Source organism: Buttiauxella sp. 3AFRM03, from assembly GCF_003675305.1.
Classification (GTDB): domain Bacteria; phylum Pseudomonadota; class Gammaproteobacteria; order Enterobacterales; family Enterobacteriaceae; genus Buttiauxella; species Buttiauxella ferragutiae.
The window spans coordinates 2,992,250-3,049,920 of the sequence record NZ_CP033076.1; the positions used below are offsets into that span (position 1 = coordinate 2,992,250).

A 57,671-nucleotide genomic window follows, 5' to 3' on the forward strand; every position below is an offset into this window, starting at 1 on the left:
GCAGTGCGCGCAATGCGCCCAACGCCATTTCGTCATTCTGAGCAAATACTGCCTGCACGTCTGGATGCGCAGTCAGCAAGTTCTGCATCACGTTCAGGCCTTTAGTTCGGTCGAAGTCAGCAGGCTGGCTCGCCAGAACAGTGAATTTGTGGGCAGCTGTCGCTTGTTTGAAGCCTTCGCCACGTTCACGCGCAGCAGATGCACCCGCGATACCTTGCAGTTCGATAACTTTCGCACCTTCACCCAGTTTCTTAGCAATGAAGTCACCGGCCATTTTGCCACCAGCCACGTTATCAGAAGCAATGTGGCTGACCACGGTGCCCTGGTTTGCCATACGGTCGAGGGTAATCACAGGGATTTTAGCCTGGTTGGCCATTTTCACCGCGTTGCCTACCGCATCGGAATCGGTTGGGTTGATAAGCATCAGTTTGGTACCGCGAACCGTCAGATCCTGCACGTTTGCCAGCTCTTTCGCCGGGTTGTTTTGCGAATCCAGCACGATCAGGTTGTAGCCCAGTTTGTCGGCTTCTTTTTGTGCGCCGTCCTTCAGTGAAACGAAGAACGGGTTATTCAGCGTGGAGACCACCAGCGCGATGGTGTCTTTGGCCATTGCGTTGGCGCTAACGGTGGCACTCAGTGCAACAGCAGAAACCAGGGTAGCCAGCTTTTTCATATTCATATTCAGATGTCCTGTAGGGTTATGATTGTTACTGCTTTTTGTTGTCCACCAGCACCGCCAGTAAAATAACCACTGCTTTGACGATCATCTGGTAATAAGAAGAAACACCTAATAAATTCAGCCCGTTGTTCAGGAAGCCTAAGATCAGCGCACCAATCAGCGTCCCAACAATACGCCCTTTCCCGCCAGCAAGGCTTGTGCCGCCCAGAACCACCGCCGCGATAGCATCCAGCTCATAGCCGGTACCCGCCGTGGGTTGTGCGGAAGAAAGACGCGCCACTTCGATGATCCCAGCCAAAGACGCCAGCAGACCGCAAAGTGAGTAAACGATAATTTTGACTTTGTTAACGCTGATACCGGACAAACGCGTCGCCGCTTCGTTGCCGCCCAGGGCATAGATATAACGGCCCAAACGCGTGTGGTGCAGCATGTACCACGCCGCGAGGAACACAACGCCCATAATCCACACCGGCGTAGGAATCCCCAGCGGACGGCCAATACCAAACCAGCCAAACACATCAGCGTTGTCAGAGAATCCGGTATTTACTGGGCTACCGTTGGTGTAAACCATGGTGACGCCGCGCAGTAAAAGCATCATCACCAGCGTGGCGATAAACGCCTGAACGCGCCCTTTGGCGACAATCACACCGGTTACTGCACCAATTGCGGCACCGAGTGCCAGCGCACCTGCAACCGCCACCAGTGCATTCACTTCTAAACCGACAATCGAGGCGGCGACCGCACCAGTCAGCGCCAGTAAGGAACCGACGGACAGGTCAATCCCGGAAGTCAGAATAACCAGCGTCATCCCCACCGCCATAATGGCGTTCACTGAGGTTTGTTGCAGGATATTGAACAGGTTATTAACCGTGAAAAAGTTCGGGCTCAGGCTCGAAACAATCGCAATCAGCACCAGCAGAGCGATAAGGGATTTTTGTTCTAACAGCCACGCTTTAGTGAACCAGCGACGGCCAGGAATAGCTTGGGTACTCATTTTACAGACTCCTGATTCACGCGATTTAGCTTGCCGACGGCTGCCGCCATTAAGATTTCCTGAGTCGCCTCTTCACGGGTAAATTCCCCGCCGAGATGCCCCTCGTGCATCACCATGATTCGGTCACTCATGCCGAGCACTTCCGGCATTTCGGACGAAACAAGAATGATGCTCAACCCATCGGCTTTGAACTGATTGATTAACTGATAAATTTCTTTTTTCGCCCCAACGTCTACGCCACGCGTCGGCTCATCAAGAATTAATACTTTCGGGCGTGTCATCAGGCCACGGGCTATGGCGACCTTTTGTTGGTTGCCGCCAGAAAGCAGGCCAATCGGCTGTTCCATTGATGGCGTTTTGACGTTGAACAAACGGATAAAGTCCTGCACCGCTTGCTGTTCATCTTTATGTTTCAGGCTGCCGCCGTTATGGCTGAAATAACGCAATGCGGTGAGTGACATGTTCTCTTTAACCGACATGCCGAGCACCAGCCCGTCACGCTTACGGTCTTCAGAGATATACACAATGCCATTTGCCAGCCCATCCTGCGGCGAACGCGTCACCACTTCGCGGCCTTCAAGTGCCACATAACCGCCAGTACGCGGCAATGCGCCATACAACACTTTCATGAGTTCGGTGCGACCCGCGCCCATCAAACCGGCAACACCGAGAATCTCACCTTTGCGCAAAGTAAAACTGACGTCATGTACGCCAGGTCCGGAAAGGTTATCGACCCGCAAAAGGATTTCGCCAGGTTGTTTATCCAGACGAGGATATTGCTCTTCCAGTTTGCGCCCGACCATCATTTCGATAAGCGAATCTTCGGTCAGCGTTACCACTTCACGCTCGGCAATGAACTGTCCATCGCGGAAGACGGTCACGTCATCGCAAATATCGAAGATCTCTTTCATGCGGTGGGAAATATAGACAATGCCGCGCCCCTGAGCTTTCAGCTCGCGGATCACGCGGAATAAAGAGTCAGTTTCGGTATCGGTTAGCGCATCGGTCGGTTCATCCATCACGATGACTTTTGACTCGAAGCTCAGCACCTTGGCGATTTCGACCATTTGCTGATCGCCAATCGACAAATCACCCACCAGCTTCTGGCTGTTAAAGCGCAGGTTGAGCTTAGCGAGTAATTTATCGGCCTCGGCATACATCGTTTTCCAGTCGATTTTGCCGAAGCGGTTAACAAATTCGCGGCCCAGGAAGATGTTTTCCGCAATGCTGAGCTGCGGGATCAGGTTGAGTTCCTGGTGAATAATACCGATGCCCGCTTCCTGTGAGGATTTAGGGCCATTAAAAGTGGTTTCTTTGCCCAGCCATAACAGCGAACCCGCATCACGCTGATAGATGCCAGTCAGCACTTTCATCATGGTGGATTTGCCTGCGCCGTTTTCACCCACCAGCGCCATCACGCGCCCTGTGTACACATTCAGCGCTGCACCAGAAAGGGCTTTTACGCCAGGGAACGATTTATCGATCCCTTTTAATTGCAGTAACGGTTCCATGCCGGCCTCAGAAAGTTACGCCAGCACAGAGAATGATATTCGCATACGGGGAACACTCCCCGCTGCGAATAACCGCATGACTATCAGCGGTGTGCTGCTTGAACTGCTCATGACTGATGTAACGAATAGAAATGGTGTTTCCCTGGTGTTGTTGCAGTTGCTCGATGTGCTTGAGCAACGTTTCATGGAGTTGGGGATTATGTTGTTTAATTTCCGAAGCTAAGATCGCAGCTTCAACCTGCATCTCTTGCGTTACGACTTCAACGACCTGCATAAAACCCGGTACGCCGTGAGTCAGTGCCAAATCAATACGCGGTGTATTGCGTGGAATGGGCAACCCGGCATCGGCAATCACCAGCGTGTCGGTGTGGCCAAGACGGGAAATAACGGACGAGATGTCAGCGTTGAGAACAGTACCTTTCTTCATTTTCTTACTCCACTAGCGAAACGTTTCGCTGAGATGAAGTGTAGGAAAAGGTGTGTGGATAAAACAACCATGAAGTTATGAAAATGTGATCGCTATCGAAACGTTTCGCTGACTTGTTTCACGACGAGGCAAATGAGAGCGCGCACAATCAAACAGGTAAAAAAAACGCCCCTTCAATTGAAGAGGCGTTAGCTTTATATCTCGACCTGAGTACCCAATTCAATGACCCTGTTTGGCGGGATTTCGAATTGGTCCGGCGCGCGCAAGGCGTTGCGTTGCAGCGCGAGGAACAGTTTGCCACGCAGGCGCAGATACCATGGGCGTTTACCGATGATCAGTGACTCATGCGACATAAAGAACGATGTCTCCATCATTCGGCAACTTAGCCCTTCCAGGCCACAGCGGTGGAATACCTCTTCCACGTTTGGCGTTTCACGCCAGCCGTAGCTTGCCACCACTCGCCAGAAGGTTGGCGAAAGCTGTTCAATCGAAACACGCTTCACGTTATGAACGTATGGCGCATCTTCGGTTCGCAATGTCAGCAACACTACGCGCTCATGCAACACTTTGTTGTGCTTGAGGTTATGCAGCATCGCAAATGGAATCACGTTCAATGCACGGGACATATAAACCGCAGTCCCAGGCACACGTACCGGCGGTGATTTCTCCAGAGAAGCAATCATCGCTTCCAGTGAATTTCCGTGCTCATGCATACGACGCAACAGGCGGAAACGCTCGCTTTTCCAGGTCGTCATAATGATAAACATCACCAACGCCAGACATAGTGGCAACCAACCACCAGAGAAAATCTTAACGGCATTGGCAGAGAACAGCGGAATGTCGATAAACAGGAACCCAGCGCCCATCAGCAATACCCCAATCTTATTCCAGTGCCAGTTTTTGCGTGCCACGGTACAAGAAAGGATTGAGGTCAACACCATGGTGCCGGTGACCGCAATACCATATGCCGCCGCCAGGTTGCTCGAATGCTCGAAGCTAACAATCACAATCACCACAGAGATATAGAGGAGCCAGTTAATCGCTGGCACATAAATCTGCCCGGATTCCATTTCCGAGGTGTGGATGATGCGCATTGGCGACAAGTAACCGAGACGCACAGCCTGGCGAGTCAACGAGAACACCCCCGAGATCACCGCCTGAGAGGCAATAACCGTCGCCAATGTTGCCAGAATCATCAGCGGGATCAGCGCCCAGTCTGGTGCTAATAAGAAGAACGGGTTTTTTATCGCTTCAGGCGTTTTCAGCAGCAATGCACCCTGACCGAAGTAGTTCAGAACCAGTGACGGCAGAACCACGGAGAACCACGCAATACGAATCGGGAACTTACCGAAGTGGCCCATATCCGCGTACAGCGCTTCAACGCCAGTAATAGAAAGAACCACTGCGCCAAGAGCAAAGAACGAAACGGTTTTGTATTCGAGGAAGAAATGCACCGCCCATGCCGGATTCAGTGCCTGAAGCACTTCCGGGTTAGCGATAATGCTGCGCGCACCTAATACCGCCAGCACCAGGAACCACAGCAACATCACGGGAGCAAACAATTTGCCCACCATGCCGGTACCGTGTTTCTGAATCATAAACAGCAGTGTCAGGACAATTATCGACAGCGGAACGATATAGGCGTCAAGCTGCGGCGCGGCTATCTCAAGCCCTTCAATGGCCGACATCACCGATATTGCCGGAGTGATAACCACCTCACCATAGAAGAAGCTGCCACCGATCAATCCCATGATCACCAGCACCGACGTCATTCTTGCCGATGTATTACGGCCAGCCAAAGACATTAGCGTCAAAATACCGCCTTCACCGGCGTTATCTGCACGCATCACAAAGGTCAGGTATTTAACCGAAACGACTAAAATCAGCAGCCAGAAAATCAGAGATAAAAAGCCAAATACGGCGTCACGTTCAACACCAAATCCAAATTGACCAGACAGACATTCTCGAAGGGTATAAAGCGGGCTAGTACCGATATCGCCGTACACTACCCCAATTGCAGCCAGCGTTATCGCAGGCAATGATTGTTTATTATCAGCGCTCATAGACTAATCTTTTGTTGGAATCCCGAAAGCGTGTGCTTAGTCCCTTGGCCCACAAAAAGGCGCACAGTATGCACGATAATCAAGTAAATCGTACCCCTAAATACAACTGGCTTAATTTATGTCAGGGAAAAAAGAGCCGATCATCAATCCATTAACGATAATATATACTCGCTTTCCCAATCAGTGGTCACCGCGTAAGGATGCAATGCTAATTATGGCTCAATCACATTTATTGGCTGAAAGAATTTCACGACTCAGCCAGGCTCTGGAAAAAGGATTGTTTGAACGCCAACACGCGGTGCGCCTTTGCTTACTGGCAGCACTTAGCGGTGAAAGCGTGTTCTTGCTTGGCCCTCCGGGGATTGCCAAAAGTTTAATTGCCCGCCGTTTGAAGTTTGCGTTTCAGCACGCGCGCGCCTTTGAATACCTGATGACTCGCTTTTCCACCCCTGAAGAAGTATTTGGGCCATTATCGATTCAGGCTTTAAAAGATGAAGGCCGCTATGAGCGTTTGACTGCCGGTTATCTGCCAGAAGCGGAAATCGTGTTTCTCGATGAAATCTGGAAAGCCGGCCCCGCCATTCTCAATACCCTGCTAACTGCCATAAACGAACGTCGTTTCCGCAATGGCGCGAGCGAAGACAAAATCCCCATGCGTTTGCTGGTAGCGGCATCCAATGAACTGCCCGAAGCAGACAGCAGCCTGGAAGCATTGTATGACCGTATGCTGATCCGTCTGTGGCTCGACAAAGTGCAGGACAAAGGCAATTTCCGTTCCATGCTCACCAGTCAGCATGATGAGAACCACAACCCGGTTCCGGAAAACCTGCAAATCACCGACGACGAGTATTTCCAGTGGCAGCAAGAAATTGGCACCGTGGCGTTGCCAGATAATGTATTTGAGCTGATATTCACCTTGCGCCAGCAACTCGAGAACGCTGCAGGCGCACCTTATGTTTCTGATCGACGCTGGAAAAAAGCCATTCGCCTGCTGCAAGCCAGCGCCTTCTTTAGTGGCCGCAATGCCGTCGCACCGATTGATTTGATCCTGCTTAAAGATTGCCTGTGGCATGACTCTGCTGCGATGAATTTGATGCAGCAACAGCTTGAAATATTGATGACCGGACACGCATGGCAGCAGAATTCAATGCTGGCTAAATTGGCAGCCATCGTACAGCGCCGCATTCAGTTGCAACAACAGCATAGCGACCGCGAAGCCATCACTGTGACCAAACAAGGTGGGATGTTCACTCGCCGCCCGCAGTACCAGCTACCAGAAAACCTTACCGGCGAAACGCTGACGTTGCTGCTTCAGCAACCGCTAAAACTGCACGACATCGAAGTTGTCCACGTGTCTATTTCCCGTGAAGCCTGTGCGCAATGGCTAATAAAAGGTGGAGAACTGCGTGGCAAACTCAATGGCATCGGTTTTGCCCAGGTACTGAATATGGAAGTCGACTCCAGCCAGCATCTGGTTCTGCGCGACATTAGCCTGCAAGGCACACGGCTGGTGATGCCGGGTAAACAGCAACAAGCGATGCCAGAGGAGATCAAACAACAATTCGAAGCCCTGGAAGCTACCCTCCACCAACAACATGAACGTTTTAACGATCAACAAAAATGCCTGTTTATCAATAATGAATGGCTAGGAAAAATAGAAGCCAGCCTACAAGAAGTTGCAAAACAAATTAAGCAGGCGCGGCATTAATGCTCAGTGTTGAGACACTGGATCTCATCCTCGCGATTAGCGAGGGAGAATTAATAGAAGAGATCATTATTACGCTGCTGGCTGGACCGCAGTTAGCCATGTTCTTTGAGAAATTCCCACGCCTGAAAAACGCCGTAACCAAAGATATCCCACGCTGGCGCGAGTTACTAAAAGCGCGCTTGCAGGACACTTTAGTGCCGCAAGAACTGGCTCGCGAAGTCATCTGCTATCAGGAAAGCCAGTTACTTTCTACCAGCCAGTTATCCGCAAAACTTCCCGAAATTTTACTTCTGCTGAAAAGTGTCGATTCACCATTTTACGGACAGGCACAAACGCTGGTGGAGGAAATGCCGCACCTGACAGCCGCGCAACATACGCTGTTTCTGCAACGCTGGCGCTTGAGTCTGGTGGTTCAGACCACATCGTTTAACCAACAGTTGCTGGAAGACGAGCGTGAACAACTGCTCGCGGAAGTGCAACAGCGCCTGGCACTCAGCGGTCAGCTTGAACCTGTTCTGGTCGACAGCGATAACGCTGCGGGCAGGCTTTGGGATATGAGTGCCGGAGCGCTGAAACGCGGGGATTATCAGCTCATCGTCCAGTACGGTGATTTTCTTGCCAGCCAGCCGGAATTACTGAAACTGGCTGAGCAACTTGGGCGCTCTAAAGAAGCGAAAGCGGTGCCGAGAAAAGATGCGCCGACTGAGACCTGGCGCATGCTGGTGCGTGAGCCCGCCACCGTTCCTGAACAGGTTGATGGCCTACAGCGTAGCGATGACATTTTGCGTTTGCTGCCACCGGAGTTAGCCACGCTGGGCATCAGTGAACTGGAATTCGAGTTCTACCGTCGGCTGGTGGAAAAACAATTGCTGACTTACCGATTGCATGGCGACTCATGGCGCGAGAAAGTCGTTGAACGCCCTGTTGTTCACCAGAAATTTGATGAACAGCCGCGCGGACCGTTTATTGTTTGCGTTGATACGTCCGGTTCAATGGGTGGTTTTAACGAACAATGCGCCAAAGCTTTTTGCCTGGCACTGATGCGCGTGGCGCTGGCAGATAACCGCCGCTGTTTCATCATGCTGTTTTCCAGCGAAGTGGTGCGTTATGAAGTGTGTGGCGCAGATGGCATAGAACAGGCGATCCGTTTTCTGAGCCAGCGTTTCCGTGGCGGCACGGATCTCGCCAGCTGTTTCCGGGCGATCGCAGAAAAAATGCAGGGCAGTGAATGGCATGATGCCGATGCGGTGGTCATTTCTGACTTTATCGCGCAGCGCCTGCCTGACGAGGTGGTGGCGCAGGTAAAGGATCTCCAGCGTATTCATCAACATCGTTTCCATGCAGTGGCGATGTCGACACACGGCAAACCCGGCATCATGCGCATTTTCGATCATATCTGGCGCTTTGATACCGGGATGCGTAGCCGCCTGCTGCGTCGCTGGCGGCGTTAATCTTTACAGCAGTGACGCAACCTTCGCGTGGATTTCAGAAGGCCATACACCGCACTGAACCTGGCCGATGTGCGGCTGTTGCAGCATCAGCATGACTAAACGAGATTGACCAATACCACCGCCAATAGTTTGCGGCATTTTGCCTTTCAGCAGCGACTGATGCCACTCGAGTTGCAAACGATCGTCATTACCGGTGACTGCCAGCTGGCGTTTTAGCGTTTCAGCATCCACGCGGATCCCCATAGAAGACAGCTCAAATGCGTCTTCCAGAAGCGGGTTCCACACCATAATGTCGCCGTTCAAGCCTTTGAAATCGCCCAGGCTTGCCGTTGACCAGTCATCATAATCTGGCGCACGAACATCATGACGTTTGCCATCCGCCAGCTTACCGCCAATACCAATCAGGAAAACTGCGCCCAGCTCTTTGGCAATCGCACGTTCGCGGCCTTTGGCATCAAGGCTCGGGAAACGCTGCTGTAATTCTTCGCTATGAACAAAATGGATTTGTTCAGGCAGGAAAGGGGTCAAACCGTACTGTTCGCTCACTGCGGCTTCCGTAGCTTTCATTGCCTCCCAGATGCTTTCTACAGTTTGCTTTAGTGTTCCGAGATGACGCTCTCCTTCGCCCATAACGCGCTCCCAATCCCACTGATCGACATACACAGAGTGGATCGGGGTCAAACGGTCTTCATCGGGACGAAGGGCTTTCATGTGCGTGTAAAGCCCTTCGCCCGCGCTGAAGTCATGCTGGCCGAGTGTTTTTCTTTTCCATTTAGCCAGCGAATGCACCACTTCAAACTGCGCTTCAGGCAAAGTTTTCACCTTAACCTGTACCGCTTTTTCGCAACCAGACAGATTGTCCTGAGTCCCGTCACCCACGCGGCTAAGAATCGGAGCCTGGACTTCCATAAGACCAAGCTTTTCTTCCAGTTGACGGGAGAAGTGGGACTTAACAAAACTAATCTGGCGTTGTTTAGCGATGTAGGCAGTTTTCATGGCTTTCTCTTTATTGTGTTGTTTTACTGACGATGATTAAGCAACAAACACGGCATAACATTCAATAATCAACAATAAAAAAGCCTTACTGGTTTTCAATCGACTAATTTAAGGCTATAAAATCTGAACTATCGTTACTAATCATAGGAAAAAGTGATGGATAATTATCAGATCGACAATCTCGATCGCGGCATTCTTGACGCATTAATGGCAAATGCCCGTACCGCGTATGCAGAACTGGCTAAGCAATTCGGTGTTAGCCCAGGCACAATCCATGTGCGTGTCGAGAAAATGAAACAGGCTGGGATTATTACTGGCGCACGCATTGATATCAGCCCAAAACAGCTGGGTTACGACGTTTGCTGCTTTATCGGCATCATTTTAAAGAGTGCAAAAGATTATCCTTCTGCGCTGGCAAAACTGGAAAGCCTGGAAGAAGTCACTGAGGCGTACTACACAACGGGGCACTACAGCATCTTTATTAAGGTGATGTGTCGATCTATAGATGCCCTTCAACAGGTACTTATCAACAAGATCCAAACAATTGATGAAATTCAGTCCACTGAAACGCTGATCTCCCTCCAGAACCCGATCATGCGTACCATCAAGCCCTAAGCGTTATTTTTAATACCCATATTATCCACAGGTAGATCGCAGGCGTTACACAGCGTACAATGCCCATCGTTTCGAAAAGGTGGACAGCAATGACAGAAGTTACTCTGATTAGCGGCAGTACCCTGGGCAGTGCCGAATATGTGGCTGAACATCTGGCTGAAAAGCTCGATGAAGCGGGTTTTAGTACTCAAACGCTGCATGGGCCATTGTTAGAAGATCTGCAAACCAGTGGAATTTGGCTGATTGTCTCTTCTACTCATGGAGCAGGAGATCTTCCTGATAATCTGCAACCTCTGTTTGACGCTATAAATGAAGAACGCCCGGATCTGAGTGCCCTTCATTATGGTGCAGTCGGGATTGGTAGTCGTGAATACGACACTTTTTGCGGCGCGATCGAGAAACTCGACACCCTTTTGACCGAGTGCGGAGCTAAAAGAATTGGCTCTTTACTGAAAGTGAACATCCTTGATCACGATATTCCTGAAGATCCAGCCGAGATTTGGGTCGGATCATGGAAGAATTTACTCCAGGATTTGTAAAGATCTCACTTTTATCTGTGTATAAGTATGCTTAAAACCTTGGGTTAAGCAGTAGTTATCCCAATAACAACTCCTGTTCACTTTTTGAGTTGTGCATAAGTACCCGTTTTGATCCCAGCTTATACTGCGTAGGATCACCGATCATTCACAGCTAACGATCCTTCTTAATCGCTTGATCTCTTTACCATAAAAGCGCTTATCCACAGAACATGCCGATCCTAATAAGAGATCATAATAAAGAGATCTTTAAATAAAAAAGATCTTCTTTTAATTACCGGGTATCCCAAGGCTTTCTCGAAAGGCTAAAGTTAAGTAGAATCGCCAACCCCGGGAATCAGTCATCCCCCATTTGCAAAACCGTGAGGCAGTACCATGTTTTATCCAGATCCTTTTGACGTCATCATCATTGGCGGGGGTCATGCAGGCACCGAGGCTGCAATGGCCGCTGCACGGATGGGCCAACAAACCCTTCTTTTGACTCACAATATCGACACGTTAGGGCAAATGTCTTGCAACCCAGCGATCGGTGGTATTGGCAAGGGACATCTGGTTAAAGAAGTGGACGCTTTAGGCGGTTTGATGGCAAAAGCTATCGACCATGCAGGCATCCAGTTTAGGATACTAAACGCGAGCAAAGGCCCCGCAGTTCGGGCTACTCGTGCTCAGGCTGACCGTGTGCTGTACCGTCAGGCGGTACGCACTGCGCTGGAAAACCAGCCCAATCTGATGATCTTCCAGCAAGCTGTTGAGGATCTGATTGTCGAGAACGATCGTGTCGTTGGTGCTGTGACGCAAATGGGCCTGAAGTTCCGCGCTAAATCCGTGGTACTGACCGTAGGTACTTTCCTGGATGGCAAAATTCATATCGGGTTGGATAACTACAGCGGTGGCCGTGCTGGTGATCCACCGTCCATTTCGCTTTCACGCCGTCTGCGTGAATTACCACTGCGTGTCAGCCGCCTGAAAACAGGCACTCCTCCACGCATCGATGCACGCACCATAGATTTCAGCGTACTTGCGAAACAGCATGGCGATAACCCGATGCCGGTGTTCTCGTTCATGGGGAATGTGAACCAGCATCCTGCGCAAGTACCGTGTTACATCACGCATACCAACGAAAAAACACACGATGTTATTCGTAATAACCTCGATCGCAGCCCGATGTACGCAGGCGTTATCGAAGGGATCGGGCCACGTTACTGCCCATCAATCGAAGACAAAGTGATGCGTTTTGCTGACCGTAACCAGCATCAAATCTTCCTTGAGCCTGAAGGGCTAACCAGCAACGAAATTTACCCGAACGGTATCTCCACCAGCCTGCCGTTTGATGTCCAGATGCAGATCGTCCGTTCGATGGAAGGTATGGAAAACGCGAAGATCGTGCGTCCTGGCTATGCTATCGAATATGACTTCTTCGATCCTCGCGATCTGAAACCGACACTGGAAAGCAAATATATTCAGGGTCTGTTCTTTGCTGGCCAAATCAACGGTACTACCGGCTACGAAGAAGCCGCAGCACAAGGTTTGCTGGCGGGTCTTAACGCCGCACGCTTCTCGGCTGAGAAAGAGGGTTGGGCACCTGCACGCTCCCAAGCTTACCTTGGCGTACTGGTTGACGATCTTTGCACCCTCGGAACCAAAGAACCGTACCGCATGTTTACCTCACGTGCCGAATATCGTTTGATGCTGCGTGAAGACAACGCCGATCTGCGTTTAACCGCTGTTGGCCGTGAAATGGGCCTGGTGGACGATGCTCGTTGGGCACGCTTCAACGAAAAGCTGGAGAGCATCGAGCTCGAACGCCAACGTCTGAAAGACATCTGGCTGCACCCGCATTCTGAAAGTGTCGAAGAAGTGAACGCCAAGCTGAGCGCACCATTGTCGCGTGAAGCAAATGGCGAAGATCTGCTGCGTCGCCCAGAAATGACCTATGCTGAGATGATGCAATTGTCCGTCTTTGCACCTGGCCTTGAAGATCCACAATCCGCAGAGCAGGTAGAAATTCAGGTCAAATACGAAGGCTACATCGCTCGTCAGCAAGAAGAGATTGAAAAACAACAACGTAACGAAAACACGTTGTTGCCTGCAACGCTTGATTATCGGCAGGTAAGTGGTCTTTCTAACGAAGTGATCGCCAAGCTTAATGATCATAAGCCTGTATCAATTGGACAGGCATCGCGTATTTCAGGGGTCACCCCGGCTGCGATTTCGATCTTGCTTGTCTGGCTAAAGAAACAAGGCTTGCTACGCCGTAGCGCCTGAGAACATATTTCAGGGCCGGGATATCCTGGCCTTTTTTTTGACAGATTTTGATGGATACAGACTGCCGTGCTTAACAAACTGAATCGCCTGCTGAAAAGCGCGGGTATCACGTTACCAGAAAACCAGAAAGTACAGCTGGTAGGGTATGTTGAATTGCTCCACAAGTGGAACAAAGCATATAACCTGACTTCAGTACGTAACCCAGATGACATGTTGGTGCGCCATATTCTCGACAGCATTGTTGTCGAACCGTATTTGCAGGGATCGCGTTTTATCGACGTCGGTACTGGGCCGGGTTTACCGGGTATTCCACTGGCGATTGTACGTCCTGATGCGCATTTTACGCTGCTTGATAGCCTGGGTAAGCGTGTACGCTTCTTACGCCAGGTTCAGCATGAGCTGCATCTTGAAAACATCACGCCGGTGCAAAGTCGTGTGGAAGAGTTCCCTGCACAACCGCCATTTGATGGCGTCATCAGCCGTGCTTTTGCTTCTATGACGGACATGGTGACCTGGTGTAAGCATCTGCCAGCGGAGAATGGTTGCTTCTACGCTCTAAAGGGTTTACGCCCTGATGATGAGATTGCAACCTTGCCTGAGAACTTTAGCGTTGAAGAAGTTATTCGTTTGCAGGTTCCGGAGCTTGATGGTGAACGACATTTGGTGATGATTAAGGCAAACAAAACTTAATATTTATCAAAAAAAGGTGAGAAAGGATTGTTTCGTGAACGTTAAAAATACAAGGGAAAATGGCTGACACCCCTGGTTACATTTAACGATATTTTAACTTTATCGCCCCTGTTTTTTAACTAGCTATCTATTATCGAGCTTAAAAATAGTTAACATTGAAAATATAACCGTGCTAATTGTTTTGTGAATTTTTTACTTAGCCTAATGTTAAAAGCTTAATAAAAATGTCAATGAAATGTTTTTGCAGTGTTTCAGGTTGTTTTAAATAGACTAGACTGTAATCAGCTTATTTATCAGACATCTGTGTTTCGCACTTTAAGAGACAGACAAATGTCCAGAGCATATGACATGTTCGATTTGTGATCTGGTGCACGCTTTATTCTATGGGTATTTCGGTTATTTGCAGTTTTCAGGAAAATAACCGCTATTCAGCAAAAGTTGAAAAATAACGGTACAGGAAAATATTTAAACATTTGTTCACCTTTTTGCTACTTATTGTTTGAAATCACGGGGCCGCACCGTATAATTTGCTCGCTTTTTGAGGCTTGACTCGGAGTCGTAAAGGAAGTTTTATACGACACGCGACATACCCCGAAGGGAGCAGGAGTTAGGATACGCCATGTCTGTGTCGCTATTGAGTAGAAACGTTGCTCGTAAGCTTCTGTTCCTTCAGCTACTAGCAGTGATAGCAATTGGATTGCTGTTTTGCCTCAAAGACCCCGCGTGGGGTGCTTCTGCTTTCGGCGGAGGCCTGGCAGCCTGGTTGCCAAATGCAGTGTTTATGAATTTCGCCTGGCGTCACCAGGTGCATACACCGTCTAAAGGCCGTTTGGCCTGGACCTTCGCTATCGGCGAAGTGTTAAAGGTGATTGCGAGCTTTACCATACTGGTGGTGGCGTTAGCTGGTTTTAAGGCGGTATTGTTGCCGCTTATTGTGACGTGGGTTTCGGTGCTGGTTGTGCAGATACTCGCACCAGCTGTAATTAACAACAAAGGGTAAGAGGCATCATGTCTGCAGGAGAAATCTCTACACCGCAGGAGTATATAGGCCACCATCTGAATAACCTTCAGTTGGACCTGCGTACTTTCTCGCTGGTGGATCCGCATAACCCCCCGGCCACCTTCTGGACGCTCAATATTGACTCCATGTTCTTCTCCGTGGTTCTGGGTTTCTTGTTCCTGGTGTTATTCCGCAAAGTAGCTAAAAATGCTACCAGTGGTGTCCCAGGGAAATTCCAGACAGCAGTTGAGTTGATCATCGGTTTTGTTAATAGCAGTGTCAAAGACATGTACCATGGCAAAAGCAAGGTCATCGCACCGCTAGCCTTGACTGTCTTTGTCTGGGTATTCCTGATGAACTTGATGGACCTGCTGCCAATCGATTTCTTGCCGTATATCGGCGAGCACATCTTTGGCCTGCCAGCCCTGCGTGTGGTGCCGTCTGCGGACGTGAATATCACCCTGTCTATGGCGCTGGGCGTGTTTATCCTGATTCTTTTCTACAGCATCAAAATGAAAGGCATTGGCGGCTTCACGAAAGAGCTGACGCTGCAGCCGTTCAATCACTGGGCATTTATTCCTTTCAACTTAATCCTTGAAGGTGTAAGCCTGCTGTCCAAGCCTATCTCACTTGGTCTGCGACTGTTCGGCAACATGTATGCCGGTGAATTGATTTTCATTCTGATTGCTGGTCTGTTGCCGTGGTGGTCACAGTGGATTCTGAGTGTGCCTTGGGCCATTTTCCACATCCTGATCATTACGCTGCAAGCCTTCATTTTCATGGTTCTGACGATTGTCTATCTGTCGATGGCATCTGAAGAGCATTGATTTTACTTACCACTACTGCGTTTTAACTGAAACAAACTGGAGACTGTCATGGAAAACCTGAATATGGATCTGCTGTACATGGCTGCCGCTGTGATGATGGGTCTGGCGGCAATCGGTGCTGCGATCGGTATCGGCATCCTCGGGGGAAAATTCCTGGAAGGCGCAGCGCGTCAACCTGATCTGATTCCTTTGCTGCGTACTCAGTTCTTTATCGTTATGGGTCTGGTGGATGCTATCCCGATGATCGCTGTTGGTCTGGGTCTGTACGTGATGTTCGCCGTCGCGTAGTAAGCATTGCTTAACATATCAAGCAATATCAGAACGTTAACTAACAAAGAGGCATTGTGCTGTGAATCTTAACGCAACAATCCTCGGCCAGGCCATCGCGTTTGTCCTGTTTGTTCTGTTCTGCATGAAGTACGTATGGCCGCCAATCATGGCTGCCATCGAGAAGCGTCAACAAGAAATTGCTGACGGTCTCTCTTCTGCAGAACGTGCCAAAAAGGACCTTGACCTTGCACAGGCCAACGCGACCGACCAGCTGAAAAAAGCCAAAGCGGAAGCTCAGGTGATTATTGAGCAAGCGAACAAACGCCGCTCACAGATCCTTGAAGAAGCTAAAACCGAGGCAGAGCAGGAACGTGACAAAATCGTTGCACAGGCTCAGGCAGAAATCGACGCTGAGCGTAAACGCGCTCGTGAAGAACTGCGTAAGCAAGTGGCTCTGCTGGCAATTGCCGGTGCCGAGAAGATCATTGAACGTTCCGTGGATGAAGCTGCTAACAGCGACATCGTTGATAAACTGGTCGCTGAACTGTAAGGAGGGAGGGGCTGATGTCTGAATTTGTAACTGTAGCTCGCCCCTACGCCAAAGCAGCTTTTGACTTTGCCGTCGAACACCAAGGCATTGATAACTGGCAGTCTATGCTAGCTTTCGCTGCTGAGGTGTCTAAAAACGAACAAATGACAGAGCTACTCTCCGGCGCTTTAGCCCCGGAAACGCTCTCTCAGTCGTTTATCTCTATTTGTGGTGACCAGTTAGACGCCAACGGCCAGAACCTGATTAAGGTGATGGCTGAAAACGGTCGTTTGAAGGTTCTTCCTGATGTTCTAGAGCAATTCGTTCAACTGCGTGCAGCCCGCGAGGCTACGGTTGAAGTCGAAGTGACTTCTGCCAGCGCGTTAAACGAAGCCCAGCTTTCGAAAATCAGCGCCGCGATGGAAAAACGTCTGTCACGCAAAGTTAAGCTGAATTGCAAAATTGATAAGTCTGTAATGGCAGGTGTCATCATCCGTGCGGGTGATATGGTCATTGATGGTAGCGTACGCGGCCGTCTTGATCGCCTGACAGACGTCTTGCAGTCTTAAGGGGACTGGAGCATGCAACTGAATTCCACCGAAATCAGCGAACTGATCAAGCAGCGCATTGCTCAGTTCAGTGTTGTGAGCGAGGCTCACAACGAAGGTACAATCGTTTCTGTAAGTGACGGTATCATCCGCGTACACGGCCTGGCCGATGTAATGCAGGGTGAGATGATTTCCCTTCCGGGAAACCGTTACGCCATTGCACTAAACCTTGAGCGCGACTCTGTAGGTGCGGTAGTAATGGGTCCGTACGCTGACCTTGCCGAAGGCATGAAAGTTAAGTGTACTGGCCGTATTCTTGAAGTACCAGTTGGCCGTGGCCTGCTGGGTCGCGTGGTGAACACCCTGGGTGCGCCAATCGACGGTAAAGGTCCTCTGGACCACGACGGCTTTGCTGCTGTTGAAGCGATTGCTCCGGGCGTAATCGAGCGTCAATCGGTAGACCAACCAGTTCAGACTGGTTATAAGTCTGTTGATGCCATGATTCCAATCGGCCGTGGTCAGCGTGAGCTGGTCATCGGTGACCGTCAGACTGGTAAAACAGCGCTGGCGATCGATGCCATCATCAACCAACGTGATTCCGGCATCAAATGTATCTACGTTGCTATCGGCCAGAAAGCATCCACTATTTCTAACGTGGTTCGCAAACTGGAAGAACACGGCGCACTGGCTAACACCATCGTGGTGGTTGCTACTGCTTCTGAATCCGCTGCACTGCAATACCTGGCTCCGTATGCTGGTTGCGCAATGGGCGAATACTTCCGTGACCGCGGTGAAGATGCACTGATCGTATACGATGACCTGTCTAAACAGGCTGTTGCGTACCGCCAGATCTCCCTGCTGCTTCGTCGTCCACCAGGTCGTGAAGCATTCCCAGGCGACGTGTTCTACCTCCACTCCCGTCTGCTGGAACGTGCTGCGCGTGTTAACGCCGAGTACGTTGAAGCATTCACCAAAGGTGAAGTGAAAGGTAAAACCGGTTCCCTGACTGCTCTGCCGATTATCGAAACTCAAGCTGGCGACGTTTCCGCGTTCGTTCCGACCAACGTAATTTCTATTACCGATGGTCAGATCTTCCTGGAATCCAACCTGTTTAACGCCGGTATTCGTCCTGCGGTTAACCCGGGTATCTCCGTATCGCGTGTTGGTGGTGCTGCTCAGACCAAGATCATGAAAAAACTGTCCGGTGGTATCCGTACCGCTCTGGCACAGTATCGTGAACTGGCTGCGTTCTCTCAGTTTGCATCTGACCTTGACGACGCGACCCGTAAGCAGCTGAATCACGGTCAAAAAGTGACCGAGCTTCTGAAGCAGAAACAATATGCGCCGATGTCTGTTGCGCAGCAGTCTCTGGTTCTGTTCGCTGCTGAACGTGGTTACCTCGAAGATGTGGAACTGGCTAAAATCGGTAGCTTCGAAGCCGCTCTGATGGCTTACGTTGACCGTGACCATGCTCCACTGATGCAAGAAATCAACCAATCTGGTGGCTATAACGACGAAATCGAAGGCAAGCTGAAAGGCATCCTCGATTCCTTCAAAGCAACTCAGTCCTGGTAAAGTCTGGCGGCTTGTCTTAGGGCAAGCCGCAAGGCATTGAGGAGAAGCTCATGGCCGGCGCAAAAGAGATACGTAGTAAGATCGCAAGCGTCCAGAACACGCAGAAGATCACCAAAGCAATGGAAATGGTCGCCGCGTCCAAAATGCGTAAATCGCAGGAACGCATGGCTGCCAGCCGTCCTTACGCAACAACAATGCGTAAAGTGATTGGCCACCTTGCTCTGGGTAATCTTGAATACAAACACCCTTACCTGGATGAACGCGAAATCAAACGCGTGGGCTACCTGGTGGTGTCCACTGACCGTGGTCTGTGTGGTGGCTTGAACACTAACCTGTTCAAAAAGCTGCTGGCTGACATGAAAGAGTGGTCCGATAAAGGCGTTCAAAGCGAAATCGCAATGATCGGCTCCAAAGGCGTCTCTTTCTTCAACTCTGTAGGCGGCAATATTGTTGCCCAAGTGACAGGTATGGGTGATTTCCCTTCCGTGTCCGAGTTGATTGGCCCGGTGAAAGTGATGTTGCAGGCCTACGATGAAGGCCGTCTGGACAAGCTGTATGTTGTCAGCAACAAATTTATTAACACAATGTCTCAGGTTCCTACCCTCACCCAACTGCTGCCGTTACCGCCAGCAGAAGACGGTGAGTTGAAGAAGAAATCCTGGGATTATCTGTATGAACCTGATCCTAAAGCGCTGCTGGACACCTTGCTGCGCCGTTATGTGGAATCTCAGGTTTATCAGGGCGTCGTAGAAAACCTGGCCAGCGAGCAGGCCGCACGAATGGTGGCGATGAAAGCCGCTACCGACAATGGCGGCAGCCTGATTAAAGAGCTGCAGTTGGTTTACAACAAAGCTCGTCAGGCCAGCATTACTCAGGAACTCACCGAAATCGTCGGTGGCGCTTCCGCGGTATAACCAGGTTTACGTATTTAGAGGATTCGAGATGGCTACTGGAAAGATTATCCAGGTAATCGGCGCCGTGGTGGACGTCGAGTTCCCTCAGGATGCCGTACCAAAAGTGTACGACGCCCTTGAGGTTACAAATGGTAAAGAACGTCTGGTGCTGGAAGTTCAGCAACAGCTGGGTGGTGGCGTAGTTCGTACTATCGCCATGGGTACTTCTGACGGCCTGCGTCGCGGTCTGGAAGTGACTAACCTCGATCACCCAATTGAAGTGCCGGTAGGTAAAGCGACTCTGGGCCGTATCATGAACGTCCTGGGCGAGCCTATCGACATGAAAGGCGATATCGGCGAAGAAGAGCGTTGGGCTATTCACCGTGCTGCACCAAGCTACGAAGAACTGTCTAGCTCCCAGGATCTGCTGGAAACCGGCATCAAAGTAATGGACCTGATTTGTCCGTTCGCTAAGGGCGGTAAAGTCGGTCTGTTCGGTGGTGCGGGTGTAGGTAAAACTGTAAACATGATGGAGCTTATTCGTAACATCGCGATTGAGCACTCCGGTTACTCTGTGTTTGCAGGCGTGGGTGAGCGTACTCGTGAGGGTAACGACTTCTACCACGAAATGACCGACTCCAACGTTCTGGACAAAGTATCACTGGTTTATGGCCAGATGAACGAACCACCAGGTAACCGTCTGCGCGTAGCACTGACCGGTCTGACCATGGCGGAGAAGTTCCGTGACGAAGGTCGTGACGTTCTGCTGTTCGTTGATAACATTTACCGTTATACCCTGGCCGGTACAGAAGTATCTGCACTGCTGGGTCGTATGCCATCTGCGGTAGGTTACCAGCCAACTCTGGCAGAAGAGATGGGTGTTTTGCAGGAGCGTATTACCTCCACCAAAACTGGCTCAATCACTTCTGTTCAAGCGGTATACGTACCTGCGGATGACTTGACTGACCCATCTCCAGCCACCACCTTTGCGCACTTGGATGCAACCGTGGTACTGAGCCGTAACATCGCGTCTCTGGGTATCTACCCTGCGGTAGATCCACTGGATTCCACCAGCCGTCAGTTAGATCCACTGGTTGTTGGCCAGGAACACTACGACACCGCGCGTGGCGTGCAGTCAATCCTGCAACGTTACCAGGAACTGAAAGATATCATCGCCATTCTTGGTATGGATGAACTTTCTGAAGAAGATAAATTGGTTGTAGCACGTGCGCGTAAGATTCAGCGCTTCCTGTCTCAGCCATTCTTCGTAGCAGAAGTCTTTACCGGTTCTCCGGGCAAGTTCGTATCGCTGAAAGATACTATCCGTGGCTTTAAAGGCATCATGGACGGCGAGTACGACCATCTGCCAGAGCAGGCGTTCTACATGGTTGGTACTATCGACGAAGCTGTTGAGAAAGCCAAAAAACTTTAACGCCTTAATCGGAGGGTGATATGGCAATGACTTACCACCTGGACGTCGTCAGCGCGGAGAGCCAAATGTTCTCCGGTCTGGTTGAGAAGATCCAGGTAACGGGTTGCGAAGGCGAACTGGGTATTTACCCTGGTCACGCACCGCTGCTCACCGCCATTAAGCCTGGTATGATCCGCATCGTGAAACAGCACGGACAAGAAGAGTATATCTACCTGTCCGGTGGTGTGTTGGAAGTGCAACCTGGCACCGTTACGGTGCTGGCCGATACCGCGATTCGTGGGCAGGACCTCGACGAAGCTCGAGCCCTGGAAGCGAAGCGTAAAGCGGAAGAGCGTATGCACACTTCCCACGGAGATGTGGACTACGCTCAGGCTTCTGCTGAACTGGCTAAAGCGATCGCGAAACTTCGTGTTATCGAGTTGACCAGAAAAGCGATGTAACTACCTGCTTGAAAAGACAAATGCCAGCCAGGTTTCCCTGACTGGCATTTTTTTTTACCTCTTCGACAGCCATTCTTAGCAATAAACCAGGCTTTATTTCAGGTTGAAAATAAGCTTTAAACCAATGGCATAGCTCCTTTCATACGCATCTGTAGTACTTGTTTGCAGCAAAAAAGCCTAAACTTAGCCGTCAAATCTGTCTGCATTCTGCCGCGATGTATAAATTTCCGGCTGTGCAATTTGTGTTGCAAAATATGTAGAATTTTCAACGAGAAATCGTTTTACTTCACTCTCAAATTAAAGTCAGGACGCGTATGTCAAACAATGCGATGAGCGTGGTTATCCTAGCCGCAGGCAAAGGGACCCGCATGTATTCAGATCTCCCGAAGGTATTACATACCCTTGCCGGGAAACCTATGGTTCAGCATGTTATTGATGCGGCGAATAATTTAGGCGCGCAGCGTGTGCATCTGGTTTACGGTCACGGTGGTGACTTGCTGAAAAACACGCTCGGTGATGGCGTACTGAACTGGGTTTTGCAGGCTGAGCAATTAGGCACCGGCCACGCGATGCAGCAAGCGGCACCTTTCTTTGCCGATGATGAAGATATCCTGATGCTCTACGGCGACGTGCCGCTTATTTCTGTTGAATCCTTACAACGCCTGCGTGATGCCAAACCGCAAGGTGGCATTGGTCTGCTCACGGTAAAACTGGACGATCCAACCGGTTATGGCCGCATCGCTCGTGAAAATGGCAAAGTTGTTGGCATTGTTGAACATAAAGATGCCACTGAAGAACAACGCAAAATTGACGAAATCAACACCGGTATTCTGGTGGCCAATGGCGCTGACCTGAAACGTTGGTTGGCGAAGCTCGATAACAACAATGCTCAGGGTGAATTCTATATCACCGATATTATCGCGCTGGCACACCATGAAGGACGCGAAATAACGGCAGTTCATCCCGATCGTTTAAGTGAAGTTGAAGGCGTAAACAACCGTCTGCAACTGTCCCGCCTTGAGCGCGTCTACCAAACTGAGCAGGCCGATAAACTGCTGTTAGCAGGGGTCATGTTGCGTGATCCGTCTCGTTTCGACCTACGCGGTGAACTGACACATGGGCGTGATGTTGAAATTGATACTAATGTCATTATTGAAGGAAAAGTGACGTTAGGTCATCGCGTCAAAATTGGTACCGGTTGCGTGATTAAAAACAGCGTGATTGGCGATGACTGTGAAATCAGCCCGTATTCCGTTGTGGAAGATGCAAATCTTGCGAGCGCGTGCACCATCGGCCCATTTGCTCGTTTGCGTCCTGGAGCCGAACTGGCAGAAGGCGCGCACGTTGGCAACTTCGTGGAAATGAAAAAAGCCCGTTTAGGTAAAGGTTCCAAAGCCGGTCATTTGAGTTATTTAGGCGATGCTGAAATTGGCGATAACGTGAATATCGGTGCCGGCACCATTACCTGTAATTACGACGGTGCGAACAAGTTTAAAACTATCATCGGCGATGACGTATTTGTCGGTTCCGACAGCCAGCTGGTGGCACCGGTGACCGTGGCTCGTGGCGCAACCATTGGCGCGGGCACGACTGTCACGCGTAACGTGGGTGAAGATGAACTGGTAGTGAGTCGCGTGAAGCAGACTCATATCCAGGGCTGGCAGCGTCCGGTGAAGAAAAAATAATTTTATCCCCTCTCCCTCAGGAGAAGGCGTTTTTTTGGTGAGGGGAAAACATATTCCCCCGCCCAATTGCAGTACCAAAACTATAACCCCACTCTCTACAAGGCTCGGGGCTCCGGAAAAAACCGGAAAATACAGGTCAGCGACAACACATGGCGTAATGCCATTATCAGGAAACTAATCTTATGTGTGGAATTGTTGGCGCGGTTGCGCAACGTGATATCGCTGAAATCCTTCTCGAAGGACTACGTCGTCTGGAATACCGTGGTTATGACTCCGCGGGTCTGGCTGTAGTTGACGAAAAAGGTCATATGACCCGTCTGCGCCGCTTGGGTAAAGTGAACAAACTGGCTGAAGCAGCAGCGGAAACTGCGCTGCATGGCGGTACCGGTATAGCTCACACTCGCTGGGCGACTCACGGCGAACCTTCCGAAGTAAACGCTCACCCGCATGTTTCCGAACATATTGTTGTGGTTCACAACGGTATTATTGAAAACTATGAACCACTGCGTGAAACACTGCAGGGTCGCGGTTACACCTTCGTTTCACAGACCGATACCGAAGTTATCGCGCATTTAGTTCACTGGGAACTGGAGCAGGGCGGTACTCTGCGTGAAGCCGTGCTGCGTACTATCCCGCAACTGCGTGGCGCTTACGGTACTGTGATCATGGATACCCGCAATCCGGACGTTCTGCTGGCAGCGCGTTCTGGTAGCCCGATGGTTATCGGCCTCGGCATGGGTGAAAACTTTATCGCATCCGACCAACTGGCTCTGTTGCCGGTCACGCGTCGCTTTATCTTCCTGGAAGAAGGCGACATCGCGGAAGTGACTCGTCGTGCTGTCACCGTGTTTGACACCAAAGGCGAGCAGGTTAAACGTCCGGACATCGAATCTAATCTGCAATATGACGCGGGCGACAAAGGTATTTATCGCCACTACATGCAGAAAGAAATTTACGAACAACCGAACGCGATTAAAAATACCCTGACCGGGCGCATTAGCCACGGTGCGGTTGATCTCTCTGAGCTTGGCCCGAAAGCTAACGAAATGCTGTCTCAGGTTGAGCACATCCAGATTGTGGCGTGCGGCACTTCTTATAACTCGGGCATGGTTTCGCGCTACTGGTTTGAATCACTGGCAGGCGTGCCGTGTGATGTCGAAATCGCTTCTGAATTCCGCTACCGTAAATCGGCGGTGCGCCGTAATAGCCTGATGATCACCCTTTCTCAGTCCGGCGAAACGGCAGATACCCTCGCGGCGCTGCGTTTGTCCAAAGAGCTGGGTTATTTGGGTTCACTGGCTATCTGTAACGTGCCGGGTTCTTCCCTGGTGCGCGAATCCGATCTGGCGCTGATGACTAATGCGGGCACTGAAATCGGTGTCGCATCCACCAAAGCATTTACCACTCAGCTTACCGTTCTGCTGATGCTGGTGGCGAAACTGAGCCGCCTGAAAGGGGCTGATGCGTCTATTGAGCAAGATATTGTTCATGGTTTGCAGGCGCTGCCGAGCCGCATTGAGCAAATGTTGTCTCAGGACAAACGCATTGAAGCGCTGGCTGAAGATTTCTCTGACAAACATCATGCGCTGTTCTTAGGCCGTGGCGACCAGTATCCAATCGCAATGGAAGGCGCGCTGAAGCTCAAAGAGATTTCTTATATCCACGCAGAAGCCTACGCGGCGGGTGAGCTGAAACACGGCCCACTGGCGCTGATTGATGCGGACATGCCGGTTATCGTTGTGGCTCCAAACAACGAACTGCTGGAAAAACTGAAATCGAACATCGAAGAAGTTCGTGCTCGTGGCGGTCATCTGTATGTCTTCGCCGATCAGGATGCAGGATTTACCAGTAGCGACAACATGCACATCATCGAGATGCCACATGTGGAAGAAGTCATCGCACCTATCTTCTACACTGTACCGTTGCAGTTGCTGTCTTATCACGTCGCACTGATTAAAGGCACCGACGTTGACCAGCCACGTAACCTGGCAAAATCGGTCACCGTAGAATAAAGCGCGTTCGCTAAGGCGATTCTGCTTACAGAATCGTCACTAATAAAAAATCCGGTGGTGCTGATAGAAAAGCACACCGGATTTTTTTTATGCCCGGCTCACACGTTGCTGATTAATGCGTACCCTAACAGGCTTTCTGTCCGTAAATTACCGGAATGAACTCGCGCCATTCAGAAGATAGTTAACGCTATGCCTCAGGATTACCGAATGCAGGTATTTAAGGCGATGGATTACATTAGCCAGAATCTCTGCTTTAACCCGACACTGGAAGAAATCGCCAGTGCTGTCGCCGTCTCCAGTTTTCACTTCCATCGTATTTTCAAGGCTCAGGTAGGGGAAACCATTGCTGGTTTTACCCGTCGTTTGCGTATGGAAAGGGCGGCGATGTGGCTTATCGAGTCTCCTCGAAAAGATATTACCGACCTTGCACTACGGGTCGGGTTCTCAAGCTCGCAGAACTTTGCCAAAGCATTCCGCCAGCATTTTTCTGTCTCGCCTGGGGAGTTTTACCGTCAGTATTCCGCGGAGACGAAAAGCAAGACAGGAAACGTCGGAGCCGAAAAAAGCACCTATTCTCTGAGGGATGAGGACATGCAGAGCGGCTGGCAGGAGGCCAACTTCGTCTCTGCCAGCATTGTTTCGCAGCCTGCTCGACGGGTGGCATATATGCGCAGATTTGGAGCTTATGGGAAAGAGACTTGCTGGCTAACGCACCAGGATCTGTTTAACTCATTCCCTGTCAGGACACCTCTGCAACCAGCTGGGATGATATGTATTTACTGGGATGCGCCAGAGGTAACCCTGGAATCGCGATGCCGCACCGATGTCTGTATTGAACTGCACGATGGGGAAAAGCCTGGCCGAGGTGTTGCCGTTCAGACGATAGCCGGTGGGACTTACGCCGTGTGTAAATTCGCTGTCTATGGCGAGCATCTGGATACCGCATGGGATATTGCTTTTGCCTGGATAAAGAACCGGGGATTAACCAGAAGCGATATTCCGTGTTATGAGAAATATTATAACGAAACAGATGTTGCCCTGGATTATTATGTTTTTGATATTTTTATTCCGTTAAAAAGCACACCAGCAGTATAAATATTTACAACAATAACTGTCGTATTTATTTGCAAATGTAATACAACACAATGGAGTTAATAATGAAACGCTCGATGCTTTATCTGGTGTGTGCCCTCGCTATTTCTTCTTATTCTGTCGCTGCCCAGCAGAGTGATAATAAAACGATTATCTATGGCGGGGAAATATATAGTTCTGATCCGAATGTTCTCCATCCTGAAGCCATAGGTATAGAAGGCAAAAATATTATTGCTGTGGGTAAATATCAGGATGTTCTCCAACAGCTAGGGGAAAACGCTCAGCGTGTTGATTTAAAAGGCAAGTACCTCATGCCTGGACTCATCGACAGCCATGCGCATGTGGCTTATGCCGGGTTCCAGACACTCACCCTGGAGTTTCCAGATGGCATGAATGATGCCGCTGCTATTCGTGCATTTGTCGAGAAAAATAACAATAACCCGCAACGCGATATTCGCGGTATACAATTTTACAGTAATGTACCGCTAAGTTATTGGGATAATATACCACTGCTGGATAGCGTGTTTAATTCGCCAGAATATAAAAACATCCCTGTGGTATTAGCGGGAGCAGATGCTCATACCGGTTGGGCTAACCAGGCGATGCTAATTAAATCGGGTATTACCGCCGAAACGCTTGAGAAGGCAGATGCCAATATAAAATCTGGAACGATATTAACGCCAGACGGTAAAATAACCGGCTTCATGACGGAAGGCGCATGGGACCATGTAATGGGTTCTATTCCACCTATGGATGACGCCAAACTTTCCCGCGCTGTTATAGCGGGAGCGGATGTAATGAACAGTTTTGGGTTAACGGCCTGGATGGAGCCACTGAGCAATACTCGCCCGCTGTCACCGATGTTTAATGCAAGCCCTGGGCGCAATGATTTAGGCGTGCTTCCGGCTTATACCGCTCTGGCAAAAGCCGGTAAATTAACCGGCCATATGACCGGACTGGCATTGGTCAATATCAACGCTTCTCCTGCCACCATTGATGATATTGCCGCGATCAGAGAACAATTCTCGCAGACGCCGGATGTCAAACTGATGGGCATTAAAATCTTCCAGGATGGCGTAATCGAATACCCTTCTCAAACGGCGAAACTGAGCCAGCCTTATCTTAATCGACCAGGGTACAGCGGTAACGATACGCTCGACAAGGCGAAGTATTGCCAGCTGATTGCTAAGGCTGATGCCGAAAACATGATTGTGCATTTCCATGCCATCGGTGACCGTGCGGTTCAGGAATCACTGGATGCCGTTGCCTGTACCCGCAAAGCGAACGGTAACAGCAATATTTTGCACAGCATTACCCACCTTGAAGTGGTCAGCCCGGAAAGTCTTCCACGCTTCCAGCAACTTAACGTGGCGGCATCAATGCAACTGTTGTGGGCTGGTATAGATAGTGATGGTGCGACAACTACCATGCTGGAAGGAAAAGTTCCGGCACCGTTATTAACACATCTCTATCCGGCTGGGGACTTATACCGCCATCACGCCTTAATTGCGGGAGCCAGCGACTGGCCGGTCTCCAGCCCTAATCCGTTACTGGCAATTTACACTGCAGTGACGCGTAAAGGGGAACTGGGTGAGCTTCCTCCAGATAGTGAAAAGATCGACCGGGCAGCGATGTTGCAGGCCTATACCATCAATGCGGCGAAAGTGATTGGTCGTGATAAAGAGATTGGCTCCATTGCTGTAGGCAAGAGTGCGGACTTCGTGCTGTTTGATCGCAATCTCGAGAAAGTCAGCATTGAAAGCCTCAGGGATGCAAAAGTTCTGTGGACGATGTTCGAAGGCCAACAGGTGTATCGCGGCAACTAGGTTGGGTTGATTGTCACCGTCGTTACAAGAGCTGCCATTTGGCGGCTCTTTTTTCGCTGTCATGGCAGAAGCTCTGTTCACGGCTTTTATGACAAACTGTCATCTTCAACTACAATTCTATCTGTCACACAAAAATAATCTTCGACAAAGTGATTGTGGTTATTGATATCAATTTATTGATTTTAAATGGTTTTATTTGTTGGTGTTCTGGTTGCAGGATGCTGTCATAAAACTGTCATATTTCGTACATTTAACTGTCACTAAACTGTCCTATTTTCTATCCTGCATTCACTAAACAACGATTTACGTTCACCTCTGCAGGAGACATTATGAAAGTTATGCGTACCACTGTCGCAACTGTTGTCGCCGCGACCTTATCCCTGACTGCTTTTGGCGCAAACGCCGCTGCAAGCCTGACTGGTGCCGGTGCAACCTTCCCTGCGCCGGTGTATGCCAAATGGGCAGATACCTACAATAAATCAACTGGTAACAAAGTAAATTACCAGGGTATCGGCTCCTCCGGTGGCGTTAAACAAATCATTGCTAACACTGTTGATTTCGGTGCGTCTGATGCCCCACTGGCTGACGACAAACTGCAACAAGAAGGGCTGTTCCAGTTCCCGACTGTTATCGGCGGTGTTGTTCTGGCAGTAAACCTGCCGGGCGTGAAATCCGGTGAGCTGGTGCTCGACGGTGCAACACTGGGTGACATCTACCTGGGCAAAATCAAAAAATGGGATGATGCAGCTATCGCTAAACTCAACCCAGGCATGAAACTGCCATCACAAAACATCGCTGTTGTGCGTCGCGCTGACGGTTCCGGTACTTCTTTCGTCTTCACCAGCTACCTGGCGAAAGTGAACGAAGAGTGGAAAACTAAAGTGGGTGCAGGCTCAACGGTAAACTGGCCGACAGGTTTGGGCGGCAAAGGTAATGACGGCATCGCAGCCTTCGTACAGCGTCTGCCTGGTTCAATCGGTTATGTTGAATATGCTTACGCTAAGCAGAACAACCTGGCTTATACCAAACTGGTTTCCGCAGATGGCAAGCCGGTAGCCCCTTCTGAAGAAAACTTTGCTAACGCGGCTAAAGGCGCGGACTGGAGCAAAACCTTCGCTCAGGATCTGACTAACCAGAAAGGTGAGGCTGCGTGGCCAATCACGTCCACGACCTTCATCCTGGTTCACAAAGAGCAGAAGAACCCAGAGCAAGGTGCTGAAGTGCTGAAGTTCTTCGACTGGGCTTATAAAGAGGGTGCAAAACAGGCTAACGAGCTGGATTATGCTTCCCTGCCAGATTCCGTGGTTGAGCAGGTTCGTGCTGCATGGAAGACCAACGTAAAAGACAGCTCCGGTAAAGCGCTGTACTAATTTTTTAAAGCTCGGGTGATAAAACCCAGTGTATAGAGTAACTTACGCCGGGTCAACCCAACACTACAAAGAGTAAGCTATGGCGGTAAGTAAGCCGACGTTCAAGTCCCCTGGCAAACAAGGTGATGTCATTTTCAGCGCGCTGGTAAAACTGGCTGCGCTGATTGTGCTATTTCTTCTTGGCGGCATCATCATCTCCCTAATTATCTCCTCCTGGCCGAGCATTCAGAAGTTTGGTTTCTCGTTCCTGTGGACGAAAGAGTGGGATGCTCCTAACGATATTTACGGTGCACTGGTGCCGATTTACGGCACGTTGGTAACCTCGTTTATCGCGCTGTTAATTGCTGTGCCAGTCAGTTTTGGTATCGCATTGTTCCTGACAGAACTGGCACCGAACTGGTTGCGTCGCCCGTTGGGTATCGCCATCGAACTGCTGGCGGCAATTCCAAGTATTGTGTACGGCATGTGGGGCTTGTTCATCTTTGCTCCGCTGTTTGCGAAGTACTTCCAGGAACCTGTCGGCAACGTGCTTTCTTCTGTGCCGATTGTTGGCGAGCTGTTCTCCGGCCCGGCGTTCGGTATTGGTATTCTTGCCGCAGGCGTCATTCTGGCAATCATGATCATTCCGTACATTGCGGCGGTTATGCGTGATGTATTCGAACAAACTCCTGTGATGATGAAAGAGTCAGCCTATGGTATTGGCTGCACCACATGGGAAGTTATCTGGCGCATCGTTTTACCGTTTACCAAAAACGGCGTGATTGGTGGCGTGATGTTAGGTTTGGGGCGTGCTCTGGGTGAAACCATGGCGGTGACCTTTATCATCGGTAACACCTACCAACTCGACAGCGCCTCGCTGTATATGCCGGGCAACAGTATTACTTCTGCTCTGGCTAATGAATTTGCTGAAGCGGAATCTGGCCTTCACACCGCAGCATTAATGGAACTGGGCCTGATTCTGTTCGTGATCACCTTTATCGTACTGGCTATCTCGAAGTTCATGGTTATGCGTCTGGCGAAGAATGAAGGAGCGCGTTCATGACGACAATGGAAATGCAAAGCCGCGCGGCGTTAGCTGAATCTCGCCGCAAAATGCAGGCTCGTCGTCGGTTCAAAAACCGCGTAGCTCTGACACTTTCAATGGGAACCATGGCGTTCGGCCTGTTCTGGCTGGTATGGATTTTGTTCTCAACCGTTACGCGCGGTATCGACGGTATGTCGATTGCGCTGTTTACCGAAATGACACCACCGCCAAATACCGAAGGCGGGGGCTTAGCAAACGCCCTTGCGGGTAGCGGCTTGTTAATTCTGTGGGCGACTGTTTTCGGTACGCCGCTGGGCATCATGGCCGGGATTTATCTGGCTGAGTACGGTCGCAAATCCGCTCTGGCTGAAGTCATTCGTTTTATCAATGACATCCTGCTTTCTGCACCATCAATTGTTGTCGGCCTGTTTGTTTACACCGTTGTGGTGGCGAAGATGCAGCATTTCTCCGGTTGGGCCGGGGTGATTGCGCTGGCATTGCTGCAAATCCCAATTGTGATTCGCACCACTGAAAACATGATGAAACTGGTGCCAGACAGCCTGCGTGAAGCGGCTTACGCGCTGGGTACGCCAAAGTGGAAAATGATTTCCGCGATAACGCTGAAAGCGTCTGTTTCCGGGATTATTACCGGGGTATTGCTGGCGATTGCACGTATCGCGGGTGAAACGGCCCCTCTGCTGTTCACGTCCCTCTCCAACCAGTTCTGGAGCACGGACATGATGCAGCCGATTGCCAACCTGCCGGTGACGATATTCAAATTTGCCATGAGCCCGTTTGCCGAATGGCAACAGTTAGCCTGGGCTGGCGTTCTGATTATTACCCTTTGCGTACTGCTGCTAAATATTCTGGCGCGTGTGATTTTCGCGAAGAGTAAACACGGTTAAATTTTACGGCGCGGCAAAGGCGGCGTCGGATGGAGATTAAGAAACAGATGAGTATGGTCGATACTACCCCAGACAAAATTCAGGTTCGTGATTTGAACTTCTATTACGGTAAGTTCCATGCCCTGAAAAACATCAATCTGGATATCGCTAAGAACCAGGTTACCGCGTTCATTGGCCCGTCAGGCTGTGGCAAATCCACCCTGCTGCGTACATTTAACAAAATGTACTCGCTCTACCCAGAGCAACGTGCCGAAGGTGAAATTCTGCTGGATGGGGAAAACATCCTCACTCAGAGCCAGGATATCGCCCTGCTGCGTGCCAAAGTGGGCATGGTGTTCCAGAAGCCGACGCCATTCCCAATGTCGATTTATGACAACATCGCCTTCGGTGTGCGTCTGTTTGAAAAGCTGTCACGCAGTGATATGGACGAACGTGTGCAGTGGGCTTTGACCAAAGCCGCATTGTGGAATGAAACCAAAGATAAATTACACCAGAGCGGATACAGTCTCTCCGGTGGCCAGCAGCAGCGTCTGTGCATCGCGCGTGGTATTGCGATTCGCCCGGAAGTGTTGCTGCTTGATGAACCGTGTTCAGCGCTTGACCCAATCTCTACCGGTCGCATTGAAGAGCTTATCACCGAGCTAAAAGAAGATTACACCGTGGTAATCGTGACCCACAACATGCAGCAGGCGGCACGTTGTTCAGACCACACCGCATTTATGTACCTGGGTGAGCTGATTGAATTTAGCGAAACCGACACGCTGTTTACCACGCCTGCCAAGAAGCAGACTGAAGACTATATTACTGGCCGCTACGGTTGATTTGGAGAACAAAATGGATAGCCTCAATCTCAACAAACACATTTCCGGCCAGTTTAACGCCGAGCTGGAATATATCCGCACTCAGGTAATGACCATGGGTGGGCTGGTGGAGCAACAGCTTTCTGATGCTATCACCGCCATGCACAATCAAGATGGCGAGCTGGCAAAGCGCGTTATCGAAGGTGATCAGAAAGTTAACATGATGGAAGTGGCGATTGATGAAGCCTGTGTGCGCATCATCGCTAAACGTCAGCCAACCGCCAGTGACTTGCGCCTGGTGATGGCCATCATCAAAACGATTTCTGAGCTGGAACGTATCGGCGACGTAGCAGATAAAATCTGCCGCACGGCGTTGGAGAAATTCTCGCAGCAACATCAGCCACTGCTGGTGAGCCTGGAATCATTAGGCCGCCACACCGTGCAAATGCTGCATGACGTGCTCGACGCGTTTGCGCGTATGGATCTCGACGAAGCGGTGCGTATCTATCGCGAAGATAAGAAAGTTGACCAGGAATATGAAGGCATCGTGCGTCAGTTGATGACTTATATGATGGAAGACTCACGCACTATTCCAAGTGTGTTGACTGCACTGTTCTGTGCGCGCTCTATCGAACGCATCGGTGACCGTTGCCAGAACATCTGTGAGTTTATTTTCTACTTCGTTAAAGGACAGGACTTCCGTCATGTCGGCGGCGATGAGCTGGATAAGCTGTTGGCTGGTAAAGACCCGAAAGAATAATTTCGACTCGATCTGTTCCCTCTCCTGCGGGAGAGGGTCAGGGTGAGGGCGTTTAAACCGTGATATTCCAACCCCGCGCACGCCACAACTCCGGCAACTGCGCTAAATCGGTAAACGTCGTTACTTTCGGGTGATCAATCGGCTGGTTGTGTGGGTCGGCGCAAAAATAGAAAACTTCCATGCCTGCGGCAATACCGGATTGCGCACCGGCCATAGAGTCATCCACCAGCACACAGTTTTTGATATCCACATTCATTGCCTCGGCGGCGTGGAACATCAGTGCCGGATCCGGTTTCCACGTCTGTATATCGTAGCCGCTAAACAGTTTGTCCGGGAAATGGTGGAGCATGCCGGTTTTGCCCAGTGAATGCTGCATTTTGCTGACCGGGCCGTTGGAAACGATACACATCGGCACGTTGATTTGCGCAATTAGTGCTGCTGCGCCGTCAATCTCTACCAGCTCGCTATCAAACAGACGCGAAACTTCGGCGCGATAAACCGGCTCCAGTTCATCTTTTGGCAAGTTCACTCCATAGCGGGTATTAATCGTGTCGATTATTTCGTAGAGCTTGATTCCCTTGAAAGTTTTGAAAACCTCCTCGAGCGCAAGTTCGATGCCGTATTGCGCAAACATATGCACGTAGGCTTTGGAGCAAATAACCTCACTATCGACCAGTGTGCCATCGCAGTCGAAGAACACCGCATCTATCCGGGACATACCGCTTCCTTATTTCTACCCATCGCCCTTCAATATGCAGGGGTGTTGACTGCTCTCATTCACCCGAATCACTTACTTGAGTAAGTTCATCGGGATTCATTCGATTGCCGCCTACCTGCATCTTGAAGTAGCTCGGGTATAAGATTAAATATCTACTTTACCCAATTTGCAGAATTTTTGCGGCACGCAATCGTTGCCGTATAAGTAAATTCAATGAAAAAAAATTAGCGTGGGTCATTATGTTTGGGAATTTTTGGTATAGGATAACGACGGATTTTCCCTCTCAATGTTCGGAATTAACACTAATGAGCCAACCACAATCTACTCCGGCCGCAAATCCGGGGCTGCTCGAGCGCGTGTTTAAACTGCGCGAACACGGCACCACGGCACGCACTGAAGTGATCGCCGGTCTTACGACCTTCCTGACGATGGTGTATATCGTTTTCGTCAACCCGCAGATCCTTGGCGCCGCTGGTATGGATACCCAGGCCGTTTTTGTCACCACCTGTTTGATTGCCGCATTAGGTAGCATCCTGATGGGTATTTTCGCCAATCTGCCAGTCGCATTGGCTCCGGCAATGGGCCTGAACGCCTTCTTCGCCTTTGTGGTGGTAGGTGCGATGGGGATTTCCTGGCAAGTTGGGATGGGTGCCATTTTCTGGGGTGCAGTAGGCCTGCTGTTGCTGACCATTTTCCGTGTGCGTTACTGGATGATTGCCAATATTCCGGTGAGTTTGCGTGTCGGTATCACCAGCGGTATTGGTCTGTTCATCGGCATGATGGGCCTGAAAAATGCCGGGATCATCGTGGCTAATAAAGACACGCTGGTGGCCATCGGTAACCTGACTTCGCACAGCGTACTGCTTGGCGCGCTGGGCTTCTTTATCATCGCCATTCTTGCCTCGCGCAATATTCACGCTGCCGTGCTGGTGTCAATTGTAGTCACCACGCTGCTGGGCTGGATGATGGGCGACGTGCAATACCACGGTATTGTTTCCGCGCCACCAAGCGTGCTGTCAGTTGTCGGCCAGGTTGATTTAGCCGGTTCGCTGAACATTGGTCTGGCGGGTGTTATCTTCTCCTTTATGTTGGTTAACCTGTTTGACTCATCCGGCACGCTGATTGGCGTGACAGACAAAGCCGGGCTTGCCGACGAAAAAGGGAAATTCCCACGCATGAAGCAGGCGCTGTACGTTGATAGCGTGTCTTCAGTTGCGGGTGCATTTATCGGGACTTCTTCCGTTACCGCGTATATCGAAAGCTCTTCTGGCGTGTCTGTTGGCGGGCGTACTGGCCTGACGGCGGTCATCGTTGGTTTGCTGTTCTTGTTGGTTATCTTCCTTTCCCCGTTAGCAGGCATGGTTCCGGCATATGCTGCAGCTGGTGCGTTGATCTACGTTGGCGTGTTGATGACGTCGAGTTTATCGCGCGTGAAGTGGGACGACCTGACAGAAGCGGTTCCTGCGTTTATTACTGCGGTAATGATGCCTTTCAGCTTCTCAATCACCGAAGGCATCGCGCTGGGCTTCATCTCTTATTGCGTGATGAAACTCGGCACGGGCCGCTGGCGTGAAATCAGCCCATGCGTGATTGTTGTGGCGCTGCTGTTCATTCTGAAAATCGTATTTATCGACGCACATTAATCGTTTTTGCCGGATGGCGCTTGCGCTTTTCCGGCCTACGAAACAGTGAACCATGGCCGGTTATTGTGGCTGGCTGTGGTTCTCTCTGCGATACCTGCCCGGTGGCTGATGAAAGGTGCGCGTAAATATCCGCGTAAACGTCTGCTGCGAATCAAAGCCATACTTCAGACTAATATCGTAAACCTTGTTATCGGTGTCGCGTAAATCACGCGCGGCCAGCAACAATTTGCGCTCACGAATGTATTTCCCCAGACTTTCACCTTTGTAGTGCATAAACAAACGCTGCAAGTGCCACTTCGAATACCCCGCGTGATCGGCAATATCATCAATGCGTAATGGTCGATGCAAATTGTCATCAATCCACTGAACAATCGTATCGATAACCTGAGCTGAAATCGTCATACATCCCCCTGCGTGGTTCGCTTACATTGCGCTGGCAGATTCCCACCAGGCGCTAAATTGTTGTGCGTTATCATTTACCCGCACAGGCTCACCCTGCTTTGGTGTTAACAGGCGATAATTTTTCCCGATACTGGCTTCAGCGAGGCTTTTGTAAGGCGCATCCCACGTATGATTTGCCAGTACAAAACGGCCTGCATGGCCCGGAAGTATGGCGCGAGTTTTGAGGTCTACTGCGGCTTGTGCAGTTTCTTGCGGCATCATATGAATATTGCTCCAGTCCTTGTCATATTGGCCGTTTTCCATAATGGCTAAATCGATCGAACCGAACTGTTCACCGATAGCTTTGAAGTGTGGCCCGTAGCCGGTATCACCGCTGTAATAGACTTTGTTGTCATTGGTCACGAACATAAAACTCGCCCATAACGTCTGGTTGCTCTTCAGACTGCGGCCAGAGAAATGCCGGGCGGGTAACACATGCACCGTCAGGTCGTTCGAGATTTTTACCGTCTGGTTCCAGTCTTTTTCATGAATGATGTCGCTATTTATGCCCCAGTAACGCAGATGCGAACCAACGCCCAATGGCGTAATCACCTGGCGGATTTTTGGCTTCAGTGCTTTGATGGTGGCGTAATCCAGATGATCGTAATGGTCGTGGGAGATAATCAGCAGATCGATTTCAGGCATCGACTCAGCCGTCCACGGGTAATCCCCAGGGAAGGCTTTATTGAGAAATGAAAACGGGGCGGCGTAACTGCTGAAAACGGGATCGATAAGAATGCGTTTGCCGGCCAGCTGGATGTACCAGGAGGAGTGCCCGAGCCAGACCATCGTATCTTGTTCCAGCGGCAGATTAGCCAGTGAAGTTTTCACTAGCGGTAGAGGTTGTTGAGGGCGAGAATTTTCCCGCTTCGCGGTTAAAAATCCCCACCATGCCGCAAGCTTACTTTTCTGCCCGGTATAGCCAAGCGTTGGGATCTGGTTGCGAAATTGTCCATCAACGTAATTTGCAGAGCGTTCGACTAAACTTAGACCTTCTCCTTGCGGAGCCTGGCCAAACCCGGCATTCAGAACAAAAGGCAAACTGGCTGCTGTTGCAATCAACATAATTATTACCGCGCATATGGAGAATCGTTTCATTTCCTGGCCTGCACAAATCGTTCCATCCATTGGCACGAAGCTGTAAACTTGATAATGAGTGAGTAAGCACTCATTATAGATAAGGAGTGACGACCGTCAAGATGCTTTTCAAACGCTGACATTGAACGTTGCAGTGGCGAAGTTGGCGTGATTCAATTTGGTTTTTAAAATATGGGGTAAAACGTTGTGGCTCGTCCGAAGAGTGAAGATAAAAAATTAGCGTTACTGGATGCAGCAACCATCGCCATCGGCCAGTCGGGGATTGCGGCATCAACTGCGCAAATTGCCCGTGGCGCAGGCGTCGCGGAAGGTACTCTATTTCGTTATTTTGCCACTAAGGACGATTTGATAAACGAGCTGTACCTGTATTTGAAACAAAGCTTACTTATTTCCATGCAGGCGAATCTCGACCGCACACTGAAAGACCCGAAAGAATATACCCGCTATATCTGGAACAGCTACATCGACTGGGCGATTGGTCACCCTGAAGCGCATCGGGCGATTCGTCAGCTGTCGGTGAGCGATAAGATTGATGATGACACGAAGCAAAAAGTGGCGGAGTTATTCCCGGAATTACATGAGATCTGTTCGCAATCGATACTGAAGGCTTTTCAGTGCGGCCCGTATCGCGCGTTTAGTGATGCGATTTTTTCTTCGCTGGCAGAAACGACCATGGAATTCGCCAGCCGTGAACCGGAACGTGCTGGCGATTTTAAGGCTTTAGGCTTCGAAACGATGTGGCGCGCTTTAGCTAATTAGTTTTTAACTCGCTGAATATAATTACCAAATGCCGTCAGCTGCCCGGCCAAATGATCGAGCGTGCTTTGATCAACCACTTCGCCAGTTTGCACATCCACTTTGTTTTGAATCACGCCGCCCATAAATTCAGGCTTGTTCATCACCATCGCGTCGAGGAACACCAGAATCTGGCGCAGATGGTACTGGCAGCGTGCGCCACCAATCGCGCCCATGGAACAGGTCTGAATCAGCACTGGTTTGCCAGCCAGTGGCTGTTCCGGTAAACGTGACAGCCAGTCGATGGCGTTCTTCAGGCCACCTGGCACCGAATAGTTATATTCTGGCGTGACAATCACAACGCCATCTGCGGTGCGGATTTGCTCAGCAATCGCTTCAACCGTTGCCGGGAACCCCTCTTCTTGCTGTATATCGGCGTCATACAATGGAATGTCTTTGATCGACGGCAATGCCTCAATGCTCATCCCCGCTGGGGCGATGCCAGGCAAAGTGCGGGCGACCATCGCGTTGAATGAGCCATGGCGCAGGCTACCTAATAACGTGACTATCTTTAACGTGTCGGACATGAATACCTCTTTTTGTCAGGACGTTCAGGAAAGATCAGTTTTGATATAACGCTTTTTCTGACGACATACTGGTTAAGCGAATTATGCTGCCGTTAGGATCGCGATAACGTGATTTGACATCCCACAGACTATGCCAGCTTTGCGGGCTTTCAAACTCCCACAAACTCAATTTTTCTATGGCGGGCGACACTACGCATCCCCAGATTAACAGGCCTTCCACATCGCTGATCGCTTCAATTTCTGATTGATCATTTGTGCGAATCCGACCCGCACCAGGCAGAAGCTGCCAGCTTTCTTCACGACCGGTCAATTTAAAAGCACTTTGATGCAGTGTGCGTAACTGTGCTCTGGCCTCACTTGGGTTTTTTTGAGTGTTTATCCAGATAGACTCATTGCTGCGGAAAATGGAAGCTGAAGCAACAGAAGGAAGATTGCCGAACGACTGATTAATTTCGAAATCGAGTCCGCAACGGCCTTCGGTGGTGACCAACACACCGACTTTGTTTCCGGCATAAGCAATGCTGAAGTCCATCAACGACGAGTCAGCAAAATGCGGGCGCCCGGCGGCAGTGGTGACAATCTTGGGCAGTTGTTGAATGCCATACAGCATATGAAGGAGTTCAGCCAGCAGGCTACGTGAGGCTAAGAATCGTGAACGGCGATGTTCCGGCATTTGTTGAGCGAAGGCGAGGCATTCTTCATTCAGCCGGCTCGAAAAGGGGAATTTGGGATTGATCGTCCATCTTGCGAAATGCGTTGCCATTTTTCTCTCCTTGATAATGGGCAATCTACTTTTCATTCAATTGTAGATTTTTTAGCAACGAAACGCACGGGGATGAGCGTGTAAAAAAACATCAATTGATCAACCCTATGAATACTTAGGTTTTTAAAGTACAGACGAAACGGTAAAAAAATCCCGCAACACTTATCCTGCTAAATCAGGCGCATTGCGGGATGAGTAAAAAGTGAGCACACGCTTACTTTTTTAGTTTATTTACCGATACAGAAGCTGGAGAAAATGCGTCCAAGCAAATCATCAGAGGTAAATTCGCCGGTGATTTCGCTCAGGCTTTGCTGAGAAAGTCGCAGTTCTTCAGCCAGCAATTCCCCGGCCCATGCGCCCAGCAACTGCGCTTTGCCTTGTTGCAGATGGGTTGCTGCCTGTTCCAGCGCCTGCAAGTGGCGACGACGCGCCAGGAAGCCGCCTTCCATATTGGTTTCAAAGCCCATGCTCTGTTTTAGATGATCGCGCAGCACATCTACACCTTCACCGGTACGCGCAGACAAGCGTACAAGTGAGTGACCATTCACATCGCTCAGACCCAGCGTTTCGCCGGTGACATCAGCTTTATTACGCACTACGGTAATCGGTAAACGTGCCGGTAAGCGCGCAATAAAGTCTGGCCAGATTTCAGCAGGGTCAGTGGCAGAGGTCGTGGTTCCGTCAACCATAAACAGCACACGGTCAGCTTGTTCAATCTCATTCCACGCACGTTCGATACCGATACGCTCAACTTCGTCGTTCGCTTCGCGCAGCCCTGCGGTATCGATGATATGCAGTGGCATGCCGTCGATATGAATATGTTCGCGTAATACGTCACGGGTGGTTCCGGCAATATCCGTCACAATCGCTGCTTCGCGGCCAGCCAGAGCATTCAACAGGCTCGATTTTCCGGCATTTGGACGCCCTGCAATCACCACTTTCATGCCTTCACGCAGCAAACTGCCCTGGCGTGCTTCGGCGCGCACCGCATCCAGATCGCCAATCACCTGGTTCAGCTGGGCTTCAATTTTGCCGTCAGACAGAAAGTCGATTTCTTCATCCGGAAAATCAATCGCTGCTTCCACGTAAATACGCAAATGTGTCAGCGCTTCAACTAAATGGTTTACGCGTGCGGAGAAAGCACCTTGCAGAGAATTTAATGCTGAACGCGCGGCTTGTTCGGAACTGGCATCAATCAGGTCAGCGATGGCTTCGGCCTGAGCCAAATCCAGCTTGTCGTTCAGAAATGCACGTTCGGAGAACTCACCAGGCCTTGCGATACGCACGCCTGGGAGCGCCAGGATGCGCTTTAACAGTAAATCCAGGATAACTGGGCCACCGTGCCCCTGAAGTTCCAGCACATCTTCACCCGTGAAGGAATTCGGGCCAGGGAACCACAACGCGATACCTTGATCGAGAACGCTGCCGTCAGTATCACGGAATGGCAGATAATCGGCGTAACGTGGTTTCGGTAATTTGCCCAGAATGGCTTGTGCTACTTCACGTGCCTGAAGGCCTGAGACGCGCAGGATACCGACCCCACCACGTCCCGGCGGTGTCGCCTGGGCAACGATTGTCTCGTTATGGCTCATTACTATCCCTTCGTGATTGATTGGTGGATGGCGCTTCGCTTATCCACCCTACAAAAGAAAAAGGCGGTCTATTGACCGCCTTTCGTAAGCTTCTCGCTAATTTTTATCAGGTCTTTTTCTTATCGCGGCTGTGTAAGCCACGTTTCTCAAGACCGCGATAAATCAGCTGCTGCTGGATGATGGTCACTGTGTTACTGACGATATAGTACAGTACCAGACCTGACGGGAACCACAGGAAGAACACCGTGAAGATGACCGGCATAAAGGTCATGATCTTCTGCTGCATCGGGTCGGTCACTGTGGTCGGCGACATCTTCTGAATGAAGAACATCGTCAAGCCCATCAGGATCGGCAGGATGTAGTACGGGTCTTGTGCAGACAAGTCATGAATCCACAGTGCGAACGGCGCATGGCGCAGTTCCACAGAACCCATCAGCATGTAGTACAACGCCAGGAAGATTGGCATCTGGATAACCAGCGGGAGACAACCACCCAGCGGGTTAACTTTCTCAGCTTTATACAGGGCCATCATTTCCTGGCTCTGGCGCTGCTTATCGTCACCAATACGTTCACGCATGGCTGCCAGTTTCGGCTGCAACATACGCATTTTCGCCATGGAGGTGTACTGCGCTTTAGTCAGCGGGTACATGATGCCACGAACGATGAAGGTGATAACGATAATGGAGAAGCCCCAGTTACCGATAAAGCCGTGCAGGAATTTCAACAGCTTGAACAGCGGCTGAGAAATAAACCACAACCAGCCATAATCCACAGTCAGGTCAAGGTGCGGCGCAACGGCTGCCATTTTGTCCTGAATTTCCGGGCCAACCCACAGGGTACTACCCAGTTGAGCGGTTTGACCAGGTTGAACCAGTTGTGGCGCGGATTTATAACCAATCGCCGCCACATCATTGCTCAGTTTGGTGGTATAGAAGTTGTTAGTACCCTGATTACGCGGAACCCACGCTGTTGCGAAATACTGCTGCAACATCGCCACCCAACCGTTGTTGGCATTAACGTTCAGGTTTTCCCCGTCAGCGATGGTGTCGAATTTATATTTTTCGTATTTCGCATCAGGAGTGGAATATGCAGCGCCACGGAAGGTGTGCAACGCAAAGTTGTTGCTTCCAGTATCGCGGTGTGACGGTAGATTGATGGACTGCTTCAACTGACCAAAAGTAGCCAGTTCCAGCGGTTTCTCACCGGCGTTCTTCACATTGTAATCCACGCTTACCGCGAACTCGCCGCGTTTCAGGGTGAAGGATTTCGTGAAGACGTTGCCCGCTGCATCAGTATAAGTCATTGGAATAACAAGTTCGTTCTGGCCTTCTGGCAGTACGAAGCTGTCGCTTTCAACGTTATACAGTGGGCGATCACCGTTAGCCGGGTTATCTGGGCCATCACGACCCGTCAGGCCACTTTGTGCCTGGTAGACAAACTCTGGCGTGGTTTCCAGTAACTGGAACGGCTCATTAGATTTGAGCTCTTTCGGGTAGGTCAGCAACAGCGCCTGCTCAACATCACCACCACGGGTGTTGATGGAAAGCTCAAGGACGTCAGTTTTAACCGTGATGATTTTTCCCTGGCCACTGGTCGGCACACCCTGGCTTGCGGCGTTACCTGCTGCGGTGGTCGTAGTCTGCGTGGTCTGCTGCACCTGTGGTTTTGGAGCGTTATCCTGCTCCCAGGCTTGCCAGATCATGAAAGACACGAACAACAAAGCGATGAGAAAGAGATTGCGTTGCGAATCCATCGTTAGTGTTCTCTGGTATCAAAAGGTCCAGGTGGGACGGGATCGTCTCCACCGGGGTTCAAAGGGTGGCATTTTAATACGCGTTTCACTGTCAACCAACTGCCTTTTAACACCCCAAACCTGCGCAATGCCTCAATTCCGTAGTGAGAACAGGTAGGAGTGAAACGGCAATGCGGCCCGAGAAGCGGACTTATCAGGCGCTGATAGACCTTAATCAGGCCTATCAGGAGCCGGGAGACAGGCGACAGTGACGGCGCCATAACTTTTCCAATGCTTCCGATAAAGCCCGGTTATCCAGGTCGGCAACCCCTTTCTTAGCCACTACCACGAAATCCATAGGAGGAAGTTCATGCTGACGCAAACGGAAACTCTCACGCGTCAGACGTTTAATCCGATTGCGTTCGTGTGCGCGTTTAACGTTTTTCTTAGCGACTGTTAGACCGATGCGGGGATGCCCCAGCGAATTTAGGCGGCCGAGGATGGTGATTTGCGGCGTGCCAGCCCGTTGAGGCTGCTGGAAGACGAAAGTGAAATGAGTGGGAGTTAACAAGCGTAACTCCCTGGGAAATGCGAGCTTAACCACTCAGGGGTTAGCTTTTATTACTTAGAAACGGTCAGACGGGAACGGCCTTTAGCACGACGACGTGCCAAAACCTGACGACCATTTTTAGTTGCCATACGAGCACGGAAACCGTGTGAACGGTTACGCTTCAGTACGGACGGTTGAAAAGTGCGTTTCATGGCGATTTCTACCTAAACTTGGATAAATTTCACTGGGTTAGCGAAGAGCCCTGCATAAACTGCAAAAGACTTACGCCTCAGTGTGGCTGATTAAAGAGGCCGGATTGTAATAATTGTACACTCCGGAGTCAATTCTCTTTCCTTAATTCCCGTGCCTTAATTCGCTTTTTGACCCTAAAAATGACCAGGATCTGTCCAAAATAAAGCCGTGGTGACACGCGACGGGTGGGGAATTATACGGCGTCCCCATTAAAGAGCAAGGATCGTTAGGGATCTTCCTTAGATCAGTTAAGACGATTTTGTGCGCTAGTCATTAAATTTTCCTATTTAGGAATGATATGCGCTGCGCGTTTGGCAGGATCGTTTACACTTAGACTCCACAAAACAGCCCTGTGGATAAATCGGGAAGAAACTGTGAGAAACAGAAGATCTCTGGCGCGCTTTAGGCTATGATCCGCGGTCCCGATCGTGATCCTTTAGCGTTCACCCTGGGGTAAACCGCAGATAGCGGTTCGCACGCTTCCCGTACCGGGGTTCCGTTGAGGAAGAGTCGGCGTGTGTCAACAATCATGAATATAAACTTTCAGTCTTCGTCATTTTATCGACTTTGTTCGAGTGGAGTCCGCCGTGTCACTTTCGCTTTGGCAGCAGTGTCTTGCCCGATTGCAGGATGAGTTACCAGCCACAGAATTCAGTATGTGGATACGCCCCCTACAGGCGGAACTGAGCGATAACACGCTGGCCCTGTATGCGCCAAACCGTTTTGTTCTCGACTGGGTACGAGATAAGTACCTCAATAATATCAATGGATTACTTAACGATTTTTGCGGTACAGATGCGCCCGTATTACGTTTTGAAGTGGGCAGCAAACCGGTCAGCCAGACGTTAAATCAGCAAGCAGTAGCGACTGCTCCTGCCCATGCGCAAATGGCTCGCCCTGCGGCACCTATGCGTCCGAGTTGGGATAATCTTCCAGCCCCGGCTGAGCAACTGTACCGTTCCAACGTCAACGTAAAACATACTTTCGATAACTTCGTTGAAGGTAAATCGAACCAACTGGCTCGCGCGGCGGCACGCCAGGTGGCAGATAACCCCGGTGGCGCTTATAACCCTTTGTTCCTTTATGGCGGCACAGGCCTGGGTAAAACGCACCTTTTGCATGCTGTTGGCAACGGTATTATTGCGCGCAAACCGAATGCAAAAGTGGTGTACATGCACTCTGAACGTTTCGTTCAGGACATGGTAAAAGCACTACAAAATAACGCTATTGAAGAGTTCAAACGTTACTACCGTTCTGTTGATGCGCTGCTAATAGATGATATTCAATTCTTTGCCAATAAAGAGCGCTCACAGGAAGAATTCTTCCACACCTTTAATGCCCTGCTTGAAGGTAACCAACAGATCATTCTGACCTCGGATCGTTATCCAAAAGAGATCAACGGCGTTGAAGATCGTCTGAAATCGCGCTTCGGTTGGGGGTTAACGGTTGCCATCGAACCACCAGAGCTGGAAACGCGAGTTGCGATCCTGATGAAAAAAGCAGATGAGAATGACATTCGTCTGCCGGGTGAAGTGGCCTTCTTTATTGCCAAGCGTTTACGCTCGAATGTGCGTGAACTGGAAGGGGCATTGAACCGTGTTATCGCCAACGCTAACTTTACTGGCCGGGCGATTACCATCGACTTCGTGCGCGAAGCACTGCGTGATCTTCTTGCGCTGCAAGAGAAGCTCGTCACCATCGACAATATTCAGAAGACGGTGGCTGAGTACTATAAAATAAAGATTGCTGACCTGTTGTCCAAGCGTCGTTCCCGCTCGGTTGCCCGTCCACGTCAAATGGCGATGGCGCTGGCGAAGGAACTGACTAACCATAGCTTGCCAGAAATCGGCGATGCCTTTGGTGGCCGCGACCATACTACGGTTCTCCATGCCTGCCGTAAGATTGAGCAGTTGCGTGAAGAAAGCCACGACATCAAAGAAGATTTCTCTAACCTAATCAGAACATTATCTTCGTGACGCTATGAAATTTACCGTTGAACGTGAAACTTTATTAAAACCGCTGCAACAGGTGAGTGGCCCGTTAGGTGGCCGTCCTACGTTACCGATTCTCGGCAACCTGCTGTTGCAAGTCGCGGAAGGAACGCTCTCATTAACAGGGACTGACCTGGAAATGGAGATGGTGGCGCGTGTCGCTTTAGTTCAAGCGCATGAGCCGGGTGCCACCACAGTGCCTGCGCGTAAATTCTTCGACATCTGTCGTGGTTTGCCAGAAGGCGCGGAAATCGCTGTACAGCTTGAGGGCGACCGCATGCTAGTGCGCTCCGGGCGTAGCCGTTTCTCGCTCTCCACGCTGCCGGCGGCAGATTTCCCGAACCTCGACGACTGGCAGAGCGAAGTAGAATTCACGCTCCCACAAGCGACCATGAAACGCCTGATTGAAGCCACGCAGTTTTCTATGGCTCATCAGGACGTTCGTTATTATCTGAACGGCATGTTGTTTGAAACCGAAGGCGAAGAACTGCGCACCGTGGCGACCGATGGTCACCGCCTGGCGGTGTGTTCTATGCCGGTGGGTCAGTCTCTGCCAAACCATTCGGTGATCGTGCCGCGTAAAGGCGTGATTGAACTGATGCGTATGCTGGACGGCGGTGATTCACCACTGCGCATACAAATTGGCAGCAACAACATCCGTGCTCATGTCGGTGACTTTATCTTCACTTCTAAGCTGGTTGATGGCCGTTTCCCGGATTATCGCCGCGTATTGCCGAAGAATCCGGACAAACACCTGGATGCCAGCTGTGATTTGCTGAAGCAAGCATTTTCGCGTGCGGCGATTCTCTCGAACGAGAAATTCCGTGGCGTTCGTCTGCAAGTGATTCAAAATCAATTGAAAATCACGGCTAACAACCCGGAACAGGAAGAAGCCGAAGAAATTCTCGACGTCACTTACGACGGCACAGATATGGAAATTGGTTTCAACGTCAGTTACGTGCTCGATGTTCTGAACGCTCTGAAGTGCGAGAACGTGCGCATTTTACTGACCGACTCTGTTTCTAGTGTGCAGATCGAAGATGCAGCCTCTCAAGCGGCGGCTTACGTAGTCATGCCAATGAGACTGTAGATGTCGCTGTCGCGTTTGTTGATCAAAGACTTTCGTAATATCGAAAATGCTGATTTGGCTCTGGCTCCAGGTTTTAATTTTCTGGTGGGAGCCAACGGAAGCGGCAAGACCAGCGTGTTAGAGGCGATTTATACCCTCGGTCACGGTCGCGCTTTTCGCAGTCTGAAGATTGAGCGCGTTATCCGCCATGAAACAGAATCCTTTGTACTGCATGGTCGTTTACAAAATGGCGAGCGGGAAATCTCACTTGGCCTGACCAAAGACCGTGCGGGCGACAGCAAAGTGCGTATTGACGGCAGCGACGGCCACAAAGTGGCTGAACTTGCGCTGTTGATGCCGATGCAACTCATCACCCCTGAAGGATTTACACTGCTCAACGGCGGCCCGAAATACCGTAGAGCTTTCCTCGATTGGGGATGTTTCCACAACGAACCAGGATTTTTTGTCGCCTGGAGCAATCTCAAACGCCTGCTTAAGCAACGTAACGCTGCGTTGCGACAAGTAACGCGTTATGCGCAATTGCGGCCATGGGATCAAGAGCTTATCCCACTAGCGGAGCAAATTAGCCGCTGGCGTTCCGACTACAGTGCAGCCATTGCCGATGACATGGCTGATACTTGTGCGCAATTTCTGCCGGAGTTCTCGCTTAGTTTCTCCTTCCAGCGCGGCTGGGAAAAAGAGAGTGACTACGGCGAGCTACTGGAACGCAACTTCGAACGCGATCGAATGCTGACCTACACCGCTCACGGCCCTCACAAAGCTGATTTCAGGATCCGTGCTGACGGTGCTCCGGTCGAAGATACCTTGTCGCGTGGGCAGCTTAAATTACTGATGTGCGCTTTAAGACTGGCGCAGGGTGAGTTTCTCACCCGACAGAACGGGCGGCGTTGCCTGTATCTGATAGATGATTTTGCCTCTGAACTAGATGATGCACGCCGTGGTCTATTAGCCAGCCGGCTAAAGGCGACGGAATCACAGGTTTTTGTTAGCGCAATTAGCGCAGAACATGTGATGGATATGGCGGACAAAAATTCGAAGATGTTCGTCGTGGATCAGGGTAAAATAACGGATTAACCCAAGAATAAATGAGCGAGAAACGTTGATGTCGAATTCTTATGACTCCTCCAGTATCAAAGTCCTTAAAGGGCTGGATGCGGTACGTAAGCGCCCGGGAATGTATATCGGCGATACGGACGACGGCACCGGTCTGCACCACATGGTATTTGAGGTCGTAGATAACGCTATCGACGAAGCACTTGCCGGTCACTGTAAAGACATCGTTGTCACCATTCATGCTGATAACTCTGTCTCCGTCACCGATGATGGCCGTGGTATTCCTACCGGTATTCACCCGGAAGAAGGCGTATCTGCTGCCGAAGTTATCATGACCGTGCTGCACGCTGGCGGTAAGTTCGATGACAACTCCTATAAAGTTTCTGGCGGTCTGCACGGCGTAGGTGTTTCTGTTGTTAACGCCCTGTCCCAGAAACTGGAACTGCTGATTCGCCGCGAAGGCAAAGTACACCAGCAAACTTACGTTCACGGCGTGCCACAGGCACCGCTGGCGGCGACGGGTGATACCGATGCCACCGGTACGCAAGTCCGTTTCTGGCCAAGCCATGAAACCTTCACCAACGTGATTGAGTTTGAATACGACATTCTGGCCAAACGCCTGCGTGAACTGTCATTCCTGAACTCCGGTGTTTCTATCCGCCTGATTGATAAGCGTGATGGCCGCCAGGACCACTTCCACTACGAAGGTGGTATCCGCGCATTCGTTGAGTACCTCAACAAAAACAAAACCCCAATTCACCCAACCGTGTTCTATTTCAGCACTGAAAAAGACGGTATTGGCGTAGAAGTGGCGTTGCAGTGGAACGATGGTTTCCAGGAAAACATCTACTGCTTTACCAACAACATCCCGCAGCGCGATGGTGGTACTCACCTGGCAGGTTTCCGCTCGGCGATGACACGTACGCTGAATGCGTATATGGAAAAAGAAGGCTACAGCAAAAAAGCGAAAGTGAGCGCCACCGGTGACGATGCCCGTGAAGGCCTGATTGCTGTTGTCTCCGTAAAAGTTCCGGACCCTAAATTCTCTTCTCAGACCAAAGACAAACTGGTTTCTTCGGAAGTGAAAACCGCGGTTGAGCAGCAGATGAACGAACTGCTGTCTGAATACCTGCTGGAAAACCCGTCTGACGCGAAAATCGTCGTCGGCAAAATTATTGATGCGGCTCGTGCTCGTGAAGCAGCACGTCGTGCACGTGAAATGACTCGTCGTAAAGGCGCGCTGGATTTGGCTGGTTTGCCAGGCAAACTGGCTGATTGCCAGGAACGCGACCCGGCTCACTCCGAACTGTACCTTGTGGAAGGGGACTCTGCGGGCGGCTCTGCAAAACAGGGGCGTAACCGTAAGAACCAGGCGATCCTGCCACTGAAAGGTAAAATTCTGAACGTTGAGAAAGCGCGCTTTGACAAAATGCTCGCCTCTCAAGAAGTCGCAACGCTGATTACGGCGCTGGGCTGCGGCATTGGCCGTGACGAATACAACCCGGACAAACTGCGTTATCACAGCATCATCATCATGACGGATGCGGACGTCGACGGCTCACACATTCGTACCCTGCTGTTGACCTTCTTCTACCGTCAAATGCCTGAAATCGTTGAACGCGGCCATGTGTATATCGCACAGCCACCGCTGTACAAAGTGAAGAAAGGCAAGCAAGAGCAGTACATCAAAGATGATGAAGCGATGGATCAATATCAGATCTCTATCGCACTGGATGGCGCAACACTGCACACCAATGCCAGCGCACCAGCCATCGCCGGTGAAGCTCTGGAAAAACTGGTGTCCGAGTTCAATGCTTGCCAGAAAATGATTGGCCGCATGGAACGCCGTTATCCGCGCAACCTGCTGAATAACCTGGTTTATCATGCAACGCTTGCCGATGCCGACCTGACTGACGAAAGCAAAGTGAACGACTGGGTTTCTAAGCTGGTCATCGCGCTGAACGAAAACGAGCAACACGGCAGCACCTGGAATTCTATCGTGCGTCACAACCGCGAGCTGAATATCTTTGAGCCAGTGATTCGTGTGCGTACTCACGGTGTGGATACCGACTACCCGCTGGAGCAAGAATTCATAGTTGGTGGCGAGTACCGTCGTATTTGCACACTGGGCGAGAAACTGCGCGGCTTAATCGAAGAAGATGCGTTTATCGAACGTGGCGAACGCCGTCAGCCAGTTGCCAGCTTTGAGCAGGCGCTGGAATGGCTGGTGAAAGAGTCCCGTCGTGGCTTGTCTATTCAGCGCTACAAAGGTTTGGGCGAAATGAACCCGGATCAGCTGTGGGAAACCACAATGGATCCGCAAAGCCGTCGTATGCTGCGTGTCACCGTAAAAGACGCGATTGCTGCCGATCAGCTGTTCACCACCCTGATGGGTGACGCGGTTGAACCACGTCGCGCATTTATCGAAGAAAACGCCCTGAAAGCGGCGAACATCGATATCTAAGTTAGTTAATGCTGGTGGGCAATCTGCTCACCAGCATATCTACTGCCAGCCGTACTTTTAGCGGTAGATGAGATGTCTGGAGCCACACCGCATGGCTTTCATAAACGTTGTCCAGGTCTTCGCGCAGTATCCTCACCAGTTTCCCATTCTGTAACTCTTCCTCAATCAGCCAGCAAGGCAGCAGCGCAATACCCAATCCAGCAATCGCCGCATCCGCAATCGCTTCTAAATCATCCATCAGAACACGTGCTTTGGGGATAAACTCGCTTTTCTTGCCGCCATCGGCATTGATAACCCAGCGATGTGGCACGCCAGCGTTAATGTAATTGAACACTTCATAATGCGATAAATCGTCAATGGTTTGCGGCTCACCGTGTTGCAGCAAATAGCGAGGCGACGCGCAGATCATCATGCGATGCTCACCGATCTTCCGCGCGACCAGGCCGCTGCTATCAGGTAATTTTCCGTTGCGAATCGCCAGATCTAATCCATCTTCAACCAGGTCAGAAACCTTGTCGCTAAACAGCAAATCCATACTCAGGTTGGGATGCTGGCTGGCAAATTCTGCGAGCAGTGGCGCAATACACATACGCCCATACAGCACTGGCATTGAAACCCGTAACCGCCCGCTGACACTCTGTTTTCCATTTTCGAGTAGTGTTTCAGCGGTATTAATTTCTGCCAGCGCTCGTAAACAATGCTCATAGAAAAGTGCGCCGTCATCGGTCAGCGTTACGCTTCGCGTGGTGCGCTGAAAAAGCCGCACACCGAGTCTTTGTTCTAGTTGAGAAACTGTTTTACCGACCGCCGAACGTGAAAGATGCAGGCGCTGCGCCGCCAGTGCAAAACTCCCCGCCTCAACTGCCGTAACAAAAACAGAAATCCCCTTCAGTTGTTCACTCATCATTTGTATCCATTCAGGAACCAATACCGAGAAAATCTATCGCCACTGGTGATTGTAGGCCAACGATATACTTTGAGTGGTGATGAATGAAGCCAAATTCCTGGAGAAAATAATGAGCCAAACGCTCAGCAAAACCATGCAGCGCTGGACCATGAGCGCCGTTGGGCGTGACAACCTGACACTTTCTACAGCAGCGATTCCTGAGCCTGGACCTGGCGAGGTTTTGGTTCGGGTTAACGCTATTTCGCTCAATTACCGCGACAAAATTGTCATTGATGGCACGATGCCGCTGGCGCTTCCTTTCCCATTTACCCCGGCGTCAGACATGGCGGGCGTGGTGGAAAGCCTCGGTGAAGGCGTGACTCGTTTTCAGCCTGGTGCGCGCGTTATCTCAACGTTTTCGCCCGACTGGATTGACGGAAAACCCAACGGCACCGCACGCACTCCGCCTTATCGCACGCTCGGCGGGGTTTATCAGGGCATGCTCGCGGAATATGTAGTCATCAACGAAAACTGGCTGGTGGCATCACCGACAAGTCTTGATGATATTCAGGCCAGTACGCTACCTTGCGCCGGGCTTACCGCCTGGTTTGCTCTGGTGGAGCGTGGCAGTTTGCACGCCGGGCAATCGGTGCTGGTGCAGGGAACGGGCGGCGTTTCGATGTTTGCGCTGCAAATCGCCAAAACCCACGGCGCCAAAGTATTTGTTACTTCGAGTAGCGACGAAAAACTGGCTCGCGCCAAAGCGTTAGGTGCCGATTACGGCATTAACCGTTTGCAAAGTGATTGGGTCGATACCGTCTACGAACTCACTGATGAGTATGGAATCGACCATATTATTGAAACTGTTGGCGGCACGAATCTGGCTAATTCCCTGCGCGCAGTCGCGGTGCATGGGCGTATTTCAGTGATTGGCGTGCTTGATGGCTATGAGATCTCTGGCCCTGCAGGCGAACTGTTATTGAAATCCCCGACCATTCAGGGCATTGGCGTCGGGCATCGCCGTGCGCTAGAAGATTTTATTCGTGCCATTGACGCAAACCGCATCAAACCGGTCATCGAAACCTGTTATCGCTTTGAAGAATTGCCGCAAGCGCTGGCACATCTCGACCGCGGCGCATTCGGCAAAATCGTCTTAACCCCGCGTGATTGACTACACTTCTATTGCACACTTCGTGCATGCAGGAGGACAAGGTCATGGGCTTTTTCGATCAAGTTACTGGCATGATGAGGGGTGGCGATGCAGATAAATTCAAAGTCATCCTTACGTGGATTAATGAACAGGGCGGCATTCAGGCTATTCTTGAACAGTTTCGGGAAAAGGGTTTTTCTGATGTCGTCACTTCATGGTTAAGCGGCGCGCATAATCAAAGCGTTAGCCCTGAGCAAATACAAGAGGTGCTGGGTCTGCCCGCAATTAGCGGACTAGCCGAGAAACTCGGGATTGACGTGGGAAGCGCGTCACAACTGCTGGCAGAGCAGTTCCCGAAAATAGTCGATACGCTTTCACCAGCGGGTGAAGTCGCTCACGATGAAGATTTGCTCACCAAAGGCTTCCACATGTTGAAGGATAAATTCTTCAGCTAGTTGAAAAACGCCACTCACGCTTTTTATTTGCGGTTCTGGGTGGCGTTTTCTTATGTTTAAAACGGACCTTTTTCTCGCGAAACGTAGCGCTATTTTTGCGAGCTTAATCGCGTTAGCATGAGATAAACTCATTACCTCAGAAAATCCTATGCCTATAAAACTCATTGCTATTGATATGGACGGCACATTGTTGCTGCCAGACCACACCATTTCTCCAGCCGTTAAAGCCGCTATCGCCAGTGCGCGCGAACGTGGTGTTAACGTTGTTTTGTGTACCGGACGCCCTTTTGCAGGTGTTGAGAGCTATCTCAAAGAACTGCATATGGATAAGCCGAACGATTACTGCATCACCTACAACGGCGCTCTGGTTCAGAAAGCAAGCGACGGCAGCACCGTGGCGCAAACGGCGCTGAACTACGACGATTACCGTTATTTGGAACAGCTTTCTCGTGATGTCGGTTCCCACTTCCACGCGCTGGACCGGTACACGCTGTACACCGCCAACCGCGACATCAGCTACTACACCGTTCATGAATCCTTTATCGCTAATATCCCACTGGTGTTCAGCGAGCCAGAAAATATGGATAAAAACGGCGCCTATCTGAAAGTGATGATGATCGATGAGCCAGCCATTCTCGACAAAGCGATCGCTAAAATTCCAGCCGAGGTCCACGAGCGCTATACGCTACTGAAAAGCTCGCCATACTTCCTCGAAATCCTCGATAAGCGTGTCAACAAAGGTACTGGCGTGAAAGCGCTGGCTGAAACACTCGGTATCAAACAAGAAGAAGTGATGACGCTGGGCGACCAGGAGAATGACATTGCGATGCTGGAATATGCCGGGATGGGGGTTGCGATGGAAAATGCTATCGATAAGGTGAAAGAAGTCAGTAACTTCGTCACTAAATCTAACCTTGAAGATGGCGTTGCATACGCGATTGAGAAGTTTGTATTGAACGTCCAGTAATCTCTTAGCCCCGGTAGCCAACTGATACTTATCATTTTTGTAGGTCGGATTAGCGCAGCGACATCCGACATTACCGGACCATTACTGCTCTGCCGGCCTGCATACCGCAGTGATGCGATTCTGCGGGATATGTGCGACATTACTCTGCATCAGTAATTTGCTTAACCCCGGAGCCGTTAAGCATCGGCTTTTGATAATTTTGCTGTAGAGTTTAATGCGTAGTTTCCGTGTTGCGCGCCAGTACGCATCGTTGGGATTGACCGTTGTTTTCATCAGCACTGAATTAAGGATCTCGGCACTGTGCAGCGCATAGCTAATACCTTCCAGCGAACTTGCGCTGATAAAGCCTGCCGCCTCGCCAATCAAAAACGCATTTTTTTTCCCGCAAATAAAATCCGCCCATCGCGAAGGAAAGAGTACGGTGCATTTTTCACTTTTTACCTTTTCTCCGAATCGGAAATGGAATGCTGCCATCTTTTCTTTCAGTTTTTCAAAGCATTGCTGTCCATCTTTCATTGGATATGCGCCACCAAAGATAAAATAGCCGTCTTTACTGATACTCCAGGAATAACAATCCGTTACGTCATTATCAAAAATACATGAGTAAAACGGCGCGGGGTGCTGTTCTACAAACCACTGCTGAATGGCGACGTATTTGCGAATCTGATGATCAGGATACAGGTGACGACGAACCAGAGAATTAGCCCCGTCGGCACCGACCAGATAATCAGCGGTAACCTGCTGTTTTTGGCCATCGCTGTGAAAAATCACCTGCCATTTGCCTTCTTCACGCCAGATTTTCTGGCACAGACTGTCATGGTGAACCACGACGTCATCAGGAATAAGCGATTTCATCCATAAATCAAATGCGTGGCGATTGATGTTGATATAGCTACGCTGGTAGTTACGAGTGAGTGATGTCTCCACATCTACCGTCTTGACGCTAAAAATTTGTGGGTTGGCGATAACCTCGACTGGCAGGGTTATACCGTCACGAATAAACGAACGTTGGGCATCCGGAGCCAGAAGTCCACCGCAGGGTTTGGTGAATCCATCAGTGCCGTGCTGGCGTTTTTTATCCAGCGCAATCACACGCTTCGACCCGGCTAATTGCCGTGCCAGCGCCGAGCCTGCTGGCCCTAACCCGATAATTGCTACGTCGAAATGTTCCATTGTCTTTGCCTCAGGGAGAGAATAAACGGTACTGTAGAAAACGAATATGAAGTCAGCGTGAAGTTTTGCTGTACTCCTGCTTCCTCGACGTCATCGCCTGGATAACAACATGAAACAACTCACTTTTGCACCTCGTCATCACCAGCTCACCAATACCAACGTCTGGACGCCAGATAGCCAATATTTGGTGTTTGATGTGCGCCCTTCGGGAGCCTCGTTTACCAGTGAAACCATTGAGCGCGTAAATGTCCAAACGGGTGAAGTAGAGGTCGTGTATCGAGCTTCACAAGGTGCGCATGTCGGGGTGGTGACGGTGAATCCGCAACGTCCGGAAGGTTATGTTTTTATTCACGGCCCGGAAAATCCGGACGCAAACTGGCAGTACGATTTTCATCACCGCCGCGGTGTAGTGGTTGAAAATGGTGCTGCAAGCAATCTTGATGCGATGGATATCACTCCGCCGTTTACACCCGGTGCGCTACGGGGCGGCAGCCATGTTCACGTCTGGAGCCCTGACGGCTCGCGCCTGAGCTTCACTTATAACGACCATGTCATGCATGAATATGATGCGGCGAAGGATTTGCGTAACGTCGGCATCGCACTGCCTTTCGGCCCGGTGAAACCCACGAAACAACATCCCCGTGAATATGACGGCAGCCACTATTGCGTGCTGATCAGCCGCACCACACCAACGCCACAGCCTGAAAGCGACGAGATTAACCGGGCTTATGAAGAAGGTTGGGTGGGTCATCATGGCTATCGCAAAGCGGATGGCAGCCAGCAGCGCTGGGCGCTGGCGTTTATCGGCGATACGCTTTCAGAAAGCGGCAACAAGGTGCCCGAACTGTTTATCGTCGATTTACCCGAGAACAAAGAGGCGTACTTCGAGGCTGGCGCTGAGCCTATCGAAGGAACGCCAACCACCTTACCCGCACCGCCTGCGCAAGTGCAGCAACGGCGGCTCACCTTTACTCAGCAGCGCCGTTATCCCGGTTTAGCTACTCAGCCCCGTCATTGGGTGCGCAGCAGCCCGGATGGCAGTTTGCTGGCGTTTTTGATGCGTGACGATTCGGGTGTGGTGCAAATGTATGTGCTCTCGCCAAATGGCGGTGAACCACGCCAGGTTACGCAGGGAAAAGACGATATACAGTCGGCGTTTAACTGGCATCCGGCTGGGAAAATAGTGGGTTTTGTGCAGAACAATCAGATTGTTTTGTGTGATGTAAGCACTGGAGCAATCACGGCGCTGACGCAGGCAGGCTGCGATGCACCATCGGCGGATGCCGTCGTGTTTTCGCCAGAGGGAAAACACATTGCCTGGATGCAGAACGTTGCTGGATTCCGTCAGTTATTTATGACGGAAACAGGCGTGTAATTACTGAACGGGCGGGATCACCGAATTGGTGGCCAAATTCTGATCTTCGCTCTCTTCTACCTTTGATTTCAGCGATTTGTCGGTACGGTACATATCCCACGGTATCAGCACCGTATCCGCCACCGCCGTAAACGGCATATCGAGTGCGACAAAAGGTTTGTAGCCCCAACTGGTGTTGCTGTCGGTCAGCATTGCGTAACTTGCTCGTGTCCCGGAATAAGTCCCTTCTTGCCCACCGGTGTGGGTCATAACACTTGAGCATCCACTGGCGGTAAGTATCCCGCTGCCCAGAATTATTGCCTGAATATTAGTTTTCATCATCACTGTTAAATTTTCGTCTTCCAGGGGCCTGGCTGCACTGGGTTATATCATCCAGGCTGAGAATAAAAATAATGTGTTTGCCACTCTGCGGCAGCTATCGCAGATTAATCCTGTTTACTCCACACACAGTCTATGTATAGACACCGGAAGGCGCAAAAAATTTCCCAATGCACCCTTGAAAAGCGTGAAACAGGACCGATTTAATTAACGTAGCCAGTTAAGAGTACGCCGTAAGGGTACTCAGTAACCTAAGCCTGTCCATGATGGAAGGCAATATTAGAGTCTCGCTGATAATCAGGAGTGTTAATTTATGCGTAATTTCGATTTATCCCCGCTTTATCGTTCTGCTATTGGTTTTGACCGTCTGTTTAATCTGCTGGAAAACAACCAAAGCCAGAGCAACGGCGGCTATCCTCCATACAATGTTGAATTAGTTGACGAAAACAACTATCGCATTGCCATTGCTGTTGCCGGTTTTGCAGAAAGCGAACTGGATATAACTGCCCAGGATAACCTGCTCGTTGTAAAAGGCGCGCATACAGATGCACAACCAGAGCGCACTTATCTCTATCAGGGGATTGCTGAGCGCAACTTCGAACGTAAATTCCAGTTAGCTGAAAACATCCACATCCGTGGTGCTAACCTGGTAAATGGCCTGCTGTATATCGACCTGGAACGTGTGATTCCGGAAGCGATGAAACCGCGCCGTATCGAAATCAATTAATTTCGCGGGTCGCCGTATTGTGCGGCCCAACTCAAAAGTTGTACCCAAACTTAGGCTTGCCGTCAGGGAGCCGAAGATTTAACTCGCTTCAAAGAAGGAGAATACTCATGCGTAACTACGATTTATCACCTCTGCTGCGTCAATGGATCGGTTTTGACAAACTGGCTAATGCCTTACAAACCAGCAGCGAAGGGCAGACATTCCCGCCTTACAACATTGAGAAAGGCGATGATAACCACTATCGGATAACCCTGGCATTAGCCGGTTTCCGCCAGGAAGATCTTGAGATTGAACTGGAAGGCACGCGTCTGAATGTCAAAGGGACGCCAGTCAAACCAGAGAAAGAAACGACCTGGCTGCATCAAGGGTTGGTGACTCAGCCATTTAGCCTGAGCTTCACCCTTGCGGAATACATGAAAGTATCCGGTGCGACATTTACCAACGGTCTGTTGCACATCGATCTGGTACGTGAAATTCCTGAAGAGGTTGCACCGAAACGCATCGCTATCAGTGAGCGCCCGGCGTTAAATAGCTAATCGCATCAACTGCGTTCAAGGCCCCATTTTATGGGGCCTTTTTTGTGCTCTGCACCCCAGTAACGCCGCTGTCTCTCTGCCAGAATCCCTGATAACAACGATGTTATTCACAGGGAATTCTTCGATGAGTGGAATAGCGTTAACAGTCAGTATGTTGGCATTGGTCGCCGTCATCGGCTTGTGGATTGGTAACATCAAAATTCGCGGGATCGGATTTGGCATCGGCGGTGTGCTATTCGGCGGGATTATTGTCGGCCACTTTGTTAATAAGGTCGGGATAGACCTGAATAGTGACATGCTCCATATTATCCAGGAGTTTGGCCTGATCCTGTTCGTCTACACCATTGGGATTCAAGTCGGGCCGGGGTTCTTCTCTTCTTTGCGCGTGTCGGGCTTGCGGCTCAATCTCTTCGCGCTGCTTATTGTGGTGATCGGCGGGCTGGTAACTGCGC

The 57,671-nt window shown here is 50.5% G+C and carries 56 protein-coding genes (2 of these 56 running past the window's edge); 37 read left to right on the top strand and 19 right to left on the bottom strand.

Going from position 1 to position 57,671, the window contains the following annotated elements; genetic code table 11:
• From rbsB to kup, 5 genes are all read right to left on the bottom strand, one after another.
• A protein-coding gene (gene rbsB / locus D8682_RS15450; RefSeq protein WP_064541938.1) for a ribose ABC transporter substrate-binding protein RbsB crosses the window boundary here: on the bottom strand, nt 1–679 show its 5' portion. Its footprint begins 209 nt before the window's first position; the window shows 679 of its 888 coding nt (coding positions 1–679); its start codon is at nt 677–679; the stop codon falls past the left edge of the window.
• 28 nt (nt 680–707) lie between these two features.
• Nucleotides 708–1,673 (bottom strand): ribose ABC transporter permease, encoded by a 966-nt coding sequence (gene rbsC / locus D8682_RS15455; protein ID WP_064541941.1) that lies wholly within the window; start codon nt 1,671–1,673, stop codon nt 708–710.
• On the bottom strand, nt 1,670–3,184 hold the full coding sequence (gene rbsA / locus D8682_RS15460; RefSeq protein ID WP_121814641.1) for a ribose ABC transporter ATP-binding protein RbsA: 1,515 nt from the start codon (nt 3,182–3,184) through the stop codon (nt 1,670–1,672). Before rbsA ends, rbsC begins: the two co-directional genes overlap by 4 nt.
• A 7-nt stretch (nt 3,185–3,191) precedes the next feature.
• Nucleotides 3,192–3,611 carry a D-ribose pyranase gene (rbsD, locus tag D8682_RS15465; protein WP_064541947.1) on the bottom strand — a complete coding sequence of 140 codons (420 nt, stop codon included), beginning with the start codon at nt 3,609–3,611 and terminating at the stop codon, nt 3,192–3,194.
• A 194-nt stretch (nt 3,612–3,805) separates the two neighbouring features.
• On the bottom strand, nt 3,806–5,674 hold the full coding sequence (gene kup / locus D8682_RS15470) for a low affinity potassium transporter Kup (RefSeq protein ID WP_064541950.1): 1,869 nt from the start codon (nt 5,672–5,674) through the stop codon (nt 3,806–3,808).
• Nucleotides 5,675–5,888: 214 nt separating this feature from the next.
• On the opposite strand from kup, the gene ravA reads away from it, so the two are divergent.
• Entirely contained in the window at nt 5,889–7,382 is a 1,494-nt protein-coding gene (ravA, locus tag D8682_RS15475) for an ATPase RavA (RefSeq protein ID WP_064542196.1), read from the top strand.
• On the top strand, nt 7,382–8,833 hold the full coding sequence (gene viaA / locus D8682_RS15480) for an ATPase RavA stimulator ViaA (protein WP_064541955.1): 1,452 nt from the start codon (nt 7,382–7,384) through the stop codon (nt 8,831–8,833). The genes ravA and viaA overlap by 1 nt, the downstream gene beginning before the upstream one ends.
• A gap of 3 nt (nt 8,834–8,836) precedes the next feature.
• Here the strand turns inward: viaA and asnA are convergent, their stop codons facing one another.
• On the bottom strand, nt 8,837–9,829 hold the full coding sequence (gene asnA, locus D8682_RS15485) for an aspartate--ammonia ligase (RefSeq protein ID WP_121814642.1): 993 nt from the start codon (nt 9,827–9,829) through the stop codon (nt 8,837–8,839).
• A 156-nt stretch (nt 9,830–9,985) separates the two neighbouring features.
• Between asnA and asnC the strand changes: the two genes are divergently transcribed.
• From asnC to phoU, 22 genes are all read left to right on the top strand, one after another.
• Complete coding sequence (gene asnC, locus D8682_RS15490; protein WP_034499887.1) at nt 9,986–10,444, top strand: transcriptional regulator AsnC; 459 nt, start codon at nt 9,986–9,988, stop codon at nt 10,442–10,444.
• Nucleotides 10,445–10,533: 89 nt separating this feature from the next.
• Nucleotides 10,534–10,983 carry an FMN-binding protein MioC gene (gene mioC, locus D8682_RS15495; protein WP_064541961.1) on the top strand — a complete coding sequence of 150 codons (450 nt, stop codon included), beginning with the start codon at nt 10,534–10,536 and terminating at the stop codon, nt 10,981–10,983.
• Nucleotides 10,984–11,355: 372 nt separating this feature from the next.
• Complete coding sequence (gene mnmG, locus D8682_RS15500) at nt 11,356–13,245, top strand: tRNA uridine-5-carboxymethylaminomethyl(34) synthesis enzyme MnmG (RefSeq protein ID WP_064541964.1); 1,890 nt, start codon at nt 11,356–11,358, stop codon at nt 13,243–13,245.
• A gap of 66 nt (nt 13,246–13,311) precedes the next feature.
• Entirely contained in the window at nt 13,312–13,935 is a 624-nt protein-coding gene (gene rsmG / locus D8682_RS15505; RefSeq protein ID WP_064541966.1) for a 16S rRNA (guanine(527)-N(7))-methyltransferase RsmG, read from the top strand.
• Between the two features lie 619 nt (nt 13,936–14,554).
• The gene (atpI, locus tag D8682_RS15510) at nt 14,555–14,935 is read left to right on the top strand and encodes a F0F1 ATP synthase subunit I (protein WP_064541969.1); all 381 of its coding nucleotides are present in this window, start codon (nt 14,555–14,557) and stop codon (nt 14,933–14,935) included.
• A gap of 8 nt (nt 14,936–14,943) precedes the next feature.
• On the top strand, nt 14,944–15,762 hold the full coding sequence (gene atpB / locus D8682_RS15515; RefSeq protein WP_064541971.1) for a F0F1 ATP synthase subunit A: 819 nt from the start codon (nt 14,944–14,946) through the stop codon (nt 15,760–15,762).
• 48 nt (nt 15,763–15,810) lie between these two features.
• Nucleotides 15,811–16,050, top strand: a complete 240-nt coding sequence (atpE, locus tag D8682_RS15520; protein ID WP_000429386.1) for a F0F1 ATP synthase subunit C — start codon at nt 15,811–15,813, stop codon at nt 16,048–16,050.
• Between the two features lie 61 nt (nt 16,051–16,111).
• The gene (atpF, locus tag D8682_RS15525; RefSeq protein ID WP_034499875.1) at nt 16,112–16,582 is read left to right on the top strand and encodes a F0F1 ATP synthase subunit B; all 471 of its coding nucleotides are present in this window, start codon (nt 16,112–16,114) and stop codon (nt 16,580–16,582) included.
• Between the two features lie 14 nt (nt 16,583–16,596).
• On the top strand, nt 16,597–17,130 hold the full coding sequence (gene atpH, locus D8682_RS15530; RefSeq protein ID WP_064541974.1) for a F0F1 ATP synthase subunit delta: 534 nt from the start codon (nt 16,597–16,599) through the stop codon (nt 17,128–17,130).
• Nucleotides 17,131–17,142: 12 nt separating this feature from the next.
• Nucleotides 17,143–18,684, top strand: a complete 1,542-nt coding sequence (gene atpA, locus D8682_RS15535; RefSeq protein ID WP_064541978.1) for a F0F1 ATP synthase subunit alpha — start codon at nt 17,143–17,145, stop codon at nt 18,682–18,684.
• Nucleotides 18,685–18,734: 50 nt separating this feature from the next.
• A complete protein-coding gene (gene atpG / locus D8682_RS15540) occupies nt 18,735–19,598 on the top strand; it encodes a F0F1 ATP synthase subunit gamma (protein WP_064541981.1) in 864 nt (287 codons plus the stop codon).
• Between the two features lie 28 nt (nt 19,599–19,626).
• Nucleotides 19,627–21,009 carry a F0F1 ATP synthase subunit beta gene (gene atpD, locus D8682_RS15545; RefSeq protein ID WP_064541984.1) on the top strand — a complete coding sequence of 461 codons (1,383 nt, stop codon included), beginning with the start codon at nt 19,627–19,629 and terminating at the stop codon, nt 21,007–21,009.
• Between the two features lie 20 nt (nt 21,010–21,029).
• Nucleotides 21,030–21,449 carry a F0F1 ATP synthase subunit epsilon gene (locus tag D8682_RS15550; RefSeq protein ID WP_064541987.1) on the top strand — a complete coding sequence of 140 codons (420 nt, stop codon included), beginning with the start codon at nt 21,030–21,032 and terminating at the stop codon, nt 21,447–21,449.
• Between the two features lie 314 nt (nt 21,450–21,763).
• Nucleotides 21,764–23,134: a bifunctional UDP-N-acetylglucosamine diphosphorylase/glucosamine-1-phosphate N-acetyltransferase GlmU gene (gene glmU / locus D8682_RS15555; RefSeq protein ID WP_121814643.1), complete on the top strand. Its 1,371-nt coding sequence runs from the start codon at nt 21,764–21,766 to the stop codon at nt 23,132–23,134.
• A gap of 182 nt (nt 23,135–23,316) precedes the next feature.
• On the top strand, nt 23,317–25,146 hold the full coding sequence (gene glmS / locus D8682_RS15560) for a glutamine--fructose-6-phosphate transaminase (isomerizing) (RefSeq protein ID WP_064541993.1): 1,830 nt from the start codon (nt 23,317–23,319) through the stop codon (nt 25,144–25,146).
• 207 nt (nt 25,147–25,353) lie between these two features.
• Entirely contained in the window at nt 25,354–26,241 is an 888-nt protein-coding gene (locus tag D8682_RS15565; protein ID WP_232887020.1) for a GyrI-like domain-containing protein, read from the top strand.
• 62 nt (nt 26,242–26,303) lie between these two features.
• A complete protein-coding gene (locus D8682_RS15570) occupies nt 26,304–28,064 on the top strand; it encodes an amidohydrolase (protein WP_121814645.1) in 1,761 nt (586 codons plus the stop codon).
• 329 nt (nt 28,065–28,393) lie between these two features.
• On the top strand, nt 28,394–29,434 hold the full coding sequence (gene pstS / locus D8682_RS15575; protein ID WP_064542002.1) for a phosphate ABC transporter substrate-binding protein PstS: 1,041 nt from the start codon (nt 28,394–28,396) through the stop codon (nt 29,432–29,434).
• 79 nt (nt 29,435–29,513) lie between these two features.
• Entirely contained in the window at nt 29,514–30,476 is a 963-nt protein-coding gene (gene pstC / locus D8682_RS15580; protein WP_064542005.1) for a phosphate ABC transporter permease PstC, read from the top strand.
• Entirely contained in the window at nt 30,473–31,363 is an 891-nt protein-coding gene (pstA, locus tag D8682_RS15585; RefSeq protein ID WP_064542010.1) for a phosphate ABC transporter permease PstA, read from the top strand. The genes pstC and pstA overlap by 4 nt, the downstream gene beginning before the upstream one ends.
• A 47-nt stretch (nt 31,364–31,410) precedes the next feature.
• Nucleotides 31,411–32,184 carry a phosphate ABC transporter ATP-binding protein PstB gene (gene pstB / locus D8682_RS15590; RefSeq protein WP_064514930.1) on the top strand — a complete coding sequence of 258 codons (774 nt, stop codon included), beginning with the start codon at nt 31,411–31,413 and terminating at the stop codon, nt 32,182–32,184.
• A gap of 13 nt (nt 32,185–32,197) precedes the next feature.
• Nucleotides 32,198–32,923 (top strand): phosphate signaling complex protein PhoU, encoded by a 726-nt coding sequence (phoU, locus tag D8682_RS15595; RefSeq protein WP_034460681.1) that lies wholly within the window; start codon nt 32,198–32,200, stop codon nt 32,921–32,923.
• Nucleotides 32,924–32,975: 52 nt separating this feature from the next.
• Here the strand turns inward: phoU and yieH are convergent, their stop codons facing one another.
• Complete coding sequence (yieH, locus tag D8682_RS15600) at nt 32,976–33,641, bottom strand: 6-phosphogluconate phosphatase (RefSeq protein ID WP_121814646.1); 666 nt, start codon at nt 33,639–33,641, stop codon at nt 32,976–32,978.
• A gap of 305 nt (nt 33,642–33,946) precedes the next feature.
• Here yieH and D8682_RS15605 point away from each other — a divergent pair, with 305 nt between their 5' ends.
• Complete coding sequence (locus D8682_RS15605) at nt 33,947–35,284, top strand: NCS2 family permease (RefSeq protein WP_064542024.1); 1,338 nt, start codon at nt 33,947–33,949, stop codon at nt 35,282–35,284.
• 60 nt (nt 35,285–35,344) lie between these two features.
• On the opposite strand, the gene D8682_RS15610 is transcribed toward D8682_RS15605, so the two are convergent.
• Nucleotides 35,345–35,686 (bottom strand): RamA family antibiotic efflux transcriptional regulator, encoded by a 342-nt coding sequence (locus D8682_RS15610; RefSeq protein ID WP_064542027.1) that lies wholly within the window; start codon nt 35,684–35,686, stop codon nt 35,345–35,347.
• Nucleotides 35,687–35,707: 21 nt separating this feature from the next.
• A complete protein-coding gene (locus D8682_RS15615; protein ID WP_121814647.1) occupies nt 35,708–36,823 on the bottom strand; it encodes an MBL fold metallo-hydrolase in 1,116 nt (371 codons plus the stop codon).
• A 186-nt stretch (nt 36,824–37,009) separates the two neighbouring features.
• On the opposite strand from D8682_RS15615, the gene D8682_RS15620 reads away from it, so the two are divergent.
• On the top strand, nt 37,010–37,582 hold the full coding sequence (locus tag D8682_RS15620; RefSeq protein ID WP_121814648.1) for a TetR/AcrR family transcriptional regulator: 573 nt from the start codon (nt 37,010–37,012) through the stop codon (nt 37,580–37,582).
• Here the strand turns inward: D8682_RS15620 and D8682_RS15625 are convergent.
• The 7 genes from D8682_RS15625 to rpmH all read right to left on the bottom strand — a co-directional run bounded on the left by D8682_RS15625 (nt 37,579) and on the right by rpmH (nt 42,994).
• The gene (locus D8682_RS15625) at nt 37,579–38,145 is read right to left on the bottom strand and encodes an NADPH-dependent FMN reductase (protein ID WP_121814649.1); all 567 of its coding nucleotides are present in this window, start codon (nt 38,143–38,145) and stop codon (nt 37,579–37,581) included. The genes D8682_RS15620 and D8682_RS15625 overlap by 4 nt on opposite strands.
• A 34-nt stretch (nt 38,146–38,179) precedes the next feature.
• On the bottom strand, nt 38,180–38,908 hold the full coding sequence (locus tag D8682_RS15630) for a 4'-phosphopantetheinyl transferase superfamily protein (RefSeq protein WP_064542045.1): 729 nt from the start codon (nt 38,906–38,908) through the stop codon (nt 38,180–38,182).
• A 227-nt stretch (nt 38,909–39,135) separates the two neighbouring features.
• Nucleotides 39,136–40,500, bottom strand: coding sequence for a tRNA uridine-5-carboxymethylaminomethyl(34) synthesis GTPase MnmE (mnmE, locus tag D8682_RS15635; protein WP_121814650.1), 1,365 nt, complete (start codon nt 40,498–40,500; stop codon nt 39,136–39,138).
• Between the two features lie 106 nt (nt 40,501–40,606).
• Nucleotides 40,607–42,253: a membrane protein insertase YidC gene (yidC, locus tag D8682_RS15640; protein WP_064542050.1), complete on the bottom strand. Its 1,647-nt coding sequence runs from the start codon at nt 42,251–42,253 to the stop codon at nt 40,607–40,609.
• Nucleotides 42,254–42,255: 2 nt separating this feature from the next.
• Nucleotides 42,256–42,513 (bottom strand): membrane protein insertion efficiency factor YidD, encoded by a 258-nt coding sequence (yidD, locus tag D8682_RS15645; RefSeq protein WP_074388504.1) that lies wholly within the window; start codon nt 42,511–42,513, stop codon nt 42,256–42,258.
• Nucleotides 42,477–42,836 (bottom strand): ribonuclease P protein component, encoded by a 360-nt coding sequence (gene rnpA / locus D8682_RS15650; protein ID WP_034499799.1) that lies wholly within the window; start codon nt 42,834–42,836, stop codon nt 42,477–42,479. The genes yidD and rnpA overlap by 37 nt, the downstream gene beginning before the upstream one ends.
• Before the next feature lie 17 nt (nt 42,837–42,853).
• The gene (rpmH, locus tag D8682_RS15655; protein ID WP_003849659.1) at nt 42,854–42,994 is read right to left on the bottom strand and encodes a 50S ribosomal protein L34; all 141 of its coding nucleotides are present in this window, start codon (nt 42,992–42,994) and stop codon (nt 42,854–42,856) included.
• A 627-nt stretch (nt 42,995–43,621) separates the two neighbouring features.
• On the opposite strand from rpmH, the gene dnaA reads away from it, so the two are divergent.
• Genes dnaA through gyrB form a run of 4 tightly spaced genes read left to right on the top strand, consistent with a single transcriptional unit; the run spans nt 43,622 to nt 49,632 of the window.
• Nucleotides 43,622–45,010, top strand: coding sequence for a chromosomal replication initiator protein DnaA (gene dnaA / locus D8682_RS15660; protein WP_064542053.1), 1,389 nt, complete (start codon nt 43,622–43,624; stop codon nt 45,008–45,010).
• Nucleotides 45,011–45,014: 4 nt separating this feature from the next.
• Nucleotides 45,015–46,115, top strand: coding sequence for a DNA polymerase III subunit beta (dnaN, locus tag D8682_RS15665; protein ID WP_064542055.1), 1,101 nt, complete (start codon nt 45,015–45,017; stop codon nt 46,113–46,115).
• On the top strand, nt 46,116–47,189 hold the full coding sequence (gene recF / locus D8682_RS15670; protein ID WP_121814651.1) for a DNA replication/repair protein RecF: 1,074 nt from the start codon (nt 46,116–46,118) through the stop codon (nt 47,187–47,189).
• 28 nt (nt 47,190–47,217) lie between these two features.
• Nucleotides 47,218–49,632 (top strand): DNA topoisomerase (ATP-hydrolyzing) subunit B, encoded by a 2,415-nt coding sequence (gyrB, locus tag D8682_RS15675; RefSeq protein WP_064542061.1) that lies wholly within the window; start codon nt 47,218–47,220, stop codon nt 49,630–49,632.
• Nucleotide 49,633: 1 nt separating this feature from the next.
• On the opposite strand, the gene D8682_RS15680 is transcribed toward gyrB, so the two are convergent.
• Nucleotides 49,634–50,536 (bottom strand): LysR substrate-binding domain-containing protein, encoded by a 903-nt coding sequence (locus D8682_RS15680; RefSeq protein WP_121814652.1) that lies wholly within the window; start codon nt 50,534–50,536, stop codon nt 49,634–49,636.
• Between the two features lie 112 nt (nt 50,537–50,648).
• Between D8682_RS15680 and D8682_RS15685 the strand changes: the two genes are divergently transcribed.
• From D8682_RS15685 to yidA, 3 genes are all read left to right on the top strand, one after another.
• Nucleotides 50,649–51,689, top strand: a complete 1,041-nt coding sequence (locus D8682_RS15685) for an NAD(P)-dependent alcohol dehydrogenase (protein ID WP_121814653.1) — start codon at nt 50,649–50,651, stop codon at nt 51,687–51,689.
• Between the two features lie 44 nt (nt 51,690–51,733).
• Nucleotides 51,734–52,123, top strand: a complete 390-nt coding sequence (locus tag D8682_RS15690; RefSeq protein WP_121814654.1) for a YidB family protein — start codon at nt 51,734–51,736, stop codon at nt 52,121–52,123.
• A gap of 148 nt (nt 52,124–52,271) precedes the next feature.
• Entirely contained in the window at nt 52,272–53,090 is an 819-nt protein-coding gene (gene yidA / locus D8682_RS15695; protein ID WP_121814655.1) for a sugar-phosphatase, read from the top strand.
• A gap of 81 nt (nt 53,091–53,171) precedes the next feature.
• Here the strand turns inward: yidA and D8682_RS15700 are convergent, their stop codons facing one another.
• Entirely contained in the window at nt 53,172–54,263 is a 1,092-nt protein-coding gene (locus tag D8682_RS15700; RefSeq protein ID WP_121814656.1) for an FAD-binding protein, read from the bottom strand.
• Between the two features lie 109 nt (nt 54,264–54,372).
• Between D8682_RS15700 and D8682_RS15705 the strand changes: the two genes are divergently transcribed.
• Entirely contained in the window at nt 54,373–55,638 is a 1,266-nt protein-coding gene (locus tag D8682_RS15705) for a DUF3748 domain-containing protein (RefSeq protein WP_121814657.1), read from the top strand.
• Here the strand turns inward: D8682_RS15705 and D8682_RS15710 are convergent, their stop codons facing one another.
• Nucleotides 55,639–55,959, bottom strand: coding sequence for a YceK/YidQ family lipoprotein (locus D8682_RS15710; RefSeq protein ID WP_121814658.1), 321 nt, complete (start codon nt 55,957–55,959; stop codon nt 55,639–55,641).
• Between the two features lie 310 nt (nt 55,960–56,269).
• Here D8682_RS15710 and ibpA point away from each other — a divergent pair, with 310 nt between their 5' ends.
• The 3 genes from ibpA to D8682_RS15725 all read left to right on the top strand — a co-directional run.
• The gene (gene ibpA, locus D8682_RS15715) at nt 56,270–56,683 is read left to right on the top strand and encodes a small heat shock chaperone IbpA (RefSeq protein WP_064542084.1); all 414 of its coding nucleotides are present in this window, start codon (nt 56,270–56,272) and stop codon (nt 56,681–56,683) included.
• A gap of 107 nt (nt 56,684–56,790) precedes the next feature.
• Nucleotides 56,791–57,219: a small heat shock chaperone IbpB gene (ibpB, locus tag D8682_RS15720; protein WP_064542087.1), complete on the top strand. Its 429-nt coding sequence runs from the start codon at nt 56,791–56,793 to the stop codon at nt 57,217–57,219.
• A 124-nt stretch (nt 57,220–57,343) separates the two neighbouring features.
• A protein-coding gene (locus D8682_RS15725; RefSeq protein WP_064542090.1) for a putative transporter crosses the window boundary here: on the top strand, nt 57,344–57,671 show its start. Its footprint extends 1,328 nt past the window's final position; only the first 328 of its 1,656 coding nucleotides appear in the window; its start codon is at nt 57,344–57,346; its stop codon lies off the right edge, out of view.

Excerpts from the sequence above, each read along its gene's own strand:
- D8682_RS15630 (WP_064542045.1), bottom strand. The coding sequence starts at position 38,908 with ATGGCAACGCATTTCGCAAGATGGACGATCAATCCCAAATTCCCCTTT.
- yidC (WP_064542050.1), bottom strand. The coding sequence starts at position 42,253 with ATGGATTCGCAACGCAATCTCTTTCTCATCGCTTTGTTGTTCGTGTCT.
- D8682_RS15605 (WP_064542024.1), top strand. The coding sequence starts at position 33,947 with ATGAGCCAACCACAATCTACTCCGGCCGCAAATCCGGGGCTGCTCGAG.
- atpA (WP_064541978.1), top strand. The coding sequence starts at position 17,143 with ATGCAACTGAATTCCACCGAAATCAGCGAACTGATCAAGCAGCGCATT.
- D8682_RS15690 (WP_121814654.1), top strand. The coding sequence starts at position 51,734 with ATGGGCTTTTTCGATCAAGTTACTGGCATGATGAGGGGTGGCGATGCA.
- ibpB (WP_064542087.1), top strand. The coding sequence starts at position 56,791 with ATGCGTAACTACGATTTATCACCTCTGCTGCGTCAATGGATCGGTTTT.
- atpI (WP_064541969.1), top strand. The coding sequence starts at position 14,555 with ATGTCTGTGTCGCTATTGAGTAGAAACGTTGCTCGTAAGCTTCTGTTC.
- rpmH (WP_003849659.1), bottom strand. The coding sequence starts at position 42,994 with ATGAAACGCACTTTTCAACCGTCCGTACTGAAGCGTAACCGTTCACAC.
- D8682_RS15680 (WP_121814652.1), bottom strand. The coding sequence starts at position 50,536 with ATGAGTGAACAACTGAAGGGGATTTCTGTTTTTGTTACGGCAGTTGAG.
- kup (WP_064541950.1), bottom strand. The coding sequence starts at position 5,674 with ATGAGCGCTGATAATAAACAATCATTGCCTGCGATAACGCTGGCTGCA.
- pstC (WP_064542005.1), top strand. The coding sequence starts at position 29,514 with ATGGCGGTAAGTAAGCCGACGTTCAAGTCCCCTGGCAAACAAGGTGAT.
- mnmE (WP_121814650.1), bottom strand. The coding sequence starts at position 40,500 with ATGAGCCATAACGAGACAATCGTTGCCCAGGCGACACCGCCGGGACGT.
- ravA (WP_064542196.1), top strand. The coding sequence starts at position 5,889 with ATGGCTCAATCACATTTATTGGCTGAAAGAATTTCACGACTCAGCCAG.
- pstS (WP_064542002.1), top strand. The coding sequence starts at position 28,394 with ATGAAAGTTATGCGTACCACTGTCGCAACTGTTGTCGCCGCGACCTTA.
- D8682_RS15565 (WP_232887020.1), top strand. The coding sequence starts at position 25,354 with ATGCAGGTATTTAAGGCGATGGATTACATTAGCCAGAATCTCTGCTTT.
- rbsD (WP_064541947.1), bottom strand. The coding sequence starts at position 3,611 with ATGAAGAAAGGTACTGTTCTCAACGCTGACATCTCGTCCGTTATTTCC.
- D8682_RS15700 (WP_121814656.1), bottom strand. The coding sequence starts at position 54,263 with ATGGAACATTTCGACGTAGCAATTATCGGGTTAGGGCCAGCAGGCTCG.
- rbsC (WP_064541941.1), bottom strand. The coding sequence starts at position 1,673 with ATGAGTACCCAAGCTATTCCTGGCCGTCGCTGGTTCACTAAAGCGTGG.
- glmS (WP_064541993.1), top strand. The coding sequence starts at position 23,317 with ATGTGTGGAATTGTTGGCGCGGTTGCGCAACGTGATATCGCTGAAATC.
- pstA (WP_064542010.1), top strand. The coding sequence starts at position 30,473 with ATGACGACAATGGAAATGCAAAGCCGCGCGGCGTTAGCTGAATCTCGC.
- D8682_RS15685 (WP_121814653.1), top strand. The coding sequence starts at position 50,649 with ATGAGCCAAACGCTCAGCAAAACCATGCAGCGCTGGACCATGAGCGCC.
- D8682_RS15570 (WP_121814645.1), top strand. The coding sequence starts at position 26,304 with ATGAAACGCTCGATGCTTTATCTGGTGTGTGCCCTCGCTATTTCTTCT.
- viaA (WP_064541955.1), top strand. The coding sequence starts at position 7,382 with ATGCTCAGTGTTGAGACACTGGATCTCATCCTCGCGATTAGCGAGGGA.
- pstB (WP_064514930.1), top strand. The coding sequence starts at position 31,411 with ATGAGTATGGTCGATACTACCCCAGACAAAATTCAGGTTCGTGATTTG.
- gyrB (WP_064542061.1), top strand. The coding sequence starts at position 47,218 with ATGTCGAATTCTTATGACTCCTCCAGTATCAAAGTCCTTAAAGGGCTG.
- D8682_RS15550 (WP_064541987.1), top strand. The coding sequence starts at position 21,030 with ATGGCAATGACTTACCACCTGGACGTCGTCAGCGCGGAGAGCCAAATG.
- D8682_RS15625 (WP_121814649.1), bottom strand. The coding sequence starts at position 38,145 with ATGTCCGACACGTTAAAGATAGTCACGTTATTAGGTAGCCTGCGCCAT.
- glmU (WP_121814643.1), top strand. The coding sequence starts at position 21,764 with ATGTCAAACAATGCGATGAGCGTGGTTATCCTAGCCGCAGGCAAAGGG.
- atpE (WP_000429386.1), top strand. The coding sequence starts at position 15,811 with ATGGAAAACCTGAATATGGATCTGCTGTACATGGCTGCCGCTGTGATG.
- D8682_RS15710 (WP_121814658.1), bottom strand. The coding sequence starts at position 55,959 with ATGATGAAAACTAATATTCAGGCAATAATTCTGGGCAGCGGGATACTT.
- yidA (WP_121814655.1), top strand. The coding sequence starts at position 52,272 with ATGCCTATAAAACTCATTGCTATTGATATGGACGGCACATTGTTGCTG.
- atpH (WP_064541974.1), top strand. The coding sequence starts at position 16,597 with ATGTCTGAATTTGTAACTGTAGCTCGCCCCTACGCCAAAGCAGCTTTT.
- rbsA (WP_121814641.1), bottom strand. The coding sequence starts at position 3,184 with ATGGAACCGTTACTGCAATTAAAAGGGATCGATAAATCGTTCCCTGGC.
- mioC (WP_064541961.1), top strand. The coding sequence starts at position 10,534 with ATGACAGAAGTTACTCTGATTAGCGGCAGTACCCTGGGCAGTGCCGAA.
- ibpA (WP_064542084.1), top strand. The coding sequence starts at position 56,270 with ATGCGTAATTTCGATTTATCCCCGCTTTATCGTTCTGCTATTGGTTTT.
- yidD (WP_074388504.1), bottom strand. The coding sequence starts at position 42,513 with ATGGCGCCGTCACTGTCGCCTGTCTCCCGGCTCCTGATAGGCCTGATT.
- yieH (WP_121814646.1), bottom strand. The coding sequence starts at position 33,641 with ATGTCCCGGATAGATGCGGTGTTCTTCGACTGCGATGGCACACTGGTC.
- D8682_RS15705 (WP_121814657.1), top strand. The coding sequence starts at position 54,373 with ATGAAACAACTCACTTTTGCACCTCGTCATCACCAGCTCACCAATACC.
- asnA (WP_121814642.1), bottom strand. The coding sequence starts at position 9,829 with ATGAAAACTGCCTACATCGCTAAACAACGCCAGATTAGTTTTGTTAAG.
- atpB (WP_064541971.1), top strand. The coding sequence starts at position 14,944 with ATGTCTGCAGGAGAAATCTCTACACCGCAGGAGTATATAGGCCACCAT.
- phoU (WP_034460681.1), top strand. The coding sequence starts at position 32,198 with ATGGATAGCCTCAATCTCAACAAACACATTTCCGGCCAGTTTAACGCC.
- mnmG (WP_064541964.1), top strand. The coding sequence starts at position 11,356 with ATGTTTTATCCAGATCCTTTTGACGTCATCATCATTGGCGGGGGTCAT.
- asnC (WP_034499887.1), top strand. The coding sequence starts at position 9,986 with ATGGATAATTATCAGATCGACAATCTCGATCGCGGCATTCTTGACGCA.
- atpD (WP_064541984.1), top strand. The coding sequence starts at position 19,627 with ATGGCTACTGGAAAGATTATCCAGGTAATCGGCGCCGTGGTGGACGTC.
- D8682_RS15610 (WP_064542027.1), bottom strand. The coding sequence starts at position 35,686 with ATGACGATTTCAGCTCAGGTTATCGATACGATTGTTCAGTGGATTGAT.
- atpG (WP_064541981.1), top strand. The coding sequence starts at position 18,735 with ATGGCCGGCGCAAAAGAGATACGTAGTAAGATCGCAAGCGTCCAGAAC.
- dnaN (WP_064542055.1), top strand. The coding sequence starts at position 45,015 with ATGAAATTTACCGTTGAACGTGAAACTTTATTAAAACCGCTGCAACAG.
- D8682_RS15615 (WP_121814647.1), bottom strand. The coding sequence starts at position 36,823 with ATGAAACGATTCTCCATATGCGCGGTAATAATTATGTTGATTGCAACA.
- recF (WP_121814651.1), top strand. The coding sequence starts at position 46,116 with ATGTCGCTGTCGCGTTTGTTGATCAAAGACTTTCGTAATATCGAAAAT.